General features: G+C 71.6%; 53 protein-coding genes, 1 tRNA gene and 1 pseudogene (1 of these 55 running past the window's edge). 30 read left to right on the top strand and 25 right to left on the bottom strand.

Features of this window, described 5'->3' with window-relative positions; genetic code table 11:
* Window positions 1-422: the end of a BTAD domain-containing putative transcriptional regulator gene (locus tag ACFE67_RS00660; protein WP_375404941.1), read on the top strand. The gene continues 946 nt to the left of window position 1, outside the view; the window shows 422 of its 1,368 coding nt (coding positions 947-1,368); its start codon lies off the left edge, out of view; its stop codon occupies window positions 420-422.
* A gap of 215 nt (window positions 423-637) precedes the next feature.
* A pseudogene (locus ACFE67_RS00655) lies at window positions 638-1,204 on the top strand (BTAD domain-containing putative transcriptional regulator); the annotation flags it as partial.
* Window positions 1,205-1,777: 573 nt separating this feature from the next.
* On the opposite strand, the gene ACFE67_RS00650 reads toward ACFE67_RS00655, so the two are convergent.
* Window positions 1,778-4,117, bottom strand: coding sequence for a peptidase domain-containing ABC transporter (locus tag ACFE67_RS00650; protein ID WP_375404940.1), 2,340 nt, complete (start codon window positions 4,115-4,117; stop codon window positions 1,778-1,780).
* Complete coding sequence (locus ACFE67_RS00645; protein WP_375404939.1) at window positions 4,114-4,581, bottom strand: hypothetical protein; 468 nt, start codon at window positions 4,579-4,581, stop codon at window positions 4,114-4,116. The genes ACFE67_RS00650 and ACFE67_RS00645 overlap by 4 nt, the downstream gene beginning before the upstream one ends.
* 106 nt (window positions 4,582-4,687) lie before the next feature.
* On the opposite strand from ACFE67_RS00645, the gene ACFE67_RS00640 reads away from it, so the two are divergent.
* The gene (locus tag ACFE67_RS00640) at window positions 4,688-5,002 is read left to right on the top strand and encodes a hypothetical protein (RefSeq protein WP_375404938.1); all 315 of its coding nucleotides are present in this window, start codon (window positions 4,688-4,690) and stop codon (window positions 5,000-5,002) included.
* A gap of 71 nt (window positions 5,003-5,073) precedes the next feature.
* On the opposite strand, the gene ACFE67_RS00635 is transcribed toward ACFE67_RS00640, so the two are convergent.
* The 6 genes from ACFE67_RS00635 to ACFE67_RS00610 all read right to left on the bottom strand — a co-directional run bounded on the left by ACFE67_RS00635 (window position 5,074) and on the right by ACFE67_RS00610 (window position 11,164).
* Window positions 5,074-5,595: a hypothetical protein gene (locus ACFE67_RS00635; RefSeq protein ID WP_375404937.1), complete on the bottom strand. Its 522-nt coding sequence runs from the start codon at window positions 5,593-5,595 to the stop codon at window positions 5,074-5,076.
* A 357-nt stretch (window positions 5,596-5,952) separates the two neighbouring features.
* On the bottom strand, window positions 5,953-6,585 hold the full coding sequence (locus tag ACFE67_RS00630) for a hypothetical protein (RefSeq protein WP_375404936.1): 633 nt from the start codon (window positions 6,583-6,585) through the stop codon (window positions 5,953-5,955).
* On the bottom strand, window positions 6,582-7,844 hold the full coding sequence (locus ACFE67_RS00625) for a hypothetical protein (protein WP_375404935.1): 1,263 nt from the start codon (window positions 7,842-7,844) through the stop codon (window positions 6,582-6,584). Before ACFE67_RS00625 ends, ACFE67_RS00630 begins: the two co-directional genes overlap by 4 nt.
* Window positions 7,844-8,608, bottom strand: a complete 765-nt coding sequence (locus ACFE67_RS00620) for an ATP-binding cassette domain-containing protein (protein ID WP_375404934.1) — start codon at window positions 8,606-8,608, stop codon at window positions 7,844-7,846. The genes ACFE67_RS00625 and ACFE67_RS00620 overlap by 1 nt, the downstream gene beginning before the upstream one ends.
* 233 nt (window positions 8,609-8,841) lie before the next feature.
* Complete coding sequence (locus tag ACFE67_RS00615; protein ID WP_375404933.1) at window positions 8,842-10,251, bottom strand: phytoene desaturase family protein; 1,410 nt, start codon at window positions 10,249-10,251, stop codon at window positions 8,842-8,844.
* A gap of 34 nt (window positions 10,252-10,285) precedes the next feature.
* A complete protein-coding gene (locus tag ACFE67_RS00610; protein WP_375404932.1) occupies window positions 10,286-11,164 on the bottom strand; it encodes a UbiA family prenyltransferase in 879 nt (292 codons plus the stop codon).
* A 205-nt stretch (window positions 11,165-11,369) separates the two neighbouring features.
* On the opposite strand from ACFE67_RS00610, the gene ACFE67_RS00605 reads away from it, so the two are divergent.
* Window positions 11,370-12,593 carry a glycosyltransferase gene (locus ACFE67_RS00605; RefSeq protein WP_375404949.1) on the top strand — a complete coding sequence of 408 codons (1,224 nt, stop codon included), beginning with the start codon at window positions 11,370-11,372 and terminating at the stop codon, window positions 12,591-12,593.
* 85 nt (window positions 12,594-12,678) lie between these two features.
* The gene (acs, locus tag ACFE67_RS00600; RefSeq protein WP_375404931.1) at window positions 12,679-14,649 is read left to right on the top strand and encodes an acetate--CoA ligase; all 1,971 of its coding nucleotides are present in this window, start codon (window positions 12,679-12,681) and stop codon (window positions 14,647-14,649) included.
* Window positions 14,650-14,699: 50 nt separating this feature from the next.
* Here acs and ACFE67_RS00595 read toward each other — a convergent pair whose 3' ends face one another.
* From ACFE67_RS00595 to ACFE67_RS00585, 3 genes are all read right to left on the bottom strand, one after another.
* Window positions 14,700-16,496, bottom strand: coding sequence for a hypothetical protein (locus tag ACFE67_RS00595; protein WP_375404930.1), 1,797 nt, complete (start codon window positions 16,494-16,496; stop codon window positions 14,700-14,702).
* A gap of 150 nt (window positions 16,497-16,646) precedes the next feature.
* The gene (locus ACFE67_RS00590) at window positions 16,647-17,357 is read right to left on the bottom strand and encodes an FAD-binding oxidoreductase (RefSeq protein WP_375404929.1); all 711 of its coding nucleotides are present in this window, start codon (window positions 17,355-17,357) and stop codon (window positions 16,647-16,649) included.
* A 13-nt stretch (window positions 17,358-17,370) separates the two neighbouring features.
* On the bottom strand, window positions 17,371-17,964 hold the full coding sequence (locus ACFE67_RS00585) for a molybdopterin-dependent oxidoreductase (protein WP_375404928.1): 594 nt from the start codon (window positions 17,962-17,964) through the stop codon (window positions 17,371-17,373).
* 74 nt (window positions 17,965-18,038) lie between these two features.
* On the opposite strand from ACFE67_RS00585, the gene moaA reads away from it, so the two are divergent.
* Both moaA and ACFE67_RS00575 read left to right on the top strand, forming a co-directional pair.
* On the top strand, window positions 18,039-19,097 hold the full coding sequence (gene moaA, locus ACFE67_RS00580) for a GTP 3',8-cyclase MoaA (protein ID WP_375404927.1): 1,059 nt from the start codon (window positions 18,039-18,041) through the stop codon (window positions 19,095-19,097).
* Complete coding sequence (locus tag ACFE67_RS00575; protein WP_375404926.1) at window positions 19,090-19,356, top strand: MoaD/ThiS family protein; 267 nt, start codon at window positions 19,090-19,092, stop codon at window positions 19,354-19,356. The genes moaA and ACFE67_RS00575 overlap by 8 nt, the downstream gene beginning before the upstream one ends.
* 92 nt (window positions 19,357-19,448) lie before the next feature.
* Here ACFE67_RS00575 and ACFE67_RS00570 read toward each other — a convergent pair whose 3' ends face one another.
* From ACFE67_RS00570 to ACFE67_RS00550, 5 genes are all read right to left on the bottom strand, one after another.
* A complete protein-coding gene (locus ACFE67_RS00570) occupies window positions 19,449-20,360 on the bottom strand; it encodes an endonuclease domain-containing protein (protein ID WP_375404925.1) in 912 nt (303 codons plus the stop codon).
* Window positions 20,361-20,554: 194 nt separating this feature from the next.
* Window positions 20,555-20,962, bottom strand: a complete 408-nt coding sequence (locus ACFE67_RS00565) for a molybdenum cofactor biosynthesis protein MoaE (protein WP_375404924.1) — start codon at window positions 20,960-20,962, stop codon at window positions 20,555-20,557.
* Window positions 20,959-21,957 carry a bifunctional molybdenum cofactor biosynthesis protein MoaC/MoaB gene (moaCB, locus tag ACFE67_RS00560; RefSeq protein WP_375404923.1) on the bottom strand — a complete coding sequence of 333 codons (999 nt, stop codon included), beginning with the start codon at window positions 21,955-21,957 and terminating at the stop codon, window positions 20,959-20,961. Before moaCB ends, ACFE67_RS00565 begins: the two co-directional genes overlap by 4 nt.
* Before the next feature lie 39 nt (window positions 21,958-21,996).
* Window positions 21,997-23,187, bottom strand: a complete 1,191-nt coding sequence (gene glp / locus ACFE67_RS00555) for a gephyrin-like molybdotransferase Glp (protein ID WP_375404922.1) — start codon at window positions 23,185-23,187, stop codon at window positions 21,997-21,999.
* Window positions 23,188-23,190: 3 nt separating this feature from the next.
* Window positions 23,191-24,258 (bottom strand): ThiF family adenylyltransferase, encoded by a 1,068-nt coding sequence (locus ACFE67_RS00550; protein ID WP_375404921.1) that lies wholly within the window; start codon window positions 24,256-24,258, stop codon window positions 23,191-23,193.
* 83 nt (window positions 24,259-24,341) lie between these two features.
* On the opposite strand from ACFE67_RS00550, the gene ACFE67_RS00545 reads away from it, so the two are divergent.
* From ACFE67_RS00545 to ACFE67_RS00530, 4 genes are read left to right on the top strand one after another with little or no spacing between them, the layout of a single operon-like run.
* Window positions 24,342-24,764: a molybdopterin-binding protein gene (locus tag ACFE67_RS00545; protein WP_375404920.1), complete on the top strand. Its 423-nt coding sequence runs from the start codon at window positions 24,342-24,344 to the stop codon at window positions 24,762-24,764.
* Window positions 24,765-24,777: 13 nt separating this feature from the next.
* Window positions 24,778-25,575, top strand: a complete 798-nt coding sequence (gene modA, locus ACFE67_RS00540) for a molybdate ABC transporter substrate-binding protein (RefSeq protein ID WP_375404919.1) — start codon at window positions 24,778-24,780, stop codon at window positions 25,573-25,575.
* A gap of 5 nt (window positions 25,576-25,580) precedes the next feature.
* Window positions 25,581-26,396, top strand: a complete 816-nt coding sequence (modB, locus tag ACFE67_RS00535; RefSeq protein ID WP_375404918.1) for a molybdate ABC transporter permease subunit — start codon at window positions 25,581-25,583, stop codon at window positions 26,394-26,396.
* Window positions 26,393-27,115, top strand: a complete 723-nt coding sequence (locus tag ACFE67_RS00530; RefSeq protein ID WP_375404917.1) for an ABC transporter ATP-binding protein — start codon at window positions 26,393-26,395, stop codon at window positions 27,113-27,115. The genes modB and ACFE67_RS00530 overlap by 4 nt, the downstream gene beginning before the upstream one ends.
* Before the next feature lie 79 nt (window positions 27,116-27,194).
* On the opposite strand, the gene ACFE67_RS00525 is transcribed toward ACFE67_RS00530, so the two are convergent.
* Window positions 27,195-27,833: an MBL fold metallo-hydrolase gene (locus ACFE67_RS00525; RefSeq protein WP_375404916.1), complete on the bottom strand. Its 639-nt coding sequence runs from the start codon at window positions 27,831-27,833 to the stop codon at window positions 27,195-27,197.
* Window positions 27,834-27,884: 51 nt separating this feature from the next.
* Between ACFE67_RS00525 and ACFE67_RS00520 the strand changes: the two genes are divergently transcribed.
* Together ACFE67_RS00520 and ACFE67_RS00515 are read left to right on the top strand one after the other, a co-directional pair.
* Complete coding sequence (locus ACFE67_RS00520; RefSeq protein ID WP_375404915.1) at window positions 27,885-29,177, top strand: aromatic acid exporter family protein; 1,293 nt, start codon at window positions 27,885-27,887, stop codon at window positions 29,175-29,177.
* Window positions 29,178-29,243: 66 nt separating this feature from the next.
* A tRNA-Glu gene (locus tag ACFE67_RS00515) sits at window positions 29,244-29,316 on the top strand.
* 1,775 nt (window positions 29,317-31,091) lie between these two features.
* Here ACFE67_RS00515 and ACFE67_RS00510 read toward each other — a convergent pair.
* On the bottom strand, window positions 31,092-31,595 hold the full coding sequence (locus tag ACFE67_RS00510) for a helix-turn-helix transcriptional regulator (protein ID WP_375404948.1): 504 nt from the start codon (window positions 31,593-31,595) through the stop codon (window positions 31,092-31,094).
* 419 nt (window positions 31,596-32,014) lie between these two features.
* Here ACFE67_RS00510 and ACFE67_RS00505 point away from each other — a divergent pair, with 419 nt between their 5' ends.
* Entirely contained in the window at window positions 32,015-33,274 is a 1,260-nt protein-coding gene (locus ACFE67_RS00505) for an MFS transporter (protein ID WP_375404914.1), read from the top strand.
* A 292-nt stretch (window positions 33,275-33,566) separates the two neighbouring features.
* Here the strand turns inward: ACFE67_RS00505 and ACFE67_RS00500 are convergent, their stop codons facing one another.
* Both ACFE67_RS00500 and ACFE67_RS00495 read right to left on the bottom strand, forming a co-directional pair.
* On the bottom strand, window positions 33,567-34,523 hold the full coding sequence (locus tag ACFE67_RS00500) for a permease prefix domain 1-containing protein (protein WP_375404913.1): 957 nt from the start codon (window positions 34,521-34,523) through the stop codon (window positions 33,567-33,569).
* A complete protein-coding gene (locus ACFE67_RS00495; protein ID WP_375404912.1) occupies window positions 34,520-34,867 on the bottom strand; it encodes a PadR family transcriptional regulator in 348 nt (115 codons plus the stop codon). The genes ACFE67_RS00500 and ACFE67_RS00495 overlap by 4 nt, the downstream gene beginning before the upstream one ends.
* A 278-nt stretch (window positions 34,868-35,145) precedes the next feature.
* Here ACFE67_RS00495 and ACFE67_RS00490 point away from each other — a divergent pair, with 278 nt between their 5' ends.
* From ACFE67_RS00490 to ACFE67_RS00480, 3 genes are all read left to right on the top strand, one after another.
* On the top strand, window positions 35,146-35,616 hold the full coding sequence (locus tag ACFE67_RS00490; RefSeq protein ID WP_375404911.1) for a heme-degrading domain-containing protein: 471 nt from the start codon (window positions 35,146-35,148) through the stop codon (window positions 35,614-35,616).
* Complete coding sequence (locus ACFE67_RS00485) at window positions 35,613-36,509, top strand: TolB family protein (RefSeq protein WP_375404910.1); 897 nt, start codon at window positions 35,613-35,615, stop codon at window positions 36,507-36,509. The genes ACFE67_RS00490 and ACFE67_RS00485 overlap by 4 nt, the downstream gene beginning before the upstream one ends.
* Window positions 36,510-36,583: 74 nt before the next feature.
* Entirely contained in the window at window positions 36,584-38,230 is a 1,647-nt protein-coding gene (locus ACFE67_RS00480) for an AMP-binding protein (protein WP_375404909.1), read from the top strand.
* A gap of 27 nt (window positions 38,231-38,257) precedes the next feature.
* Here ACFE67_RS00480 and ACFE67_RS00475 read toward each other — a convergent pair whose 3' ends face one another.
* The gene (locus tag ACFE67_RS00475) at window positions 38,258-39,484 is read right to left on the bottom strand and encodes a hypothetical protein (RefSeq protein ID WP_375404908.1); all 1,227 of its coding nucleotides are present in this window, start codon (window positions 39,482-39,484) and stop codon (window positions 38,258-38,260) included.
* Between the two features lie 63 nt (window positions 39,485-39,547).
* Between ACFE67_RS00475 and ACFE67_RS00470 the strand changes: the two genes are divergently transcribed.
* Window positions 39,548-39,787 carry a hypothetical protein gene (locus tag ACFE67_RS00470; protein ID WP_375404907.1) on the top strand — a complete coding sequence of 80 codons (240 nt, stop codon included), beginning with the start codon at window positions 39,548-39,550 and terminating at the stop codon, window positions 39,785-39,787.
* 94 nt (window positions 39,788-39,881) lie between these two features.
* Here the strand turns inward: ACFE67_RS00470 and ACFE67_RS00465 are convergent, their stop codons facing one another.
* The 4 genes from ACFE67_RS00465 to mftR all read right to left on the bottom strand — a co-directional run bounded on the left by ACFE67_RS00465 (window position 39,882) and on the right by mftR (window position 45,698).
* The gene (locus tag ACFE67_RS00465; protein WP_375404906.1) at window positions 39,882-40,733 is read right to left on the bottom strand and encodes an ABC transporter permease subunit; all 852 of its coding nucleotides are present in this window, start codon (window positions 40,731-40,733) and stop codon (window positions 39,882-39,884) included.
* Window positions 40,730-43,441, bottom strand: coding sequence for an alpha/beta fold hydrolase (locus ACFE67_RS00460; RefSeq protein WP_375404905.1), 2,712 nt, complete (start codon window positions 43,439-43,441; stop codon window positions 40,730-40,732). Before ACFE67_RS00460 ends, ACFE67_RS00465 begins: the two co-directional genes overlap by 4 nt.
* Window positions 43,442-43,566: 125 nt before the next feature.
* Window positions 43,567-45,081: a mycofactocin system GMC family oxidoreductase MftG gene (gene mftG / locus ACFE67_RS00455; protein ID WP_375404904.1), complete on the bottom strand. Its 1,515-nt coding sequence runs from the start codon at window positions 45,079-45,081 to the stop codon at window positions 43,567-43,569.
* Window positions 45,078-45,698, bottom strand: a complete 621-nt coding sequence (gene mftR / locus ACFE67_RS00450) for a mycofactocin system transcriptional regulator (RefSeq protein WP_375404903.1) — start codon at window positions 45,696-45,698, stop codon at window positions 45,078-45,080. The genes mftG and mftR overlap by 4 nt, the downstream gene beginning before the upstream one ends.
* Before the next feature lie 121 nt (window positions 45,699-45,819).
* On the opposite strand from mftR, the gene mftA reads away from it, so the two are divergent.
* From mftA to mftF, 12 genes are all read left to right on the top strand, one after another.
* Window positions 45,820-45,939 carry a mycofactocin precursor MftA gene (gene mftA / locus ACFE67_RS00445; RefSeq protein ID WP_375404902.1) on the top strand — a complete coding sequence of 40 codons (120 nt, stop codon included), beginning with the start codon at window positions 45,820-45,822 and terminating at the stop codon, window positions 45,937-45,939.
* Complete coding sequence (mftB, locus tag ACFE67_RS00440; RefSeq protein ID WP_375404901.1) at window positions 45,939-46,217, top strand: mycofactocin biosynthesis chaperone MftB; 279 nt, start codon at window positions 45,939-45,941, stop codon at window positions 46,215-46,217. Before mftA ends, mftB begins: the two co-directional genes overlap by 1 nt.
* Complete coding sequence (gene mftC / locus ACFE67_RS00435; RefSeq protein ID WP_375404900.1) at window positions 46,214-47,467, top strand: mycofactocin radical SAM maturase; 1,254 nt, start codon at window positions 46,214-46,216, stop codon at window positions 47,465-47,467. Before mftB ends, mftC begins: the two co-directional genes overlap by 4 nt.
* A 131-nt stretch (window positions 47,468-47,598) precedes the next feature.
* Window positions 47,599-48,441, top strand: coding sequence for a mycofactocin-coupled SDR family oxidoreductase (locus ACFE67_RS00430; RefSeq protein WP_375404899.1), 843 nt, complete (start codon window positions 47,599-47,601; stop codon window positions 48,439-48,441).
* 28 nt (window positions 48,442-48,469) lie between these two features.
* Entirely contained in the window at window positions 48,470-49,303 is an 834-nt protein-coding gene (locus ACFE67_RS00425; protein WP_375404898.1) for a mycofactocin-coupled SDR family oxidoreductase, read from the top strand.
* Between the two features lie 43 nt (window positions 49,304-49,346).
* Window positions 49,347-50,159: a mycofactocin-coupled SDR family oxidoreductase gene (locus ACFE67_RS00420; protein ID WP_375404897.1), complete on the top strand. Its 813-nt coding sequence runs from the start codon at window positions 49,347-49,349 to the stop codon at window positions 50,157-50,159.
* 81 nt (window positions 50,160-50,240) lie between these two features.
* On the top strand, window positions 50,241-51,077 hold the full coding sequence (locus ACFE67_RS00415) for a mycofactocin-coupled SDR family oxidoreductase (protein ID WP_375404896.1): 837 nt from the start codon (window positions 50,241-50,243) through the stop codon (window positions 51,075-51,077).
* Window positions 51,074-51,967 carry an AAA family ATPase gene (locus ACFE67_RS00410; RefSeq protein WP_375404895.1) on the top strand — a complete coding sequence of 298 codons (894 nt, stop codon included), beginning with the start codon at window positions 51,074-51,076 and terminating at the stop codon, window positions 51,965-51,967. Before ACFE67_RS00415 ends, ACFE67_RS00410 begins: the two co-directional genes overlap by 4 nt.
* Window positions 51,968-52,021: 54 nt before the next feature.
* Entirely contained in the window at window positions 52,022-52,951 is a 930-nt protein-coding gene (locus ACFE67_RS00405; RefSeq protein WP_375404894.1) for a VWA domain-containing protein, read from the top strand.
* Window positions 52,952-53,032: 81 nt separating this feature from the next.
* Complete coding sequence (gene mftD, locus ACFE67_RS00400; RefSeq protein WP_375404893.1) at window positions 53,033-54,292, top strand: pre-mycofactocin synthase MftD; 1,260 nt, start codon at window positions 53,033-53,035, stop codon at window positions 54,290-54,292.
* A gap of 1 nt (window position 54,293) precedes the next feature.
* Entirely contained in the window at window positions 54,294-54,977 is a 684-nt protein-coding gene (mftE, locus tag ACFE67_RS00395) for a mycofactocin biosynthesis peptidyl-dipeptidase MftE (protein ID WP_375404892.1), read from the top strand.
* The gene (gene mftF, locus ACFE67_RS00390; protein WP_375404891.1) at window positions 54,977-56,464 is read left to right on the top strand and encodes a mycofactocin biosynthesis glycosyltransferase MftF; all 1,488 of its coding nucleotides are present in this window, start codon (window positions 54,977-54,979) and stop codon (window positions 56,462-56,464) included. Before mftE ends, mftF begins: the two co-directional genes overlap by 1 nt.
* Window positions 56,465-56,540: the final 76 nt, after the last annotated feature.

Here is a 56,540-nt window from a genome sequence, read left to right as displayed (position 1 = left end):
TCACCGGTACGGACGAGCGGGCGTGCCTGACCCGCACGGTCGAGGCGTTCGACGGGACCGTCGACGGCTGGCACGACGACGTCTTCGTCGCCTGCTTCGGGCTGCCGGAAACGACGCGATCCGCGCAATCCGGTGACCGCGCAGCGAACGCGGCCGCCGACCCGAGGTCGAGCACGATCGAGCGGGTCGCGACGTGCGCCATCGCCATCCAACGCGAGTGCACGACCGGCTCGGATGCGATCGACGCGCTCGAAACGGCTCCTCCGACGTGCGTCGTCGCGCACGGGACGGTGATCCGGGTCCTCGGCGCAGGCGGCCGATCGACGAGGTCGGAGGGCCGGCCGTGGATCGCCGGCGGCGTGCTGGACGACGCCGCACGCTGGGCCCGCGAGGCCCTGCCCGGCACGATCACCGTCCGCTGAGTGCCGGTCGAGACCTGTTCACCTACCCGTCGTCGGGCCCTTCTACGGTGCACCCGTCTGCGACTGAAGGAGTACCCGTGATCCGTGTCCGACTGCTCGGCGAGTTCGGAGTGACCAAGGACGGCCTCCAGATCGAACCGCCGATCGGCCTCGCCCGCGATGCGCTCGTCCTGCTGTCGATCCAGGCCTGCTCGCCCGTGAGCGGCCAGGTGCTGATGGACCGACTTCGGCTGGACGACGACGCGGGCAGGCGCAGGCTGGCGCAGGCGCTCGATCGGGTGCAGGGGATGCTCGGGTCGGACGCCGATCTGCTGACGCGAAGCGGCGACGGTGCCACGCAGACGCTGCAGCTGCCGACGGACGGCAGCGACCTGCTGCAGTCGCGCCGGCTGGCTCGCCTGGCCCGCGCCGAGGTGGACGACTGCGCCCGCGCAGCCGATCTGTGGGCCGAAGCGGCAGCGCCCTGGCGCGGACCGGTGCTCCGGGACATCCCGGCGAGCGCCCGCTGGCCCGAGCAGCGGGCGCTCGCCGCGGAGCAGGAGTCGATGCGCCGCAACGCCGCCGCCGCCCGGATCGCGGCCGGCCGGATCGAGGACGGCCTGGTCGACGAGCTGTGGGCGAGTGCGGTGGAACGACCCGACCGCGAGTACTGGCCGGCACTGCTGATGGACGCGCTGGTGGCGCGGGGACGGCTCGCCGAGGCCGCGTCGGTCTACCGGCACGCAGCGGCGAGGATCAACGAACTCGGCGGCATCGACCCGGGCCCGGAGCTCGTGCGGCGCCGGGATCGGATCGACGAGCTGCAGCAGCGTCGGCAGCCGACCGTCGGCACCTGCGAGGTGGCCGTGCTCGTCGTCACCCGCTTCGCGGACGGCGTCGAGGACGACGCGGGGCTCATCCGGTGCATCCGATCCGCCGGCGGTGTCGTGGTCTGGCGCCGGGAGCACGCCCTCATGGCGGTCTTCGACGGCGACCGCCCGCACGAGCAGGCCTTCGCGTGCTCGCTGCGACTGCGCGACCTGCCGTGCGCCACACCCGGCCGCTCCCCGCGGCGCACGGTCGCGGTCTCCTCGGGCGCCTCGGAGCGGTTCGTGCGGACCGCCGTCACCGAGCCGGGCGCCGCCGGCCTCGTCCTCTCCGGTCGCGCGCTGGCCGACGTGCGGCAGCACTTCCTCGCCGCACCGCAGGGGTCGATCGTCCTCGACGATCGCACCCGCGATCTCCTCCGCTGCGCGCACTCCTGCGGCGACTCCCTCGAGCTGTCCGCCGGCGGCCACGTCCTGATCGAGCCGGGCGAGTCGAAGGAGCAGCAGGAGCAGCCGGCGGCGGTGGCGCCGGCTGCTCCCGCCCCCGTGTCAGCTGCGGGAGCGGGAGCGGCTGCGCCGACCGGCCGCGACGGCGTCCGACCGGCCCGCATCCGACCTGTCCTCCGGGACCTCGGCGTCGCGCGCCTGGGTGCGGCCCGCTGGACCGGCGGCGAGCGCGTTCTCCGACCGGCCCACCGGGACCTCGGCCGCGTCCTCGCTCTGGTCGGTGGAGAGGGCGACGCTGCCGGTGGAGACGAGCTGCCGGTATACCCCGTCCTGCTCGAACAGCTCCTCGTGCGTCCCCTGCTGTACGACGTGTCCGCCGTCGAGGACGATGATGCGGTCCGCATCCTGCACCGTCGACAGGCGATGGGCGATGACGACGGTCGTGACGCGGGACGCGCGCAGCCCCGCGGTCACCGCGGCCTCGGTCAGGTTGTCTAGCGCGCTGGTCGCCTCGTCCAGCACCAGCAGCGCGGGCCGGGTGACCAGCGCGCGGGCGAGCGCCAGCCGCTGACGCTGTCCGCCGGACAGCGTGCTGCCGTGCTCGCCGACCATGGTGTGGATCCCGTCCGCCATCAGTGCCACGTCGTCCGACAGGCAGGCGGTGCGCAGCGCCTCCTCGACCTGGGCGTCCGACACCTCGTCGTCGTGGAACGTGACGTTCTCGCGGAGGCTGCCGTGGAAGACGATCGGCTCCTGCAGCACGACGCCGCACTGCCGGCGGAACGATCCGAGGTCGTGGTCGTGCAGGTCCAGGCCGTCCACGAGCACCCGCCCCGACTGCGGCGGGTGCAGGCCCAGCAGCACACCGCTCAGCGTCGACTTGCCCGAACCGGAGCCGCCGACGATCGCGATCTTGCTGCCCACGGGGATGTCGATGCTGATGTCGTCGAGCGCCCACGGCCCCGCATCGCCGTAGCGGAACGAGACCTTCTCCAACTGCACGGCGCCGAGCATCGGGGGCAGGGGCGGAGTGTGCTTCGCAGCCTGGTCCACGGGCTCCTCCAGCACGTCGGCCAGCCGCTGCACATGCCCCTGCACCGCCTGCAGCGCCTGCAGCGCGGCCACCAGCTGCGCCAGCGGCGACAGGAAGTTGTTCGCGAGGGCCAGCAGGGCCAGCGCCACGCCCAGCTGCAGCGCTCCGTCGAACACCTGCGTGACGGCGACGAGCAGCAGGATCGTGGACGCCGTCAGGGACACGGTGGTCGTGGTCGCGCCGATGGCGGCGGCGAAGCGCTGGCGGCGCATGCTCGCGTCCAGCTGCTCGTGCAGCAGGTACGCCCAACTGCTCAGCATCCCGCCCTCACGGCCCGAGGCCTTCAGGTAGGCGGCGCCTGCCGCGACCTCGACCGTGAACCCCTGGGTGGAGGCGACCTGTTCCAGCTCGAGCCGGCTCAGGCGCGCCAGCCGGGCCGCAGGGAGGACCAGCACCACCACCTCCACCGCCCCGAGCGCCAGGGCGCAGGCACCGAACACCGGACTGATCAGCAGCAGCGCGGCGGCGTAGATCACCACCTGCACGATGGACATCAGCCCCGTCACCGTCTGCTGGGTCAGCGCGGCCCGGACCATGGCGTTGGAGGAGAAGCGCTGCACCAGGTCGCCGGTCGGCCGCTCGCGGAAGAAGCGGTACGGCAGGGCGACCATGTGGGCGAAGAGGGCCGTCATCAGCCGGTTGTCCAGTCGGCCCGCCACGACCGCGAGCAGGCGGCCGCGCAGCAGTGCGCCGATGAACGTGGTGACGGTCAGCAGCCCCAGACCGATCGCGAGGGGGCCGATCACGCCCGGGATCCGCTTCGGCAGCACGTCGTCCACGAGCACCGCGGTGAGAATCGGGCCGGCCAGCCCGACGACCATGCTCAGCAGCGAGAGGGCGATCATGGCCACGAGCGCCGGCCAGAAGCCGTCGGTCTGCCGCACCTGCCGCAGCAGCAGCTGCCAGCCCTGGTCGGCGCCTCGCCGGTTCTCCGCGAAGAACTGCGGTCCGGGAGTGACCGTGATGGCGGTGATGCCGCCCTCCCTGGCGAGTTCGCCCGCATCGACCTTGCTGCGCCAGCCGCTCTGCGGGTCGAGCACGGAGAACCGCCCGAGCAGCCGGCTCTCGAGCAGCACGAACCGGTCGTTCTGATGCAGCAGCGCGGGGGAGGGGACGTCCGCCATGTCGCGCGCGCCGGCCTGCAGCGGGACCATCTCCAGCCCGAAGCTGCGCCCCACCTCCACCAGGGTCGTCTCGGAGGTCTGCGCCGCGCCGCCGCACCGCTCCTGCACGTCCGTCAGGCTCGTCGGTCGACCGAGTGCCATCAGCACGGTCGCCAGGCACGCCAGCCCGGTGTCGCGGGATTCCCTGACCAGCACCAGGTGCTTCGCCAGCGCGCCGCGCCTCACTGGGTCGCTCGCAGTCCGCGGCCCAGGAAGACCTCCGCGAGCGATCTCTGCCCCACCAGCACCGACGCGGCTCCCGTGGTGGTGGAGCGGGACACCCCCGGGGTGTCTGCGGGGACCGAACCGGATGCCAGCAGCGCGGACCCGGCGGGCGCCACCGTCGCGATGACCGCATCGATCGTGCCGGCGTCGCCGGCCAGCGTGATCTGCGCGTGACTGCCGGGCGAGACCCTGCCGACCCATCCGCTGCCGAGCCGGATCTCGAAGCAGCCGGCGCCGCCATCGGCACTCCGGCCGATGCAGGAGGAGGCGTCCCGGTGGATGCTCGCGGTGCCCGCCACGTAGGTCGGTACCGTCAGCAGGATCCCGACCGCTGCCGTGGCTCCGATGCAGGCCAGCAGCGACCAGAACAGCACCCAGGACCACCTGCTCTGCCGCGCGAACGGGGGCGGGGCAGGACGCGCCATGGGCGTTGCGGAAGACGACACCCGCAGAGCGTCCTCGACCGGCGCTAACCGGCGCGCCTCCGAACCTAACCACCCTTGTGCGTCCGGCCCTCGGCAGACTGTGGGGATGGACGTCCTCTCTCTCCTTGCGCTCGCCGCGCTCCCACTCGGTGTGCTCGTGGCCCTCGCTGGAGCCGTGATCGCGGTCGTCACAGGCGTCCGGCCATGGACGATCGTGTTGTCCGCCTTGGTAGGCCCGTTGCTCGGTGCGTGGTTCGTCACGACGTACCTGTCGGGCATCCGCGCTGATGAGACGGGGACCGGCGGGAGCGTCTACTCCGACATCGCCTGGCTGGTTGCTGCGGTCGTCGTCGGAGTCGCGGCGGCAGCAGTCGGGCTTCGAACACGGCGGCACCGGAGGACGCCTCGCGCCGCGCCATGAGCGGGAGACAGTCGGCGAGTGCTGCACGAGCGAACGCCTCGCGAGCAGGCCAGCGAGACTGTCGAGCAGCTCTAGTCGAACGAAGCGGCGTTGTCGTCGACCTGGCTCACGCGGACCTCTGTCGGCGGCTCGCCTCCCGTGAAGAGCGCTCGGAACTCGTCAGCGCCGAGGATCGCGTCCGCGACGACGTTCGGCTCAGCCCCGCCGTCGTAGTCGACGGTCAAGCGTCCGTCGCCATCGATACCCGTGCTGACGTTGCCGGTGTCCGGGACCTCGTGGACGAGGTCGAACACGGTCCGGGAAAGTCGGTCCCGGTCTCGGTCGCCGATCAGGTGCTCACCCCACTCGATGAGCAGGTCTCGCGGGTACTCACGGCGAAGCGTGTCGAGTAGGCGTTTCGGGGGACGGGTCGCGAAGCGGAGCTCGCTCGCCGCGTTCTCGCCGGCGTGGAACACGGCATCCGCGTAGCCGACCCGCGCGGTCTGTGCTGTCTGGATCGCCCGGTCGAAGGCGGGCTGCGCGCTGTAGTCGCGGATCGTCTGATCCGGATCGGCGTTCGTGTCCCGCGCAAGCGTCTGCAGGTCCTCTTTCATCGCCGGCTCGAGTGGCGCCAGCGGCGCCTCGCCGTGCAGAAGCAAGGACGATCGCTCAGGCAGTGCGCCGATGGTCACCGACCGGGTCGATGGCGAGTGAGGAGGCGGCGAACCGGTCGACGCCGTTGCGGTCGACAGTCGAGCAGGCGGAGCCGCTGACCGTGCGGCGCAGGCGGTGAAGGCGATCACGAAACCGATCGCGATCGCGATGGCGATGCCGGACCGGGCGTGCCGCACCGCGGAACGATCTCACGCCGCAGTCGCCGCTCGGGTGAACGGCGGTCGACGGATGAGCCACCAGTGGCACGGGTGTCTCGCGAGCAGGGTTCGGACAGGGGAGTGGTTCGGTCTGCAGCCTCAATTCCCGCGACCGGGAAGGCGGGTCCGCGTAGTGGCGAGCGCGGTGCCGAGGATGAACACCGCGACGGCCACCACGAGGGGGAACACCGCGTCGTCCGGTTGGGCGGTCAGCCGGAGCAACCCTGTGGGGTCGGGCTGCGAGGGACGAAGCGCTGCTGCGGGGAGGATCGCCCAGGCGAGAGGGAGCAACCACCCCAGGGTCGGCCCGATCAGGGCGGCGGTCGTCAGGGCGAGGCCGGTGTAGGCGAGGAGGTCGCGGCTGAGCGCGATCGGCCCGAGGGGGGCGATGCCGTTCAGGAGCACCCCGGCCGGCGGCTGGATGAACAGCGCGGCGACCCCGACCACTGCGGATGCGATCGCGGTGAGGCCGAGGATGTGCAGGAGCCGCCATGGTCCGAGTGCCCGCGCGGCCTGGAGCTCCTGGCGGTGGAGAGCCGGCGCGAGTGCCCCCTGGATCGTGAGGGCGGCGATGAGGGGGACCTGAGAAGCGGCGGCGACGCGGTAGCCGCGGTCCGGGTTCAGCGTGTAGCTCAGCGGGCCGCAGGCGACGATGAGCAGCCCGGTAGCGAGGATCAGGGCCAGGCAGAGCGGCCAGCGTCGGGTACGACCGAACAGCAGGAGCCCGTTCACGGCAGGTCGCTGAGGCGCAGGGTGCAGGTGGAGTACTGGCCGTAGTGGGCACGGAACCAGGCGTTGCCTTGAGCGGCCGTCATCGCTTGCAGTGCTCGAAAGCGGTCGATCCCTTCCGGCGTCCCGAACCAGGTCCGGTAGTCGGACAGCCAAGCGTCGACGAACACCTGTGCGTCGTTGCCCACGAACGCCCCGCTGGTCTCACAGGCCGGCGACGCGCCGTACTCCCGCACATACCGGCTGACCGCCGACGCGATGTCCTGCTTGCCGGCGAAGGAGTCGACGTAGACGTTGCGGAAGCCCGCCCGAGGTGCGGGTCCGCCTTCGATGCCGTGTTGGAGGTGAACGGCGACCAGAGGTGTGCCCGCCGCGCGGGCGTTCATCGTCGTGACCTGGCGGACCAGCGGTCTCAGGGCGGCCGCGTAGCCGCGGTTGAGGCAGATCCGGACGGTGCCGCTGGAGCAGACGTCATCGTGCGGATCGAACGAGTCGAGGTACTGCCCGTTTCTCGACAGCGAGGCGGCCACACCGGACACGACCAGCACACCGGCGATGGCGCTCAGTGCCACGAGTCGCCCCCTCGATGAGGAGCGCCACCCACGTCCGATCAGGAGCAGCGCCAGGAGGGAGGCGCCGACCACGAATGCGGCCATGCCGAGGAAGGTCGAGAGCACGGGGGTCACGAAGACGAAGTCCTGCACCACCATCACCGGGTAGAGCGCCCGGATGCCGTCGGGCAGCGGCAGCACGCGAACGACGAGGTAGCCGCCGAAGAAGAGCATCGCGCCGGCCGGTGCCGCCCACCAGCGGCCGGCGCCGAGTGATCCGATGGTCCAGCCGAAGGCGACCGCGCCCAGGAGCGCGCAGCCGAGTGCGACCAGCCACACAGCGGAAGGCGCACCATACGTGGTGGTGGCCACGGCGTAGACGCCGAGGATCACGAGTGCGGCGAGGTAGCCGGCAAGGATCGGGGCTGCTGCCGCAGAGGCGTGCAACAGACGCGTCAGCGCGGGAGTCCGCGCCGCGCCACGTCGGTGCACTCGCGCCAGGGCGGCCCAGCGGCCGGCTTCCAGTGCAGAGAAGCCTGCCGCGATGACGCCGGTGTACAGCGACGCGGTGCCGAGCCCGGAGACGCGGTCCGCCCACAGATTCACCCCCGACGTCGCCGAACCGACCGCCAGCCACACCTCGAGCGCCGCGACCAGCGCACCGGCCCACGCCGTCGTGGAACGGCGCACGAGCTGCCACCAGACACGCATCAGCCCTGGCCGCCTCGTACGGCCGCACCGATCACGGCGAGGTACCCGGCCTCGATCGCCGACGCGGACGCGTCCCCTGGGCCGGCTCGCTCGGTGAGCTGATCGACCGTCCCGTCGAAGACGACCCTGCCGGCATCGACGACCACGACGCGGTCTGCCAGCACAGCGACGTCGTCGGTCAGGTGGGTGCTGATCACGATCGCCCGATCCGTGCTCCGGCTGCGGATGAAGTCGCGGAACATCGCCCGCTGGGCGGGATCAAGCCCGACGGTCGGCTCGTCCAAGAGCACGACCTCCGGATTGTTCACGAACGTCTCTGCCAGTCCGACGCGCTGCCGCATCCCGCCCGAGAGGCGCCTCACCCTCACATCCTGCTGCGCGGTCAGGTCCACCCATGCCAACGCAGACACCGCCGCCGCTCGCGCCTGCGATGAGGTCAGCCCCTTCAACCAGCCCATGTACTCGACGGTCTCCAACGCGGTGAAGCCCGAGTAGAAAGCCCACGCCTGCGGCATGTGGCCGACCTTCGACAGGAACTCCCGCAGCGGGACCGTGCTCGGCACCGCCTGGCCCCTGAACAGCACTCGGCCTTGCGCGGCGCGCTCCGGTGCCAGGAGTCCCTCGATCAAGGTCGTCTTGCCAGCACCGTTCGGCCCGAGCAGCGCCGTGACCCCGACATCGAATGACAGGTGCAGATCCTCGTAGATGCGGCGCCGCCCCCGATGAAGCGACAGCGACTCCGCAGTCAGCACCGGCCCATCCATGCGTGACATCCAACTCGAACCCGATCGGCTGCGCGTACGCGGTCGACAGGTGCGCTCCGCCGCGAAGAGTTCAGGGAACGCCGGCGGTCGGCTCGACCGTTCGGCACCGCCGGCGTCACCCCGGTCGCGCTTCATCTCGTCGGTCAAGCGGGCGCGGGACACCCATTCACGCGAACCTGGTCGACATCAGAACATGACGTCCGCCCGCCAACACGATCCATCCCTGTCGCGGCTCAGGCCGGGTGTTGCGCGAGCAGGCGTGCGACGGCGATCATCGCCCCTCCGAGCACTGCGGGGATGCCGCCGCCCGGATGCACGGACGCGCCCACCCGCCAGAGCCAGGGCTTCCGAGGATCGGTGTACGCCGGTCGGTGGAACGGCCCGCTCATCCACGGTGGTCGTGCCGCGCCGTAGAGGGCGCCGTGCGGTTCGCCGAACGAGGCGTAGTACTGCGGATCCAGCACGATGGTCTCGACGAGGCCGTCGGTGAGGGGAGCAGCGAGGCCCATCGTGCTCGAGATGCGCTCGATCTCGCGGCGGACGAACGGGTGCTCCAGCGTGTACTGCTCGCCGTTCGCCGGGCCGGTCAGGAGGACGCCCAGGGTGCTCCGGGTGTTCGGGTAGACCTCGCCCGCGCGATAGTGGTTTACGAACGCCATCGTGTCGGCCGGTTCGTCCCCTGCCGCGAGGCTGCGGTGCAGCGCCGCGGGCCTGGTGGGGAGGACGACGCTGTGCGCTGCGATGTGCGCGGGGAGCTCCTCACGCAGCACGCCGTAGACCGCGATCGCGGAGCAGGAGAGCGTGCGGGATCTGCGGGAGCCGGACCGACCGAGCAGCGCCCCCAGACGGTCGGCGTCCAGGGAGCTGATCACCAGGTCGGCCGGGTGGACGGCGAGGGTCGTCGTCACGCGCCCGCGCTCGATGCGCGTCACCGTCTCCCCGGTGCGCAGCTCGACCCCCGCGGCTTCCGCCAGTCGCTGCAGGGCGAGCACGATCTCGAAGACGCCCCCGCGCGGCACCCAGGCGCCGGTCTCGGCCATGATCGCCGGCATGCTCGCGTAGAGCGCCGGAGTGCGCGCCGGTGCGACTCCGGCGTTCAGCGTGTGGATCGCGATGATCTCGCGGAGTCCGTCCGGCAGCCAGGGCAGGCCGTCGAGGTAGGCGCGGGTGGTCAGCCGGGTGCCGTACACGCTGAGCAGTCGACGGACGGCGGGCAGGGCGCTCCGGGCCAGCGGATCGGCGAGCAGCAGTGCGGTGACGTCGTCGGCGAGCGGTGCGTGGAGGTCGCTGAACCGCTGCCAGGCCGGATACCAGGGGTGGTCCGCCGGCACCGGGAGCGAGACGATCTCGCCGTCGGAGTAGTAGCGCCCGACCTCGGGCAGTCGCATCAGGTCGAGCCCGCCCACCTCCGCGATCGGGCGCCGTCCCTCATCCAGCCGACGCAGCAGCTCGTCCCACACCGCCGGGAACGTGACGAGCGACGGACCGGTATCGATCCGTTCACCGTCGAGCTCCACCCGACGGCTCTTGCCGCCCATGGTCGGTGCCGACTCGAGCAGGGTGACCCGGTGGCCTGCCTGCGCGAGCAGTGCGGACGCCGCGAGTCCCGCCAGGCCGCCACCGACGACCACGATCCGGCTCATGAGAGCACTCCCCGCGTCGCGGGCGGCCGGCCCGTCATGGGTACATCCCGGTGATGATGCCGAAGACCAGGGGAGCGCTCGCCACCGAGCCCGCGATGTAGGGGAACGCGACCGACAGCGGGTAGAGGCGATGACCGGTCGCGGGGGTCGGCCGATGCAACAGCCGCCCGATCAGGGTCCCGGTGATCGCGATGTTCACGACGGCGACGGGCACGCTGACGACAGCGAAGAGCGCCGTCGACACCAGCCACCAGGCGCCGCTCCAGACGGCCGTCCCGCGCGGTCCGAGGCGGACCGCCGTCGTCTCGATGCCGGCCTCGCGATCCTCCTCGATGTCCTGGACCGCGTCGAAGGCGTGTTTGGCGACGCTCCAGGCGAGCAGCCCGGCCACCGCCGGCCACAGCGGCTCGGCACCGAGTGCGACAGGCACGATCAGGAGGGGGAGCGCGTAGGCGGCGTTGCTCAGGGAGTCCAGGAAGGGGCGGGTCTTGAAGCGCAGCGGCGGCGCGGAGTAGAACACGAACACGCCCGCGTAGAGCAGGATCGCGGCGACCGCGAGGGGCGGGAGCGCGACGATGAAGTACACGAGGAAGGGGAGGTTCGACACGGCGACCGCCCACCCGATCAGCCGCACCTCCCGCGGCTCGATGCGCGCCCCCTCGATGGAACCCTTCCGCGGGTTCAGGGCGTCCGTGTCCTGGTCGTAGATGTCGTTGACGCCGTAGATCAGCAGGTTGAACGGCAGCGTCAGCCACAGGATGATCGGCAGCGCCTGCAGGTCGAACAGCCGGCCGGTCAGCCAGATGCCCACCATGCCGGTCCCGACCGTGTTGATCCAGAGCACAGGGCGAGAGATGTGGACCAACCGGGCGAGGATCGCCCGCGGTGCGGAAGGCGAGGGCGAGGGCGTCAACCCGGTTCGCTCGGCGACCGGGGCTCCGACAGCGCGAACGCCCGGGGCGATGGGCTGCGATCGGCCATGGTCGTACTCCTCGAGCGTTCGGTCGGCGACACCTGCTGACGACATCCTCCCGGCGTCGGTCCTCCGTCTGCTGTGCGCGACCCGTCGTCAGCTGCGAGCGTCGCTCGAAACCGGGCCGCAGACTGCCGTGGTGCGGATGATGCTGCTGACGGCGGGTACCCGCGGCGACGTCGAGCCGTTCCTCGCCCTCGCTCGTCGGGCGGCTGCCGAGGGACACGAGGTGCGCCTCGGCGTGCCGGACGATTCCGGAGCCGACCTGTCCGGAATCGATGCCGTCAGTCTGAACGTGCTGTTCCGGGGCCTCATCCCGGACCTGACGATCGCACCGTGGTCGCTGGTCCAGCACGCGTTCACCGAGGTGCGTCCGGCCATGAGCCGCATGTTCGCGGCGAGCGTGCGCGAGACGGTGGCCTTCGCGCCCGACGTGGTGGTGCACCATCCGCTCGTCCTCAGCGCCCCGCTCGCCGCCGACGGCCTGGCGATACCGCGGGTGCTCGTCGAGTTCTCGCCGGTCGCCACCCCCAGTGCGCAGTTCCCCGCATCCGGCGGCCCGACCGCCACCCGCGACCTCGGTCGCTACAACCGGTCGACCTATGCGGTGCCCAGAGCCGCCGCGCGACTGTTCCGATCGGAGGTCGGGCGCGCTGCTGCTCTGCTGCCCGGCGGACTCGCGCCGACCGTGCGGACCCCATCCCGAGCGACCTTGATGGCCGTCAGCCCGCAGCTGCTGCCTCGACCGTCGGACTGGTCGAGTCGGGTGCACCTCACCGGAGCGTGGTTCGAGGAGTCGACGGGCACAGCCGCCGAGCCCGCCGTCGCCGACTTCCTGCGGGGCGGGCGCTACCTCGTCGCGTCGTTCGGCTCGATGGTCGCCGGAGACGCGGGTCACCGCTCCCGGATCGTCGTCGCGGCGGCGCGCGCGCACGGGCTGCGAGCACTGCTCCTCACCGGATGGGGCGGGCTCGAGCTCTCGCCGGAGCTTTGTGCGCCCGACGTGCTCGCTGTGCGTTCGGCGGCGCTGGAACCGGTGCTCCGCGGGGCGTCCGTCGTCCTCCACCACGGTGGTGCGGGTACGGCCCATGCCGTCGCGCGTGCGGGCGTGCCCTCCGTGGTCGTGCCCTTCACTGCGGATCAGCCGTTCTGGGGCGCGCGGATGCACCGACTGGGCGTCGCGGCCGAGCCGGTTCCCGCTCGGCGGTTGACCGTCGACACCCTGGTACCCGCGATCACCGACGCGCTCGGGCGACGGGCGCGCGCACTCGAGGTCGAACGGGCCATGCGCACGGAGGACGGGGTGCGGCGTGCCGTCGACGTGATCGGCGGAACGATGCGGGATCACCCGACGTGCAGGGCTACCTGACGACGCATCGATTGAGCGTCGCCACCCTCGCGCAAGTAACGTTGCCGGAGGGCGTCGTCGACGCTGCCCGGAAGGATGCCGCTTCGTGACCGACACCGTGACCTCCGCATTGGACAACCTCGCCACCGAGGACCGCAGATTTCCACCGAGCGAGGAGTTCGCGGCCCAGGCGAACGTCTCCTCCGCGATCTACGCCGAGGCGGACGCGGATCGCGTCGCGTTCTGGGGCGAGAAAGCGAGCCGCCTCACCTGGGCGGAGCCGTTCACGCAGGTGCTCGACTGGTCGGATGCGCCGTTCGCGAAGTGGTTCGTCGGCGGCAAGCTGAACGTCGCGGTGAACTGCCTCGACCGGCACGTGGCCGCAGGGCTCGGCGATCGCGTCGCCTACTACTTCGAGGGCGAGCCCGACGGCGAGCGGAGCGTCATCACCTACCGCGAGCTCACCGAGCGGGTCTGCCAGGCCGCGAACGTGCTCGAGGGCCTCGGGGTGCAGCCGGGAGACCGCATCGCGATCTACATGCCGATGGTGCCCGAGACCGTCATCGCGATGCTCGCGTGCGCCCGCATCGGCGCCCCGCACACCGTGGTCTTCGGGGGGTTCTCGGCCGACGCGCTCGCGACCCGCATCCTCGACTGCGATGCGCGGATCGTGCTGACCGCCGACGGCGGCTTCCGCAAGGGCGCGACCGTGCCGCTGAAGTCGGTCGTCGACGAGGCGCTCGAGCAGTGCCCCGCCGTGCGGAACACCATCGTGGTCGAGCGCACCCGCGAGGGCGTGGCGATGCAGGAGGGCCGCGACCTCTGGTGGCATGACACCGTCGAGGTCGCCCCCCGCACGCACGAGGCGCAGGCGTTCGACGCCGAACACCCGCTGTACGTGATGTACACCTCCGGCACCACGGGCAAGCCGAAGGGGATCCTGCACACCTCTGCCGGCTACCTGCTCGGCGCCTCCTGGACCCAGTGGGAGGTCTTCGACCTGAAGCCGGAGACCGACGTCTACTGGACCGCCGCGGACATCGGGTGGGTGACCGGCCACAGCTACGTCGTCTACGGCCCCCTCGCGAACGCCACGACCTCCGTCATCTACGAGGGCGCACCCGACGCCCCGCACCGCGGCCGCTGGTGGGAGATCGTGGAGCGCTACGGCGTCTCGATCCTGTACTGCGCGCCGACCGCGATCCGCACCTTCATGAAGTGGGGCGCGGACATCCCCGGCACGTACGACCTGTCGTCCCTGCGGCTGATCGGCAGCGTGGGGGAGCCCATCAACCCGGAGGCGTACGTCTGGTACCGCGAGCACATCGGCGGCGGTCGTACCCCGGTGGTCGACACGTGGTGGCAGACCGAGACCGGCTCGCTGATGATCAGCCCGCTGCCCGGCGTCACGGCCGGCAAGCCCGGCGCGGCGATGCGGGCGCTGCCGGGAATCGGTGCGGACGTCGTGGACGACGCGGGGAACTCCGTACCCGACGGAGCGGGTGGCTACCTCGTGCTCACCGAGCCGTGGCCCTCCATGCTCCGCACGATCTGGGGCGACGACGAGCGCTACAAGGAGACCTACTGGTCCCGGTTCCCCGGCAGGTACTTCGCCGGCGACGGCGCGAAGAAGGATGCGGACGGCGACCTGTGGCTGCTGGGCCGTGTCGACGACGTGATGAACGTGGCCGGGCACCGGCTCTCCACCACCGAGATCGAGTCCGCGCTCGTCGCCAACCCGAAGGTCGCCGAAGCCGCCGTCGTGGGCGCCGCCGATGAGACGACCGGTCAGGCGGTCGTCGCGTTCGTGATCCTGCGCGGGGAGGCCGGTGACGGCGGCCCGGAGGTGGCGAAGGAGCTGCGCGACTGGGTCGCGAAGCAGATCGGCAAGATCGCCCGCCCGCGCCAGATCCTGGTCGTCGCCGAGCTGCCGAAGACGCGCTCCGGCAAGATCATGCGCCGCCTGCTGCGCGACGTCGCCGAGAATCGCGCCACCGGTGACGTGACGACGCTCGCCGACACGACGGTGATGGACACGATCCGCGCTGGCCTCTCGACCGCCCCCACGGAGGACTGACGCACCCTCCGTTGTGCAGGAAGACCCTTCCTACACAACGGAGGGTGGGATCAGGACACCGGGTCGCCGATGCCGATCCGTGCGAGCTGCATGTTGTGGTCGGTGCCCAGCAGGCTCCGGATGAAGCGCCCCCTGCTGTCGAGGCGCAGCACGTTCGCGTACGAGTACGTGTGGGGTGAGTTGCGCAGCAGGATGTAGTCGATCCGGCTGGTCTCGTAGGGGTGCTTGATCGGCTTCGGGCCGTAGCCCGGGTCGTAGCCCTTCGCCTGCGGGCCGGAGCCGTTGGCGGTGCTGACCTTCATCCCGGTGCGGAGGCTCTTCTTCGCCACGGCCGCGGCGTCGAACCACCCGTCCTGCAGGAACACGGGCTGCACGGCCTTCGCGCCCCTGGTCGCGTCGGAGTTGAGGTCGCCGCCGAAGACGACCGGCAGCGCGCCGGCGCGGGCGTCGATCTTGGCGAGGAACGCGCGGACGATCGTGGCGCGCGCATCGACGACGGCCTGCGCGTTCCCGACGGGGAAGTGCGCGGCGACCGCGTAGAACTGACGTCCGCTGCCGTCCTTCGTCTCGAGCTTCGCCCAGGTCAGCCACCGGTCCGAGCCGACGGCCTTCGACCAGGGCACGCCCAGGCCCTCGACGTTCGCGAAGTCGGCGGACGGCGACATGGCCGGCGCGTAGTACCCGTGGTCGAGCACCGAGAGCTTGTCGGGGTTGTAGAAGACGTGCGCGCCGTCGGTCACGTCGCCGTCCCACCTGCTCGAGCTGCGCATACGGTCCGCGACCCGGGCGTAGGTGTCCGTGTCGGCGAGCTTCAAGGAGGTCAGCCGCCGCGCGAGGTCCGCGACCTGGGTGTGGCTCGCGCACCGGTACGGCTCCTTGAGGGTGTTCCGACAGCCGCCGATCACGTTCGTCGCGAGCTCGGCCGTCATCAGGAGATCGGGTGCCGGCGACGTCGTGTTGATCGCCGCCGCGACCCGCCCTGCGCGCTGCGACCAGCGGTCGACCGCGGAGTACTTCGCGGTCGCGCCCACCGACTGCGTGTTCAGCTCGGCGACGGTCAGCCTGCTCACGGCCGCATCCGGCGTTGCCGCCGACGCTGCGAACGCCCAGGTACCTGGAGGGGAGGGACGGTACTTGCGCGCGTACGAGTAGGACGCGCCGAACGCCGGGGAGACCCCGTTCGACTGCACGACCTTCACCCAGACCGGGTTGCCGGTGCCGGCGCCGATGAACTTCCGGTACTCGACCGGCACGGTGATCGTGATGGACCGCGTCGTCGCCGGGTACCAGGCGGAGTGGAACGAGCGGCCCTTCGTCAGCACCTCGGACCCGGCGACGACGGCGACCTTCGATGCGCGTCCCCCTCCGGTCCAAGAGACCGTGACCTGGTTCTCCTCGGGCCCGGAGGCGACGGAGACCGCCGAGACGGGGTACGGGACGCCGGCGGCGGCCTTCATGGTGGCGACCGCGGTCTTCACGGTGCTGGAGGTGATGGCGATCCGGTTGGCGGTGACGGAGAAGTAGTGCGGCATGCCGTTCGCGGCTGCGAGCTTGAGCGTCCGCTCGCTGGTGGTGACGACCTTCGCGTGGCTCATGGAGCGCTGCTTCGACATCCGCAGCGTGTACGAGGTCGCGCCCGGCACGGCGGACCAGGAGGCGGTGACGACCTTGTCGCCCGCGACCAGCTTGATCTTCGGCACGACGGTCCTCGCCTCGGCGGGCGCGACGGCGATCGCACCGGTCACGGCGACGGCGCTGAGCGCGACCGCGGCGAGCGCCCCGCGAAGCCTGCGTCGAAGGAGACGGGCGGCCCTCCCCGGGCGCACGGTCGACTTGATGAAGCGCATGATGTTCCCCCGAACAGGTACGCGAGTCACCGACAGTAAGCGCACCGGTGCGCCACGGCGTGGCTGGACATACCCCCAGAGTGCGGGGACACCAGGCGTGTCACGCCGCGACACCCCGCGCCCGCCCGACGTGTCGGGAGGCGGAGGGGCTCAGCCGGTCGGGCCGAAGCGCTCCGTGCGGACGCGCTCCTCCGGATGCCCGAGCGCCAGCAGCGCGTCGGACACCGCCTCCACGAAGCCGGTGGGGCCGCAGACGAACACGGTCGGCTGCTCGGCGGGGGGCACCGTCAGCGCCGCGAGGTCCTCCGTGCCGATCCGGTGCGGCACGAGGGCGCTCCCCTCCGGCACCCGCCGCGAGTAGCGGATGTCGACGGGCACGCCGCGCTCCTGCAGATGCGCGAGCTCGTCGCGGTAGAAGACGCGGTCGGGGTCCGTGACACCGTAGAGCAGCCGGAACGGGATCGCCGATCCGGACGCCTCCCGAGTGCGCAGCATCGACATCAGCGGCGCGACGCCCGAGCCTCCCGCGATCAGCTGCACCGGCCGCGCCTCCTGCTCGGGACGCCAGACGAGCCAACCGCCGACGGGGCCGCGGACCTCGACGGCGTCGCCGATCTCGAGGTCGTCGACGAGGTAGGGGGAGACCTCGCCGTCGTCGAACCGTTCGACCGTGACCTGGATCGGGGCGGCACCGGCGGCGGAGGAGAGCGAGTAGGAGCGCTGCGCGGTGTACCCGTCCGGGGCGCTCAGGCGGATGTCGACGTGCTGTCCCGCCAGTGCCGGGGCGAGCTCGGGCGCTATCAACCGGAGGGTCCGCGCCGTCGGGGTCTCGACGTGGTCGCTCTCGAGCGTCGCCGTCACCCAGCGGTTCCGATCAGGAATAGCGCTCCTCCAGCCACGGGTCGCCGTGGTCGTGGTAGCCGAGGCTCTCCCAGAAGCCGGCCGTGTCGTGCGTCATCAGGGTGAGCGAGTTCACCCACTTCGCGCTCTTCCAGAAGTACAGGTGCGGCACCAGGAGGCGCGCGGGGCCGCCGTGCTCGGGCGCGAGGGGTGCGCCGTCGAACTCGAACGCGACCCACGCCCGGTTGCCCACGAGGTCGGCGATCGGGAGGTTCGTCGTGTACCCGCCGTAACTGCCCGCCATCACGGAGCCGGCCGTCGTCTCGACGTCGGCGAGCAGCTTGTCGACCGAGACGCCGCGCCACGTCGTGCCGAACTTCGACCAGCTGGTGACGCAGTGGATGTCCGCGTCGATGGTCTCGGGGCCGAGCGCCATCATCTCGTCCCACGACCAGGACGTCGTGACTCCGGTCTCGGTCGTCAGCGTGAACCTCCAGTCGTTCGTCTTCACGCGCTGCGTGGGGCCGGCGGTCAGCACGGGGAAGCCGTGCTCCTCGTACTGGCCGGGGGGCAGCGCGGGGTTGCTCTGGCGGCGGCGGCCGCGGAAGCCGGGAGAGAAGATCGCCATCGTGGAGCCCCTTCCAGTTCTCGCCTCCCATGCTTCCACGCAGGCACCGACTCGCACTGTGCGACATTTGACGTATGGCGGCGGTGAATCTCAGCGCCTCCCGGGTCGCGCGGCCCGTCGTCGACACCAGCGACCGGCCTGCTGCGGTCGGGCTGCTGGACCGGTTCGGCCGGACCGCGATCGACCTGCGGGTCTCCGTGACCGAGAAGTGCTCCCTCCGCTGCACGTACTGCATGCCGGAGGAGGGCCTGCCCGCGATCGCGCGCCGGGACCTGCTGACCCCGGCCGAGATCGGGCGGCTGGTCGGCATCGCCGCCCGCGACCTCGGGGTGCGCGAGGTGCGCTTCACGGGCGGTGAGCCGCTGATGCGCGCGGACCTCGCCGAGATCCTCGCGGAGACGCGGGCCGCGGCGCCCGGCCTGCCGATGGCGCTGACGACGAACGGGATCGGGCTCGACAAGCGGCTGCCCGCCCTGATCGCCGCCGGTCTCGGTCGCGTGAACATCTCGCTCGACACGGTCGACCGCGAGCACTTCGCGCGCCTCACCCGGCGCGACCGGCTGCCGGCCGTGCTGGCCGGGATCACGGCGGCGCAGGAGGCGGGCCTCGCGCCCGTGAAGGTGAACGCCGTGCTGATGAGGGAGACGCTCGCCGGCGCGGCCGACCTGTTCGCGTGGGCCGTCGACGCCGGGGTGCACCTTCGGTTCATCGAGCAGATGCCGCTCGATGCGGACGGCGTGTGGACGCGCGAGGCCCTGATCGACGCCGCGGAGCTGCTGGCCGCGCTCGGCACGCGATTCGACCTCGAACCGATCGGCCGGGACGACCCCTCGTCGCCCGCCGAGCTGTGGCAGGTGGTCGGCACCGACGCGACCGTCGGGGTGATCGCCTCCGTCACGCGAAGCTTCTGCGCCGAGTGCGACCGCACGCGCCTGACGGCGGAGGGCTCGGTCGCGTCCTGCCTGTTCGGCGACGACGAGGCGCCGCTCGCCCCCCTGCTGCGCGGTGGGGCGAGCGACGACGAGATCGCGGACGCCTGGCGCACGGCGATGTGGGGCAAGCAGTCGGGCCACGGCATGGACCGGGCGTCGTTCCGGCGGCCGATCCGGTCGATGGGGGCGATCGGTGGCTGAGGCCGTCCCCGAGCCGGTCCGGACCGTGCGCGTCCGGTACTTCGCGGCGGCTGCGGAGGCGGCCGGCCGGGAGGAGGAGCACGTGACGGTCGAAGCGACCGCCGGCGCGCTCCGCGCCTGGCTGTCCGAGCGCTACGGCCCGGCGATGGAGCAGGTGCTCGACGCCGGCTCCCTCCTGGTCGACGGCACGGTGACCCGCGACCCGGCCCGCCCCCTCCGGTCGCAGATCGACGTGCTCCCTCCCTTCGCCGGCGGCTGACACTTTTCGCGGATCAGGCCGGATCGACCAACACGCCGGATTCGGCGCGTCCGCGAACGGCGTGTCCGGAATCCGACCTGATCCGCGAGAAGTCAGCGGCCACGGGAGACGACGGTGCTGATGACGTCGAGGACCCAGTCCAGCTCCTCCACCACCTGCCGGTAGCTGAAGCGGAGGACCCGGAAGCCCCAGGCCGCGAAGAGCGCGTCCCGATCGCGATCGGCCTCGAACTGCTCGTCCTCGACGTGGTAACGCTTGCCGTCGACCTCGATGATCAGCCAGCCGCCGATGAGGAAGTCGACGCGGTGATACGGCAGCAGCCACACCTGGATGTCGAACGCGATGCCGAGGCGGATGAGCCCGAGCCGCACGATCGTCTCGATGGGGCTCTCCGACCGGCCGTCGGCGAGGTCCCACGCGTGTCGCAGCCGCTCGGGCAGTGCGGGCCGGAGGAGCGCCCACGATTCGCCGGAGATCAGCGCGACCCCGTCGCGCGGCACGTGCAGCGCCCGGTCCATCGCGGCGACGAGCCAGTCGAACGGCACGCACAGCGCGAGCTGGATCAGCGCGTCGACGACCGCGACGCGGTAGCCCAGCACCGCCTCCAGCCGGGGCTGCCAGTGCAGTCGCACGCCCTCCTCCTCGCCTGCCGCCACATGGCGGGTCCGGTTCCTGCTGTCCCGGAGCCGGGAAGCGTTGTCCAGCACGCTCACCTGCAGTTCGATCTCCGCGCCCTCAGGGATCGGCAGGGCGTAGGACTTCGCCGCGGAGGTCCCGCCGAGGACACCGCCCTTCCGGATCGCGCGGACCGCGTCGAACGGCAACGCGGGATCGGCGTACCAGCCGATCCGCGGGCGGATCAGTACGCCGCAACGGAAGAGGGCTGCGACCTGATGCGGGGACAGCCCCACCGCGACGAAGGTCGAGAGGTGGGCGACGCCGTCGTTCGCGGCGAGCACTGCACGGGCCCTGGCCGCGACGGCCGACCAATCGGTGGGAAGCACGCCGGCGACCCTGCCGAGCGAGCGGGGGTCGGATTCGAGGTGGACCCCCTCCGAAGCCCTGTTCGCCCGAATCAGGGCTGGGGAGGAGCGGATCGCCGCCTCCGGTTTCGTCGATCAGGCTGGGTCGGCGACACGCCGCAGCGTTCGCTCCCGCGAACGGCATGTCGCGAATCCAGCCTGATCCGCGAAAAATGTCAGAGGCCGACCCACTCCGTGCTGCCGTCGGGGGAGTGCTGACGCTTCCAGATGGGGACCTCGGCCTTGATGGCGTCGATCAGGGCCGCGCAGGCGGCGAACGCCTCAGCCCGGTGCGGGGCGGCGACCGCGGCGACGAGCGCGACGTCGCCCACCTCGAGCGCCCCGATCCGGTGCACGGCCGCGACGACGAGGTCGCCGCCGATCCGGTCGCACGCCGCGCGGAGGAAGCCGGTCGCGTCCGGGTGCGCGGAGTAGTCGAGGCGGACCACCGCATGCCCGGCGTCGTGGTCGCGGATCACGCCCCGGAACGTGACCAGGGCGCCGTCGGCACGGGACAGCACCGCCGCCTCCACGGCCGCCGCGTCGATCGGGTCGGCGGTGACGGCCGCCAGGGCGACGGTCACGAGTGCGCCGCGGACTGGTGCGCGCCGTGCTCGTGGTCCGCGTCGCCGCGGACCTGGTGCCGGAGGTGGGGGAGCAGGTCGGCGAGCACGGCGAGCCCGTCGTCGACCCCACCCGCCGATCCGGGCAGGTTGACGACGACCGTGCCGTTCGCCAGCCCCGCGATCCCCCGGCCGAGCGCGGCGGTCGGTGTCCCCGCGCGCGCTCGCAGCGCCTCCGCGATCCCGGGCAGCGGGCGGTCCAGGAGGGCGGCGGTCGCCTCGGGCGTGCGGTCCGTCGGGCTCGGGCCGGTACCGCCGGTGGTGATCAGCACCTCCGGTCCCTCCTGCAGCGTGGCGCGCAGGCCCCGGGCGACGTCCGCGTCCGCGAGGATGACCGCGTCGGGCGTCTCGAGGCCCAGCTCCCGCAGCCACTGGACGATGCGCGCGCCGGTCGTGTCCGTGCGCGTGCCGGCCGCGGCGCCGGTCGACACGACCAGCACCCGCCCGCCGCCCACCGGCGCGGACGGGGACTCCTGCTGCACACGGTCCCGGGTCCAGCGCCCGTGTGCGCCGCCGGTCTTCTCGACCAGCTGCACGTCGGTCATCGTCGCTCCGGGATCGACCGCCTTCACCATGTCGTGCAGGGTCAGGCCGGCGACGGTCACGGCGGTCAGCGCCTCCATCTCCACGCCGGTGCGCGCGGTCGTCGACACGCGCGCCTCGATCAGCACGGTCGACCCCTCGGCCCGCAGCTCGACGGTCACCGCGTCGATCGGCAGCGGATGGCAGAGCGGGATCAGGTCGCTGGTCCGCTTCGCGCCGGCGATGCCGGCGATGCGAGCGGTCGCCAGGGCATCGGCCTTCGGCAGTCCGTCGGCGAGCAGGAGGCGCACGACCTCCGCCGTCGTGACCATCCGCCCGCGGGCCAGCGCCTCCCGCCGGGTCGACGGCTTCTCGCCGACGTCGATCATGCGGGCGCGCCCGTCGGCGTCGAGGTGCGTCAGCGAGCGAGCCATGCGCCCATTGTCGCTGCCGACTCGGCAGCGCTGGCGGATTCAGAGCGGCAGGACCGAGACGACGCTGCCTGCACCGACGAAGTCAGCGTCGGCGGGCACGTCGATCAGCGCGTCCGCCGCCGCCATCGCGACGACGAGGTGCGAGCCCGGCCCGCCGACCGGGTGCACCGAGCCGTCCTCGACGACCCCGCGCAGCCACTGCCGCTTCCCCCTCGGCGAGTGCACGCCCTCGGCGAGCGGCATCGCGACCGCGGCGACCGGCGGCAGGCCGACCGCGGCTCGGAGCAGCGGGCGGAGGAAGACCGTGAACGACACCTGGGCAGACACCGGGTTGCCCGGGAAGCACACGACCGGGGTGCCGCGGACGGAGGCGGACCCCTGCGGACCGCCGGGCTGCATCGCGATCTCGGTGACGTCGGCGCCGAGCGGCTCGAGCACCTGCCGCACGACCTCGAAGTCGCCCTTCGAGACCCCGCCGGCGGTGAGCACGAGGTCGGCTGCGGCGACCGCGCGCTGAAGCGTCTGCTCGAACGCCGCCGGCTCGTCGGGCGTCAGCTCGACCGACACCACCTCGGCGCCGGCCTCCTCCGCCAGCGCGGCGAGCGTGATGCCGTTCACGTCGTGCACCTGCCCGAGCGTCAACGGGGTGCCCGGCGGCACGACCTCGGCGCCGGTGGCGATCACGGCGACGCGCGGCCGGCGGCGGACCGCGACCTCGGCGACGCCCGCCGCGGCGGCTGCGGCGAGGTGCCGCGGCGCGAGTCGTGTGGCGGGAGGGACGACCACGGTGCCGGGCAGCGCGTCGCTGCCGGCCTCGCGGACGAACGCACCGGCGTCGACAGGGCGCAGGATGCGGACGCCGCCGTCCTCCTCCACCGTCTGCTCGACCGGCACGACGCAGTCGGCGCCCTCCGGCACCGGCGCACCGGTCATCACCTTCAGCAGATGGCCGACCTCCAGCACGGCCGGCGAGGTCGGGGCGGCGGCGACCACGCCGTCGACCGGCAGCACCACGGGCGTGCGGCGGAGGTCGGCGTAGTGCGCGGCGTACCCGTCCATCTGCGCGTTGCGGAACGGCGGCAGGGGCCCCACGGTGACGACGGGTTCGGAGGTGACCCGCCCGATCGCCGTGCTGAGCGGCACGAACTCGGTCTCGTTGCGCGCGAGCGCGGGCCCGACGAGGGCGGCGATGCGCGCGGCGTGCTCGTCGACGGTGCGACGTCGGGCCACGGCTCAGTACCTCGGGACGTCGGGATCGACGGTCCGGCTCCACTCGTCGATGCCGCCGGCCACGGACTTCACCTTCAGCCCCGCCTGCTGCAGCACCCCGGCAGCGCGGAGGCTCCGCACGCCGGCGTGGCAGTAGGCGATGACCTCCCGGTCCGGGTCGAGCTCGCCGATCCGGTCGGGCAGCTCGCCGAGGGGGATCAGGACGGCGCCGGGCAGGCTCGCGATCTCCGCCTCCCACGGCTCACGGACGTCGAGCAGGGTCACGTCCCCGCCGCTGCGCAGCAGTTCGGCGGCCTCGCTCGGCGTGATCTCCTCGATGTCGGCCATCGTCCCCTCGTTCTCGTCGCGGTCCCCGACGGGACCGTGGTCGTCAGCCGCACCGTACGCGATCCCTCGGACGGTCGCCGCTGCGGCGTCGAACACCAGCACCCGGCCGGCGAGCGGGCGCCCGATGCCGGTCAGCAGCTTCAGCGCCTCCGTGGCCATCGCCCCGCCGACCGTGGTGCAGAGGCTGGGCAGCACCCCCACCAGCTCGCACGTCGCCACCGTGCCGGGTGCGGGCCGGAGGGGGAACAGGTCGCGCCAGCGCGGTCCGCCGGCCAGGGCGACTCCCACCTGCCCGGTGAAGCCGACCGCGGAGCCCCAGACCAGCGGGATCCCCGCCGCGGCGGTCGCGTCGTCGAGCAGGTAGCGGGCGTCGAGGTCGTCGGTCGCGTCCACCACCAGATCGGCGCCGGCGATCAGGGCCGCGGCGTTCGCCTCGGTCAGCCGCTCCAGCACCGCGGAGGCACGGCCGCCCAGCGCAGCGAGCCGCTCGGCCGCGACCCGCGCCTTCGGTCGGCCCAGATCGCCTGGCCCGAACAGGACCTGCCGGTGCAGGTTCGTCGCCTCGACGACGTCGTCGTCGACCACGACGACATCGCCCACCCCGGAGGCGGAGAGGACCGGCAGCAGCGCGCAGCCGAGCCCGCCCGCGCCGATGACCACCACGCGCGCCTCCTGCAGCCGCCGCTGCCCGGCGTCGCCGAAGCCCGGCAGCAGCACCTGCCTGGCGTAGCGCGGATCCGGCACATCACGATCCAACCACCGCCACCAGCTGCCGCAGGTGCGGTCGATAAGCTGGAAAATTCACGCGGATACGGAGAGGAGGCGTCGTGGTCGAACGGATCAGGGTGACGGACGCCGCCGCCGTGCTGGGCGTCAGCGACGACACCCTCCGTCGCTGGGCGGATTCCGGGCGGATCGACGTCGACCGCTCGAACGGCCCGGCGACCGTCGACGGCCCGGCCCTCGCCGCTCTGGCGACCCACATCGCCGCGGAGTCGCCGCTCGCGCGCCTCCAGCCCCCGGAGGGGACGTCGTCGGCGAGGAACCGCGTCACCGGCATCGTCACGCGGGTCATCCGCGACACCGTCATGGCGCAGGTCGAGCTGCAGGCCGGTCCGTTCCGGTTCGTCTCGCTGATGAGCCGGGAAGCCGCGGACGAGCTGCACCTCGAGCCCGGCGTGATCGCCACCGCATCCGTCAAGGCCACGAACGTCGTGATCGAGCACGCCGACCTCAAGAAGCCGACCTGATGAAGGGCCCCCGATGAACCGTCGAACCCCGATCGCCCTCGCGGTCGCCACCCTGTCGATCGTCGCCCTGGCCGGCTGCGCGCAGGACCCCCCTGCCGCGACCCCCTCGGCGCCGGCCTCGTCTTCGGCACCCGCGCTCAGCGGGTCGATCACCGTCGATGCCGCCGCGAGCCTGAACGAGGTGTTCCCGGCGCTGGCCACGACGTTCCAGGCGGACAACCCGGGCACGACGATCACGCTCAACTTCGGCGGCAGCTCGGCGCTCGCCGCGGCCATCGTCTCCGGCGCCCCCGTCGACGTGTTCGCCGCGGCGAGCCCGAAGACGATGGCCACGGTCACGGACGCCTCCCTCACCGCTGCGGACCCGGTCACGATCGCGCGCAACAAGCTGGAGATCGCGGTGCCGCCCGACAACCCCGGGAAGATCACGGGCCTGAAGGACTTCGCGGACGCTGCCAAGACGATCGTCGTGTGCGACAAGGCCGTGCCGTGCGGTGCCGCGGCGACCCAGGTCTTCGACCTGGCGAAGATCACCGCGAAGCCGGACAGCTACGAGCCCGACGTGACGAGCGTGCTGACGAAGGTGGAGGGGAACAACGCGGATGCGGGCCTCGTCTACGTCACGGACGTGCAGGCCGCCGGTGACAAGGTCGAGGGCATCCCGTTCGACGAGGCCGACCAGGCGATCACCGCCTACCCGATCGCCGCGCTGAAGGCGTCGAAGAACGCGGCGCTCGCGTCGGCGTGGATCGCCTACGTGCAGGCGCACGAGGCCGATCTGCAGGCAGCCGGCTTCCTCGCGCCGCAGTAGGAGGCGTGCGCACCAGGAGGGACCCGCTCGCCCGCGTCCCGCGGGCGGTCCTGGTCCCTGCCGCGATCGCGTTCGTGCTGCTCGTCGGGCCGCTCGTCGCGCTGCTGGTCCGCGCGCCGTGGACGCAGCTGCCCGAGCTGCTCGGCGGCGACACGGTGCTGCCGGCGCTCGGGCTGTCGCTCGGCACCGCGTCCGCGTCGACGGGGCTGTGCGTGCTGCTCGGGATCCCGCTCGCGGTCGTGCTCGCGGGCGCCGATCGCTGGCCGTCCCCCCTCCGGCGCCTCGCGCGCGCACTGGTGACGACGCCGCTCGTGCTGCCGCCGGTCGTCGGCGGGGTCGCGCTGCTGCTGCTGCTCGGCAGGGTCGGGCTGCTCGGCAGCCCGATCTACCGGGCCTTCGGGTTCCAGATCCCGTTCACGACCGCGGCGGTGATCATCGCGCAGACGTTCGTGGGCCTGCCGTTCCTCGTGCTGGGCGTGGAGGGGGCGCTGCGCGGCGTCGACCGGCGGTTCGCGATCGCGGCCACGACACTGGGCGCCGGGCCGTGGACGCGGTTCGTCCGCGTCACGCTGCCGCTCGCCGCCCCCGGCGTCGCGGCGGGTGCGGTGCTCTCGTTCGCGCGCGCGATCGGGGAGTTCGGCGCGACGGTCACGTTCGCGGGCAGCCTGCCGAAGGTCACGCAGACGCTCCCGATCGCGGCGTACCTCGCGCTGAACAGCGACCCGGACGCGGCGATCGCGATCTCGGTCGTGCTGATGGTGGTGGCGGTCGTGGTGCTCGTCTCGCTGCGCGACCACTGGCTGCAGGGGATCGGGCGGTGAGCGGAGGCCTCGACGCCACGATCCGCGTCGACCGCGGCGCCTTCGCGCTCGACGTCGCGATCTCGGTCGCGCCGGGACGGGTGGTCGCGCTGATGGGACGCAACGGCGCCGGCAAGTCGACCGCGGTCGCCGCCGTCGCCGGGCTGATCGCGATCGACGGCGGCCGGGTGGTCCTCGACGACGTCGTGCTGGAGGACGTCGCCGCCCGCCGGTCCGTGCCGCCCGAGCGCCGGCCGATCGGCGTCGTGCAGCAGCAGGCTGCGCTGTTCCCGCACCTCGGGGTGCTCGACAACGTGGCGTTCGGCCTCCGCACCCAGGGGCTGGGTCGGCGGGCATCCCGCGACCGGGCGGACGAGCTGCTGACGGAGGCGGGGCTCGCCGGGTTCCGCGACCGGCGCCCGGCCCAGCTCTCCGGCGGTCAGGCGGCCAGGGTCGCGCTGGTCCGGACCCTCGCGCGCGAGCCGGCGCTCGTGCTGCTGGACGAGCCGCTCGCGGCGATCGACGCCGAGCTGCGCCCCGCGCTCCGCGACGCGATCCGCGCCCAGCTGACCGCGTTCGCGGGCTCCGCGGTGCTCGTGACCCACGACGCCCGCGACGCGGAGGTCCTCGCCGACGAGGTGATCGTGCTCGACGCGGGCCGCGTGATCCAGCGCGGGCCGCTGGCCGGGCTGCGCGCGGCCCCAGCCGCCCCGATCGTGACCAGCCTGCTCGGTTCATGACTCCGGGGAGCTGCTTCGACCGCGTCAGATGGACGCGCTGTCCCTGATCCGACGGAGCGTCGATCCTGGAGGTACGGCGTCACACCTCGAGGATCTCGCCCGATTTCAGCGCGAAGTACTGGCCGCCCTTCGCCTCCGTCACCGCCTTCAGCCGGTCGTGCACGAGCCCGACGCCGGCCGCCGACAGCACGCCGTCGTGGGTGCCGAACGCGCGCTTGGGGGCGACCATCGAGACGTAGTCCATGGCCTCGCTCACCTTCAGCCACGGTGCGCCGGCCGGGACGGCGAGGGTGTCGACCTCGATACCGAGGGGGATGGTGAAGGAGTCGCCCGGGTAGAAGAACCGCCCGTCGACGAGCACGCCGACGTTCTCGACGACCGGGATCGTCGGGTGGATGATCGCGTGGTTGCCGCCGAAGAACCGCAGCTTCCACGAGCCGATCTCGACGGAGTCGCCGGGTGCGACGACCCGGATGTCGATGCCCTCCGCGGCGCGCGCGACGCCGGAGGGCGCGAGGATCACGGCTTTCGGGGAGGCGTGCGTGATCCGCTGCAGCTGATCGGCCGTCCAGTGGTCGGCGTGTTCATGGGTGATGACGATCGCGTCGACGTCCGTGAGGTCGAGGATGGGGTTGGTGAGGCCGCCTGGATCGACGACGAGGCGCCGCCCCGCCTCCTCCAGGATCAGCGCGGCGTGCTCGAGCTTGGTGATGCGCATGGTCACAAGTCGACCACCGCCACGCCGTGGATCCGCTGCGGGGAGGGCCTGATGATCGGGGGATCGCGCACGGAGGGATGGCGTCTGCTGGCGAGGCTCCGAGTCCGCCGCGTGCTCGACTGGGTCTGGCCCTCGTTCCCGACCTCCTGGGCCGAGATCCCCGCCCGCCTCCGGCCGGGCACCGCGCAGATCGCCCGGCTCACGATCGCCGCCGTGATCGCCTACCTCGTCGCCAACGCGGTGTCACCGGGGATCCTCGACCTCACCGCGCCGCTGACCGCCCTGCTGGTCGTGCAGGCCTCCACGGTCGGCACGCTCCTGATGGGCCTCGTGCGCGTGGGGGCGGTGCTCACGGGGGTGCTCGTCGCGGTCGTCGTCACGACCTGGACCGGGCTGTCGTGGTGGAGCCTCGCCCTCGTCATCGCGACGTCGCTGCTGCTCGCGAAGCTGTTCCGCCTCGGTGATCAGTCGCTCGAGACACCGATCAGCGCGATGCTCATCCTCGCGGTCGCGTCGCCGGGCGTCGGGGCGGAGGTCCGCCTCCTGAACACCCTGATCGGCACCGTCGTCGGCATCCTGTTCTCCCTGCTCGTGCCGGTCGCGATCCCGAATGTGCAGGCGGGGGAGGCCGTGCGTCGCGTCGCGCGCTCGCAGGCGGCGCTGCTGAGCGAGATGGCCGGGATGCTCGGGTCCCGCCCGCCGGTTCCGGAGGAGGTCGCCGCGTGGCTCGACTGGTGCGACCACCTCGCGGCCGACACCGTGGAGGCGTCCCAGGCGGTGCGGATCGCCGAACGGACCCGCGTCCTGAACCCGCTCGCCCTGACCACCGCGACCATCCACCCCGCGCTGCGCGGTGCGCTCGACCGCCTCGACCGCTGCCTCGCCGCCGAGCGCGCCCTGCTCGTGGTGCTCATGAAGGAGACGCCCGACCAGGAGCGGGACGACGACCAGGCGGCGACCGAGCTGCGCCGCGCCTTCGCGCTCGCCCTCGACGACACGGCGACGGGCCTCCGCGCGTTCGGCGATCTGGTCGGCGCGGAGTACTCGGGCGCCGAGCCCGACCGCGTCCTCGCTCGCGAGCGGACGCTCGACTCGGTGCGGGAGGCGCGGGCGGTGCTGACGGAGCTGACGCTGCTCGACCTCGATCCGCGGCAGCGTCCCGACCTGTGGATGCTGCAGGGGTCGGTGCTCGCCTCGGTCGACCGGGTGCTGGAGCAGCTCGACCTCGAGCGCGAGTCGCCGGTCCACCTCCTCCGCCCCGACGCGACCGAGCCGATCACGGTGATCCGCCCGACGTCGAGGGTCCGCTTCAGGCGGCGGATCCAGCGCCTCCTGCGGCGGTGACCGCCGTTCGAGCGGCCGTACCGGGTGTGGCATACTCGTTGACCGCCGCGCTCGCTCGCGGCATGCGGTCCCATCGTTTAGCGGCCTAGGACGTCGCCCTCTCACGGCGGTAACGCGGGTTCAAATCCCGCTGGGATCACGCACGAAGAACCCCTGGTCGATCCGGGGGTTTTTCTGTTTCTATCGGCGGCTCGCCAGGGTTGGTAGAGCGCTTTGCCCACATCCTTGCGCAGTGCTGCGTGATCGAGGGCCACTGCAACCGCGTCTAGGTCGTCCTCGAACAGGTCCGCGTACCGATCCAGGGGGCGGAGGTCGTGCGGAGTCAATCCCGGTAGCCCGGTCGCATGCGCAGCGGGGTCGAACCAGCCGTTTCTGAAGGTGTGGTTCCGCAGCCAGGTACGCGATCGAGCCCCGTAGAAGACCGGGTCCCGTGGGCGCCCGTCGAGCGTCTGTGCTCGGAGCGGTTCGAGCAGGAACCCGGGGACCGGGATCGATCGGTGCTCGTAGTCTTTCGGCGCCTCGATCCGCTGGTAGCCCTTATTCGCGACCACTGTCATTCCGGCAAGCCGCACGTCAGATGTGCTCGGCCCGTCGTTCGTCGACCGCCAGAGGGGGGCACCAACGCGGCGGCTGATCCGCGGTGCGCGGTGGTCGCGCGCAGCTAGAGGGTGGAGATGTTAACGAGAAGCCGACCACGGGCCCCAAGGCGGCTGCCCTCGGGCGAGTAATCCGGCCCACGCAACAGGCCTACGGCGTGCGTGACGCCACGGGATCTCCTACGGAGGTAGCGAACAATGGGCGAGCCCAGGCATCCACGTGGGCCCGTCTATTTCGTACACGGAGGTTTGCCTGAACCGCGGTTAGGGAGTGTCCGCACGAGTTGAAACATAAGCAACGGACCCCCAAGGCATCCGAGGGCCCGAGGACATGAGCACGTTTGTCCACCTCTGCGTCGGGTATCGGGCACGCTCAGCCCCCGTCGGTCTTGTAGGCGCGTCCAACTGATTGCGAGTCTGAATCGTGCTGTATGCGGATGCCCCAACATTCGGGGGCACCTGTTCTGTGTTATCGAGGTGAGGGCCACTTGCCCGTAGCTTTAGCTCCGCTGCTTACGTTGGAGGTACTGTGACGCGCTCGTTTCCCGAAAAGACCTTTGAACACTGGTGCTCGATGCACCTTGGGTACCGATACCGAGCGCACCTCCGTATGTGGTGGCCATCTACGGGTGCCGACATCATGGCCTCAGGAGGGCCGCTCGGCATCGGGAAACGTGTTCTCCTCGAGTTGAAGACGACTGAATGGAACGGGCAGTACGGCCGTCATGAGCTCGAGGTGGATCTTCTTCAACTCGACGCTTATGGGCAAGACGGAGGAGATGACTACTACGTGTTCCCCGCGCCGCCGTGGAACGGGGAACTGATGCCGCAGTCCAACTTCCCGTGGCTGAACAGCGTGATGCCGGCACAGCTTGCATACGAGGCTCAATCTGGGAACGAATGGTTTGTCCACTGGACGTACGTCATTCCAGGCTGGGAACTCAGGTGGCGCCTTCAGGCTGACATCGAGGCAGCAAAGGCTGGTGGGCACTCAAAGGTCAAGCGCGGATTATTGTGGGTTCAGGATGGCCAGCTAATCCCGAGAGGGCCGCTCGTCGGAGTAGCGCCTATTGCTTGGCGAGACTTCTGGCGCTTGATGGAGCAATGTGGCAGTCCCGCGCTGCCTGCGACCTTTATAGTGCCGAAGAAATTGATCTCCCAACCAGCCGTCACCCGAGCCGAACTACGTTCAGCCTTGGCTGAATCTTCCGAGAGATGGCGGTCCTACCGTAGTTTCGCGCCCAGCGACCTTGGTACGTACGTACAGCTGGAGGACGACAATTACGTCCTTGTAGATGACCACGCTCGACGTCCTCAGCTAGAACCGCGAACTCGGCTCAATGCCGCCTACGCGCTTTTGGAGGCTCCGGCATTGAAGCTCTAGGTGCCGCAGAAGTTTCTGCCACTCGGAAGGTCGGCGCGTCGCGTGAGGGCGGCGACTGTCCGAAGAAGGATCGGAATCTAGGCGGGGTGAGGGATGCCCGGCTAGTGATCGGCACGGCTGCCAGCGTCTCGCGGTCAGGCTAGTGAGACAGAAGCGTCGTGGCTCTCGGACGCCGACAATGAAGAAGAGCAGCCGGCCATTAGCGATCATCCGATCACGTGCTCCTTGCTGTAGCTCAGTCCGAAGGGCCATCGCCTCCACGCGAGGGTCGAGTTCCTGACCGTTGATTACCGTGAAGAGGTCGCGCACCGGAACACGCAAGGCCGCCGACACGGGAAAAAGGGTCTCGAGGCTCGCGTCGTGACCAGCTTCCAGTCGCTGGATGGTCCGGAGACCGACCCCGCTCTCTTCGGCTAGGCGTTCCTGCGTCCACCCAATCTCGAATTAACTTCGATATTCCGAGGGTTATAGAGGGGGTCGATTAAGGGGCCGCTCCTGCATCCCTCTCGATCCCTGAGAGCCCGTCGACACGCTCAGCCCGCCGAAGTCGGTAGTCAGGCGGAATGACGAGCTCGGTCTCATGGGCGATGCCTGAATCATTCTCGACGATAGGTTGGCGATTGGCACGCTTTTAAAGACTGACCTCACTAGCGGCTAGGGTTTGGCAGGCGATCTGCTGACCCCCTGCAGCACCTTGCCTCCTCAACGAGGACTCAGCGTTGACACCACAACCAGACGACACCAGACTTGACGACCGTGTCTACGGCAGTGAAGCCCCGCAGACTCCCGCCACCTCCTTCATTCCGTAGGCCAGGGCCACGGCCGGTCGACAGCACTTCGGCAACGGTGCGTCGTCGGTGAGCGCTGGCCGCAGCGGGAGGTCTGGGCCTTCCAGCAACCGGACCGTCTTCTCCCTTGCCCTACTGTTCGCCACTAACGGCTTTCTCTACGCCAGTTACATCCCGCGTTTACCTGAGATCCGTGACCAGACGGGAATCTCCACCACGACGCTCGGCCTCGTGCTGACCGTCGGCAATCTCGCCGGCCTGGGCGCTAGCCTCCTGACCGGCGCCGCGATCACGCGACTCGGCTCTCGCCGCATCCTGCTCGTCGGCTGCGTCTTCTACGCCCTGGCCTTGCCCGCGGTCGGCTGGTCCACGTCGGCCCTGCTGCTGATTGCGGCGCTGGTGGTAATGCAGCTCTTCGACGTGTTCATAGACGTCGCCATGAACCTGCAGGGGTCCCGCACCAGCACCGAGCGTGAACAACCGGTCATGAGCCGCCTGCACGGTGCCTGGAGCTTCGGCAGTCTGGCTGGAGCCGGCACCGCCAGCCTGGCCGCGGCCTTTGATCTGTCCGTGGCCGTCCACTACAGCCTCGTCGGCGCGCTGCTCATTCTGGCTCTACTCATCGCCGCACCCGGACTGCGCCGCAGCGACGCTCCCACCACACCGCCGGGACAGCCCCTGCAATCGTCGGAGAGCGCCGCACGTCAGGACACACCACAGGATGTCGCGCGGTCGGGCCACGGCGGACGAGACGGTCCGGCTGGCCGCCGCTACTGGCTGCATCCAGCCGTTCTGGGTCTGGCGGTGGCCAGCCTGGCGACATTCGCCGTGGACACCTCCACCGGGGAGTGGGCGACCTTCCGCTTGGGCGACGACCTCGACGTGCCCGCCGGTGCCGCCGCAGCCGCCTACGTCGTGTTCACCCTGGCCATGACGATTGGGCGACTGTTCGGCGACCACGCCACCTCACGGCTGGGTGTGCTGGTCACCGCCCGAACCGGCACGCTGACTGCGGTGGCCGGAGTGCTGATCTCCATGCTCATCCCCTCACCGGTGGCCGCCTTCATCGGCATCGCAGTCACCGGGTTGGGGATCTCGGTGCTCTCCCCGCAGCTGGCTGATGCGGCGGCCAGGACACCAGGACCGCCAGGGTCGGGGTTCAGTGCGCTGTTCGTCGGTCAACGCCTGTCGGGCTTGCTCACCCCGGCCCTGGTGGGTGTTCTCGCCGGTAGTTCGGTGCTCACGGTAGGCCAAGCCGTCGCACTGGTGGCCGTCCCCATCGCTGTGGTGTTGCTGCTCGTCTCAAGGGCAGCGTTCCCCCTGCGCTGACTCCCCGCTGTCTCAGTGACTTCTGGACTCCTGGTTCGCTACTAATCAAACTCTTGGTTCGCGATTAATCAGAGGTTCGTGAGCGGATCCGGCTCACCAATGATGAGGGTGTCACCCGCGAGTCGTCGAGCGCGGGTTATCGGGCACGTCGCTGCCGAGGTGAGGGGTCGACGCCTTCCAGAATGGGAGTCCGCACACCGCCGCCAAATATCGCGCCGACCAGCCTGAGCCGCCTGATCGGTACGAAGCAACGCGTCACTGGACGAGCGAACTGGCTCCGTTCATCTCCGTGTTACGCCGTCGTTCGATTTCCCTTCCGGTATGCGCGCCACAGCTCGCCTGAGTTGTCGATCAGGACGATCGCCAGGATCAGCGCCGCGAGGGCCGGCGCGGCAGCGCCGACGACGCGATCGGCCTCCGGTCCCAGTGTCGTGGTGATGGCTGGGTTCAGGAGTCGACCCGTCACGAGGAGCCAGATCGCGGGGATGCAGAACGCGGCCTGAATCGGCAGGTTGGCCCATGCCCAGAGACGTAGCTGGCTCGGGCGCGCGTAGACCGCGATTTGACGGGCGGCCTGCACCAGCAGCAGGGCGATGAAGTACGGCATCCAGAACGACCACAGCGCGGGATCGATGATCGGCAGGGCTTGGCCCGACGGGCTGAGCAGTGCGCCTCCCGTCGCCTGCCCGACAAGCGCCGCGACGATGAGGCCGGCCATCGTCAGCGCTGCGACCAGTCGAACGAAATCCTGCCAGGAGCGCGGCTCCGATCCGACCAGGACGTCCGGGGACCACGGCGGAGGGGTGGAGGCGGCTTCCCGACGCTGCCGTGCGACAGTGACGATCGTCAGGACGGCAGTGATGACCAGCGCGGCGGCGGCCGAGCTGCTCGTCGCTCGGCCCATAACCTCGGCGTAGGGCCTCATGGCGACCGCACCGATCAGAACGGTCCCCACGAACACGGTGGGCACCGCGACGGTCACGAGCAGGCGGAGCCGGCGGATGTAGGAGGGGAAGAAGCGCGGCCCGATCAGGTGGGGTGACCGGCCGGTGAGTCGGGCAGCGAGCAGATCGGGATCTCCGAGCTGATCTATGGCGTTCCATTCGGCGCGAGCGGGGGACTCGCCGAGCTCGACGAGCGCCGCCGCCTCCTGCCCGAGGAGATCGCGCAGCTCCGCGTCGATATCCCCCCGCTGGGCCGCGGGAACGTTCGCGAGGACAGCGCCGATGTACTGGTCCGAGAGGGTCATCGCGTTCGGACCGTCTGATTGAGGCTGGCGAGCGCTCGATGGATCGACTCGAACTCGGCCCACAGCGCGTCCGCGACGGCCCCGCCCGGCGCGGTGGTCTCGTAGAACTTCCGGGGTCGTGCGGAGGTCTCGTCCCACGTGCTCGAGAGGAGTCCCTGCGACTCCAGTCGGCGCAGCAGCGGGTAGACCGTGTTGCCTTCAGTAGAGATACCGGCGCGGCGCAGGGTCTCGACCAGGCCGTATCCGTATTCCGGCGTGGTCAGCGTGCGAAGGCAGGCGATGACGAGTGCGCCGCGCAGTAGCTCCTGCCGCTGCGCGTCGGTGACATCTCCGGAATCGGGCATGATCGATGATGCTGTGCGACACACAGGCTTGTCAAGAGGGCCGCGTCTCTCGGGCGCGCACTCGGCGCTCGCGTGCGTCTCGGGACCAGGATCCTGAGACGCTCAATCGGCCGGCGCGTGACCTTCGAGGTGGGGCCGCGTGCGCCCGTGCGAGACTGCCGCCGTGCCAGGGGACGAGGCGTCGGAGGAGGAGCAGCGCGCGAGGAACCCACGCCTGCCCACGAGCAGGACCTCGCAGCCCGCCGCCTCGTGACCACCCCGGGACCGGAGTATCGCCCATGACCGACCTCATCGCGGAGCTCGAGCAGCAGGAGCGCGAGCTCGTCCTCGAGCACTTCGACCACGCCGACGCCTGGCGTCTCGGCTCCCGCATCACCGCCGCCGCGCAGGAGGCGGGACACCCCGTCGGCATCGACATCCGCCGGCACGGGCTCGTGCTGTTCCGGGCCGCCCTGCCCGGCATCACGCCGGACCAGGAGGCCTGGATCGCCCGGAAGTCCGCCCTGGTGCTGCGGATGGAGTCGAGCAGCGCGCTCGTCGACGCGCGGCTCTCGGCGGCCGGGATCGACGCCGCGGCCAGCGGCTGGCTCGGGGCGGAGTACGCGGTGACCGGAGGATCGTTCCCGATCCGCGTGCTCGGCGTCGGCGTCGTGGCCGCCGTCACCGCATCGGGGCTGACGTCGATGGAGGACCACGACCTCGTCGTCGCCGGCATCCGCGCGCACCTCTCGGCCGAGGCCGGCGCATGAGCGACGAGCAGCCTCCGCTGCGCCGGCTGCAGCCGGGCCAGCGCGCTCGGATCCGCATCTGGGACCGCGCGACCGGTGAGGTCGCGACCGTCTTCGAGTCCACCGACCGGCTGTACGAGGCGCCGAACTGGACCGACGACGGCCGGCTGCTGGTGAACGGGGACGGCTTGCTCTGGACCCTGCCGGCGGACGGCTCGGCACCGCCCGAGCCGATCCCGGCCGAGGGGCTGCCCGCGGTCAACAACGACCACGTGCTCTCGGTCGACGGTGCGACGGTGTTCGCCTCCGCGAACGACTGGCATATCTGGGCGCTGCCGCTCGCCGGCGGCGCGGCTCGGCGGATCACGCCGGACGACGGCTCGTTCCACTTCCTCCACGGCGTCAGCCCCGACGGGGAACGGCTCGGCTACGTGCGTCTCGAGCCGGCGGGAGACGACTGGTGGGCCTCCGGCACGATCCACACGATCGGCCTCGACGGCTCGGACGACGTCGCCGTGACGACCGATCCGGGTCCCGCGGACGGCTGCGAGTGGACGCCCGATGGCGCCTGGATCCTGTTCAACACCGAGCAGTTCTCGTCCGAGCCGGGGCACGCGCAGCTCGCCCGGGTGCGGCCGGACGGCGCGGAGCTCGAGCAGCTGACGTTCGACGAGCGGGTGAACTGGTTCCCGCACATGGCCCCGACCGGCGATGTCGTCGTCTACCTCAGCTTCCCCTCCGGCACCACCGGGCATCCGGCCGACCTGCCGATCGAGCTGCGGCTGGTGTCGGTCGACGACTGGCAGCACCCCACGACGCTCGTCGCACTCGACGGTGGCCAGGGCACCATCAACGTGCCGAGCTGGTCGCCGGACGGCTCCGCGTTCGCCTTCGTCGACTACCCCATCGACTGAGCCTCTCCCGGCGAGCCGGCTCGCACAGGCGCGCCTCAGGCGGATCCGGGGCGTATCAGCGCACAGTGCACGCTATGAGCACCACCCCGATCCCGACCCTGCGCCGGCCCGGCCTGTCCGTGAACTGGTCCACGATCTGGGATGACATCGCCGCCGCCGCTCCGGACGCCACCGTGATCGTGTGGGAAGGCGAGCGGATCACGCGCGGCGACCTCGAGGACCGCGCTGCGCGGCTCGGCGGGTGGCTGCAGCGACAGGGGGTCGGTCGGGGGGACCGGGTCGCATGTCTGATGACGAACCGGCCGGAGTACCTGGTCACGCTGTACGCGTCGATGAAGATCGGCGCCGTGCCGGTCAACCTGAACTTCCGGTACGCCGCCGCCGAGCTGCGGCACGTCCTGACGATGACCCGACCGAAGGTGGTCGTCGTCGCGTCCTGGCTCGAGGAACGACTGCTGGAGGCGGTCGCGACGATCGCCGACCCGCCGACGGTGCTGACCGTGCAGCACGAGCTCGACCCGATCGACGGGCCGTCGTTCGACGAGGCGGTCGAGTCGCCCCGGGGGGACGAATCGAGTCGGTCGGGGGCGGACCAGGTGTTCCTGCTGACGGGTGGCACGACCGGGATGCCCAGGGCCGTCGTGTACCGGCACGACGTGGTGCTCGACAGCCAGCTGACCTCCGCGTACGGGACGTTGGGGGTCGACTTCCCGTCGAGCGTCCGCGAAGCCGTCGCCGTCGCGACCGATCCCGCGCTGCCGCATCCGGTCACGCTGCCGATCACACCGCTGATGCACGCCATGGCGTTCTTCAACGCGATGAACACGCTGCTGACGGGCGGCGCGCTCGTGTTCGTGAACACGCGCCGGTTCGATCCGGCCCTGACCATCGATGCCGTTCTCGAGCACCGGGTGTCCCGGCTGATCATCGCCGGCGACGCCGTCGCCGTCCCGCTGGTCGAGGAGCTCGCACGTCGTCCCGCGACCCGACTCGACTCGCTGGAGACCGTGATGAGCTCCGGTATGAGCTGGAGCGATCGCACGAAGCGGGCCCTCCTGGACCGTAGCGGCGCCGAGCTGATCGACATCCTCGGCGCGAGCGAAGGGGGTCCGTTCGCGATGGCGCGCACGAAGGACGTCTCCGAGCTGCCGAGCCGGCTCCGCCTCCTCCCGGGCGCGGTGCTGCTCGACGAGTCCGGTGACGAGATCACCGCCGAGGTGGGGCGGGTCGGCCTGCTCGCGTACAAGGGCGCCACGCCGGAGGGGTACTTCGAGGATCCGGCTCGGACGTCCGAGGTCTACCGGTCCATCCACGGCCGCCGGTACCTGGTCCCCGGTGACTGGGCTCGCTGGGAGACCGATGGCGTGTCCCTGCTCGGACGGGGGGAAGCGGTCGTGAACACGGGCGGCGAGAAGGTGTACCCGGCCGAGGTGGAGGGGGCGCTCGCGGAGCATCCCGCCGTCGCGGACTGCGTCGTGTTCGGCCTGGAGGACGCCCGCTGGGGCGAGATCGTGGTGGCAGCGGTCGCGGTGCGGGACGGACAGGTCGTCACCGCCGAGCAGCTGAGGACCCACGTGGGGGACCGCCTCGCGGGCTTCAAGAAGCCGCGCCGCATCTCGTTCGGACCGATCGAGCGAGGCGCCACCGGGAAGGTCCGGCTGGGTGTCCTGCGCGACCGGGCCGATGCGGAGCGGGCCGACGCGGAGGCAGGCCCCTCCTGACGCCGCCCGCGCCGGAGGGTGGGGGCCTCAGGCGGTGACGATTCCCAGCGCCTCCGCCTCCAGCCGCTGCAGCTCGACCTCGGCCTGCGCCGCGTAGTTCGCGAGCACGTTCAGCCGGATCGACCCGGCAGGACGCGACTGCGGTGCGAGGACGCAGAACGTGCCGATCATCCGCCCCTGCAGGTCGTGGATCGGATGGCCCGCGTAGAACGGCAGATGGGACTGGGCGATGAACGGGTTGGTCTTGAACCGGGGGTCGGCCATCGCGTTCGGGACCACCAGCGCACGATCGTTCGGGACGTGCAGGTCGTACGAGAGCTCGAGCGGGATCGCGACGGGGGTGTCGGCGGAGGCGGCGGCGAACCACATCCGATCCCCTTCGAGCAGGGTCACGACGGCGAGGGCGACGCCGCACTCGATCTTCGCCGCGTCGACGAGTCGCCGAAGCTCCGGCGTACCCCGCTCGGCGGCCGCTTCGAGCACCGCCGGTGCGGCCGGCCACTGCCAGCTTCGAGGCTCGACCTTCGACCGGCGCCGCTCGGCGCCCCGCGCACGACGCTCCTCCAGCAGCGGGGCCGCCGCAGCCGCCAGCTCGGCGGCCCAGACCCGGTAGGTCTGTGGTGACCCGAACGGACGCTCGGGCTGGTACTCAGGTCGAGCCAGGCGCACGAACGCGCTGTTCACGAACGAGCCGACGACCCGTTCCGAGACGTCGTTCATGGCGTCGGCCCGCCGCTGCCCGAGCGCCGCGATCACCCCTCGGTACTGCGGCTCGGAGGTCACCGACTGGATGCCGGCCATGACGATCGGGGCCTGATACCGCACACCCTCCCGGATATGTGCAAGCAGTCGCTCGAGGCCCGCTTGCCACACCGCCAGCGGGGTGAGCCGGACCGCGTCGCTCATCCCCATCACGACGACCACCGCGTCGTAGTCGGTCAGGTCGCGATCGCCGAGCCACGCGACGGCCGACTCGATGCTCATCAGCTCGGCCCCGACGTACTCGACCTCGACCGCTCGTCCCGTCGTCTCCGAGAGCACGTCGGCGAGCTGACCGCACAGCGCGAGCCGGTGGGTCACCACACCCCAGCCGTGCGCCGGCCCGTTCCCGATCAGCAGCACGTGGTCCACCGGGCCCACGCCCGCTGCAGCGCGCGGCTCATCCCGCGCATAGGGGACAGCGCCGCGGTCGGCGAGCTTCTTGGCGTACCAGAGCCGAGCGGCGCCTCGGAGTGCGAGGTCCGAGAGGGTCACAGCGCGCCCGACACGACGGCGTGCAGCACGTCGACGGCGGCTGATGCTCGGCAGGTCCGAATCATGGTGGCCCTTCTGCAGATCAGCGCGCACCTGCGCGCCTTCTTCTTCCTGCGAGCCGGGGGCCGGGCTCGAGGACGCCGCACGGGGTGCGGTCCTGCAGATTTTGAACGAGTGGACGCCGCCGTTCAGCAGGCGCGCCGGGGCGGCCGTGTGCCGCAGGCGTCGGAGCAGGCGTCGTGCATCGCCGATCAGGAATGCGACGTCGTGATACCGCAGTATGCGCACGCCCAGTACATGTGACGGCCGCCACCGGTCGGACGGAGGGCCGCGACCGTGCGCTGCCACACCACGGAACGCAGAGCACGAACGCGCTGGCGAAGCCGGGCGGGCCCGGTCAGCCCGAGATGTCCTTCCGGTGGAACCACCAGGCGGCGACCGGGCCGAGGACGAGGACCCAGAGCAGTCCGTTGACGAGCGCGTCCGCGACCGGCCGGAGGTCGATCGGCTGCAGCAGGAACTGCTGGTACGCGAACGCGTAGTGGGTCGGCAGCCAGAGGCGGAAGTCCTTCAGCGCCGCCACCTGGTCGAGCGTGCTCGTCACGATCGCGACCACGACGACCCCGCCCGCCGCCGCGAGGGGCGAGTCGGTCAGCACGGTCAGCAGCAGGCCGAGGGCAGCGGCCCACAGCAGGCCGAACGGCGTCACCGCGGTCGCCAGCGCGAGCCGCGCGACGGTCTGCCCCAGGTCGAGGCGCGGACCGTTCGGCACCTGCATGCCGCCGGGACCGTAGGAGAGCACGCCGACGAGCAGCGCGATCGCGGCCATGCCGGCCAGACCTGCGACGAGGATCAAAGCTGCTGCCAGCGCCTTGACGCCGAGGAGGCGGAGGCGCGGCACCGGGATCGCGAGCAGGTACTTCAGCGTCGACCGCGACGCCTCGCCCGCGATCAGGTCGCCGAAGAGCACCGCCGCGACGATCGTGACGAGGTAGCCGCCGGACACCAGCAGCACGAACGCCGCGAAGCCGCCTCCGGACGACTGCGCGAGCGCACCGAGGTCCCCGCCCGTACGGGACGGCTCTGCGCCGCCGAGGAGGAAGGCGATCCGCACGACCAGGGGGAGCACGAGCAGGACCCCGACCGCGACCTGCACCCGCCACTGGCCGAGCTGGCGAACGAGCTCGACGTGCACCGGCAGCGCTGCCCGGCGCGGCCGGGCGCGCGGCGCCTCCACCTCCGCGGTCACCGGGTCGCCCCGGCGTCGCCGATCAAGTCGAGGAACGCGTCCTCGAGGTGCCGCTCGCGGTGCACGTCGGACACGGCGACCCCCGCACGGACGAGCGCGCCGACCACCGCTGCAGCCGGGACGGCGCCCGGTCGGACGCGGACGGCGTCCGCGCCTGCCGGTTCGACGGCGTCGACGCCCAGCTGCTGGAGGGCTTCGACCGCCTCGCGGGGATCGTCGACCTCGACCAGCAGCTCGTCCGTCCCGCCTGCGACCTCGGCGACGGGCCCGGAGGCGACGACGCGGCCGTGCGACATCACGACCAGGTGGCTGCAGGTGAGCTCGACCTCGCCGAGCAGGTGGGAGGAGACGATGACGGTGCGCCCGGACTCCCCGTACCGGCGGAGCACGCCGCGGAGCGCGACGATCTGCGGCGGGTCGAGGCCGTTCGTCGGTTCGTCGAGCACGAGCAGGTCGGGCATGCCCAGCATCGCCTGCGCGATGGCGAGGCGCTGGCGCATGCCCTGGCTGTAGCCGCCGACCCGGCGCCGGACCGCGTCGCCGAGGTCGGCGATCGCGAGCACCTCCTCCATTCGCGCGTCGCGCCGCGGCCGCCCGGTCGCCGCCCAGAACAGGCGGAGGTTGCGGCGGCCGGAGAGGTGCGGCAGGAAGCCGGGACCCTCGACGAAGCAGCCGATCCGCCGGAGCACGGGAGCACCGGGGACCACCGCCGCACCGAACGCCTCGATCGTGCCGGCGTCCGGCCGGGCGAGGCCCAGCACCATCCGCATCGTGGTCGTCTTGCCCGCCCCGTTCTCGCCGAGCAGGCCGACGACCTGACCCCGCTCCACGGTGAACGAGACGTCGTCGACCGCGACGAAGCCCGAGCGGAAGCGCTTCGTGACACCGCGGACCCGCAGCGGGGGAGCGGAGGCGCCCGCTCCCTCCGCCGATCGCGCGGTTCGAGCGCGCCGCCTGCCGACGACCGCCGCGCCGATCAGCAGCAGCAGGAGGATCGCGAGCAGCCCGCCGATCCGCCACAGGGTGGCGCGGGTGGGCTGTCCGACGCCCGCGCCGCTCGACTGCGTCGTGAGCCGCGGCAGCACGATCGCGCCGCCGGTCGACACCCGGAAGGCCGCGGGCGTGGTGGAGCCGAGGAACTGGCTGTCCGTCGTGCGCACGGTGAGCGCGATCCGGTCGCCGGCGGCGAACCGCCAGGTCGTCGCCGGCAGTGCGACGCCGATCGTCGCTCCGCCCGCGGGGACGTGGACGCGGATCGGTGCCACGCCGCCGGGCAGGGTGCGGCTGGCGGTCCCGGTCAGCGCAGCCAGCTGCCCGAACAGCACGACGTCCTGCTCGACGGCCCTGACGGGCGTGACCTGGATCCGGACCCAGGTCGTGCCGGCGAGCACGACGGAGGTGCGCAGCGGGGACGACACGAACCGCGCCGCCTGACCCGGTGGGTTCCGCGGTGCGAGCAGCCCGTTCGCCGCGATGCCCACATCGCTGTCGACGGCGATGCCGGGCAGCGAGGTCACGGCAGCCGGCTGCCCGCCCGGTGGGTTCACGACCGTCTGCTCCGCGTCGCCGAGGGGGAGGAACAGGGGGCGGACGCTGCCGTCCAGCCCCGGGTAGCGCGAGGCGACGCGGTGTCCGGCGAAGGAGGTGGTGCTCGCGGGCACGTCGTACTCGAACCGCCTCATCGGCGACGACCCGTGCTGCAGGGTCGCCGCCAGCCAGTCCTCCGTCGCCTGCTCGGTACCGGCGATCCCGTCGCCGTCGTGGCCGCCGTCGAACCAGTCCACCCGCACGGTCGCACCGGCGGCCCTGATCTGACGTCGGTTCACGTCCGCCTGATCGAGGCCGAACAGCGAGTCCTGCAGCCCCTGGATCAGCAGCGTGGGCGCGGTCATCCCGCTCAGCACGGTGCTCGGCGACGAGCGCTGCAGCAGCGCGAGGTCGGCGTCCGTCAGCGATCCGCCCGTGACGAGGGTCCGGTAGAGCGTGCAGAGCTGCGCCGTGAAGCGGCTGCAGGGGTCCGAGCTGCCCGCCGCGCCGGTCCCGAAGAGGCGGGCGGCCCACGCCGACTTGAACAGGCGCTCGGGTTGCGACCCGCGGACCCGGCCGGAGGACACCGGGTCGAGTGCCTGCGCGAGGTCGTTCCAGGTGATGCCCGCGACCACGGCGTCGATGCGCGGATCCGTCGCACCGAGCATGAGGGCGAGGGCTCCGCCGTAGGAGGCGCCGACGACACCCACGACGGGGTCGCCGTCACGGCTGCGAACGGCGGGTTCCCGCGCGAGGACGTCGACGAGCGCTCGTGCGTCCGGCACCTCCCCGTCCAGCGAGTCGAGTCCGATCCGGCCGGTGGACCGGCCGAAGCCGCGCGCGGAGTAGGCCAGCACGACGTACCCCGCACCCTGCAGCCGCCTCGCCTCCGGCTCGAGATCCGCCTTCGTCTGCCCGAACCCGTGCGCCAGCAGCACGGCGGGGGCGGGCACGGAGGTGGGGAGGTACAGGTCGGTGTCGATCCGGACGGTGCCGGTGCCGCCCGGCGAGGAGGGCACCTCGACGAATCGGCTCCGCGGTGCTCGCGGCCCCGTATCGGCCTCCGCGGAGGCGGTCCCGCCGACGCCGGGGATCACCGCGAGGGCGACGGCCACCACGCCCGCGGCGACGCGCAGCAGCGCTGGGCGGGTCGGCCGGGATGCGCTCGCCGGCATGCCCATGTGCCCACCCTGCGGGATCACGCCCCTCCGGCAGCGCGAACGGCGAAACCCGGCGCCGCCCCGCTCCGTTTCGTAGCGAGGATGTTCGGCGAGGTCGGGCGAGTGGCCGACGGCTCCGAGTGCGTCTAGCGCTCCACCCGGATCGCCGCGGCGACCAGCTCCCCGGTCAGGACCGCCGCGACTGCAGGGCCGCGGGTGGGGACGGTCGGCAGGATCGAGGTGTCCGCCACGCGCAGCCCCGCGACCCCGCGGACGGCGCCGGACTGGTCGACCGGGCCGGGGGAGCCGTCGGCCATGCGGAACGGGATCGTGCCGCAGGTGTGCAGCGCGGTGCCGAGGTGCGCGGCGACCCACTCGTCGAGCGCGCCGTCGTCTGCGAGCACCGCTCGGTCGATCGCCGCCCCACCGGTCGACACGGCGGCGAACGGGTGCGCGGCGAGCAGCTCCGCCGCCAGCCGGACGCCCTCGCGCAGCGCGCGGCGGTCCGCCGAGCTCCGGAGGTAGTGGAAGGCGATCGTCGCGGGCGTCCGCGGATCCGGATCCACGATCGTCAGCCGCCCGTGCGCCTCCGGCCGGCTCACCGAGACCAGGAGGGGTAGCGGCGTTCCTGGAGCCGACGGGGAGCCGGTCAGCTCCGCCGTCGGGATCAGGGACTGCAGGACCTCCACCTCGTCCGTGTTCAGCGCGGCGCCCATCCAGCCGCCGTCCGCGCACCGCGACGCCGCGGACGGGTGCCACTCGAGCATCACCTGCGGATGGTCGCCGAACGCTGCACCGATCCCGGGCGCGTCGAGCAGGGCGGGCACGCCCGCACCGCGCAGCTCGTCGGCCGGTCCGATGCCGGACCGCAGCAGGATCGCGGGCGACGAGAGCGCACCGGCGCTGAGCACGACCGCGTCCGCGGGGATCGTGGTCACGAGCCCGTCGACGAGGACCTCGACCCCCGTCACCCGGCCGGCGCCCAGCAGGATTCGGAGGACCGTGCTCCCGCCTCGCACCTCCAGGTTCGGCCGTCGGGGCCCGGCGATCAGGTAGGCGAGCGCGGCGTTCCAGCGCACGCCGTCCGCAGCGTTCATCGGCACGGCACCGACGCCGGGGGACTGCTCGCCGTTCTTGTCCCTCTCCTCCACGTGGCCGACCGCGAGCGCCGCCTCCACGAACGCGGCGGCGGCGGGGGACTCGAGGGGGGACCTCCGCACGGGCATCGGCCCCCGGTCGCCGTGCAGCACGGAGGCGCCGAGGTCGAGGTCCCGCTCCAGGCCGCGGAGCAGCGGCAGCACGGCGTCCCAGGACCACGCGAGGTCGCCGTGCGCCGACCAGCGATCGAAGTCGGCTCGGCGAGGGCGGATGAAGTAGGCGCCGTTCGTCGCCGTGGACCCGCCGAGCACGCGCCCACGGGAGACCGCGTGCGGACGGCCGGGGGTCAGCGTCGCCGGGAACCAGCGGTTGAACGCGCCGGAGGGATCCGCTCCCGGCACCCGACCGGCGTCGAGCAGGCGGGACGGCATTTCGGCGATCGTGCGCGGAGCGGGGCCGGCCTCGAGCAGCAGCACCCGTCGATCGGGATCCTCCGCGAGACGGGCCGCGACCACGGAGCCGGCTGCTCCGCCACCCACGACGACGACGTCGTATGCGGTCACGCGCTGCCGACGGAGGGGAACGCGTCGCCCAGGTCGTCGATCGCCTGGGCGAGCACATCGATCAGCACGGCGCCGTCATCGCGCAGCCACCGCTCGTACGCGGCGACCGAGACGGCGAGGTAGGTGTACGCCATCGTCTGCGGCAGCAGGTCGTCGACGTCGCAGGCGAGGCGGTGCGCGACGAACTCGGCGACCGCCCGCCGCCATGCCGCGAAGCGCAGCGTCGAGTGCCCCACCAGCGTCGGGTTCGTGAGCAGCAGGGACATCCGCGCCCGGTGGAAGGACTCCTCCACGTCGGGGAAGCGGTTGAACTCGATCACCGCGCTGCGGATCGCGACGCGCAGCGGCACGTCCTGCGGGAGCGCCAGCAGGTAGTCGTGCATCTTGGCGACGAGGCCGTCGAAGTCGCCCCACGCCAGGTCGTTCTTGGAGGGGAAGTAGCGGAAGAACGTGCGTCGCCCGATGCCCGCCGCTTCGGCGATGTCGTCGACGGTCGTGGCGTCGAAGCCGTTGCGGATGAAGAGCGCGAGGCCGATGTGGCTGAGCTCGGCGACGGAGGTCGCCGGTTGCCGGCCGAGACGCTGGGCAGGTTCTGGGCGAACCGGATCGACGTTCATCGCGCTACCCCCTTTCCATCGGCACTCGGTGTCATTAGTGTGCGATGTACCGAAGCCAGCGCAGTGTCGCCCGGCGATCTCCGGACGTCAACGTTGTCGAACCGCAGAGAAGGAGCGTGCCATGAACAGTCCCGAGTCGTCTGTCCCCGAGGTCCTGGAGAGTCTGGACGCGAGCGCGGTCATCGAGCAGGACGACCTGGTCGAAGAGGTCTCCATCGACGGCATGTGCGGCGTGTACTGATGCCGGCAGGCGCCTTCGACCTCGACCGGGCCTGGCAGGTCCATCCCCGCGTCTCCATTCGGCCCGAGCCGTTCGGTGCGCTCGTGTACCACTTCGAGACCCGCAAGCTCTCGTTCCTGAAGGAGCGCACGCTGCTCGATGTGGTGAACGGCCTCGACGGCGTGCGCACCGCGCGCGATGTCTGCCGAGCCGCAGGTGTTCCGGAGGAGCAGGAGGCCCGCTACGGCAGGGCCCTCGCCGCGCTGGCCGCCTCGTCGATGCTGGTGGCAGCGGCATGACCGCCGTGCTGCCGGCCCCGGCCCCCACGAAGCCGGCCCGCCTCGTCGACCTGTTCGAGTACGGCCTCGACGCCCCGATCTGCCTGACCTGGGAGCTGACCTACGCGTGCAACCTCTCGTGCGTGCACTGCCTGTCCAGCTCGGGCCGGCGTGATCCGCGCGAGCTGACGACGGAGGAGGCCAAGGCCGTCATCGACGAGTTCGAGCGGATGCAGGTCTTCTACGTGAACATCGGCGGCGGCGAGCCGACGGTGCGCCCGGACTTCTGGGAGCTGCTCGACTACGCGACCGCGCACTCGGTCGGCGTGAAGTTCTCGACGAACGGCGTGAAGATCACCCCGGAGAACGCCAGGCGGCTCGCCGCGAACGACTACGTCGACGTGCAGATCTCGCTCGACGGTGCGACCGCGGAGGTGAACGACCCGATCCGCGGACCGAAGTCGTACGAGACCGCGATGCGGGCGCTGCAGAACCTGTCCGACGCCGGGATGAAGAACTTCAAGATCTCGGTCGTCTGCACGAGGCAGAACATCCCGCAGCTCGACGAGTTCAAGGCGATCGCCGACCGGTACGGCGCGCAGCTGCGCCTCACCCGCCTCCGCCCCTCCGGTCGCGGTGCGGACGTGTGGGACGAGCTGCACCCGCTGCCCGAGCAGCAGAAGACGCTCTACGACTGGCTGGTCGCGCACGGCGATGGCGTGCTCACCGGCGATTCGTTTTTCCACCTGTCGGCGTACGGCGAGGCTCTGCCCGGGCTGAACCTCTGCGGTGCGGGCCGCGTCGTCTGCCTGATCGACCCCGTCGGCGACGTGTACGCCTGCCCGTTCGCGATCCACGACGACTTCAAGGCCGGCAACGTGCGGTCGGAAGGCGGGTTCCAGCGGGTGTGGCGCGAGTCCGAGCTGTTCCTGAAGCTGCGCGAGCCGCAGTCCGGCGGCGCCTGCTCCTCCTGCGCGTTCTTCGATACGTGCAAGGGCGGCTGCATGGCGGCGAAGTTCTTCACCGGTCTGCCGCTCGACGGCCCCGACCCGGAGTGCGTGCAGGGCTTCGGCGAGACGGCGCTGCTGAAGATCAAGGACCAGAAGAACGCGCTGCCGAAGTCGTCCGTCGACCACACCCACCAGGGAGCCCGCGAGCCGAAGAACGGCATGGGACCCATCCGATTGACGCTCAGCAGACGGCAGGGCACAGCGACGCTGAACCCGGCCGAGTGCGAGCCCGACCCGCTGGCGGGCTTCGCGGCCCGCTGACCGGACAGCAGGACGAACGGGACCGGAGCCGCGCTCCGGTCCCGTGATCGAACACGCCCGGGTGCGCATCGCCCGGCACCGATCGAACACGACCGGCGACACGAGAGGGACACGGAGAGAAGGCCATTCCCATGGCAGGACGCCTCGAAGGCAAGGTCGCCTTCATCACGGGAGCAGCACGCGGCCAGGGTCGCGGTCACGCGGTCCGACTGGCGCAGGAGGGCGCCGAAATCATCGCGGTCGACATCGCGGAGTCGATCCCCGGGATGGACCGGTTCTACCCCGGCGCCTCCCGGGCGGATCTCGACGAGACCGTCGCGCAGGTGGAGGCGCTCGATCGGCGCATCGTCGCCGTGCAGGCGGACGTCCGGGACTTCACGGCCCTGAAGGCTGCGCTCGACAAGGGCGTGGCCGAGCTCGGGCACGTCGACGTCGTCAGCGCCAATGCGGGCATCTTCCAGTTCGGCGACAAGACGGAGGACGTCTCGGATGACGACTGGGACACGGTCAACGACATCAACGCGAAAGGCGTCTGGCACACCGCGAAGGCGGCGATCCCGCATCTGAAGCAGCAGGGCACCGGCGGCTCGATCGTGCTGACCAGCTCGACCGCCGGGCTGATGGGCACACCGAACGTCGCCGCCTACACCGCCAGCAAGCACGCGGTCGTCGGGATCATGAAGACGCTCGCCCTCGAGCTGGCGCCGCAGTCGATCCGCGTGAACTCCGTGCATCCGACCGGGGTCGACACGCAGATGATCCGGAACGAGGCGACCTACCGCCTGTTCCTCCCGGACACCGAGCACCCCACCGACGAGCAGGCCGAAGCGGTCTTCCGCACCACCAATGCGCTGCCGATCCCGTGGGTGGAGCCAATCGACATCTCCAACGCCGTCCTCTTCCTCGCATCGGACGAAGCGCGATACATCACCGGCCTCGAGCTCAAGGTCGACGCCGGATACACCCTCAAGTAGTCATCGCAGAAGAGAAGGAGCAGGAACCATGGCAGGACGCCTCGAAGGCAAGGTCGCCTTCATCACGGGAGCAGCACGCGGCCAGGGTCGCAGTCACGCGGTCCGACTGGCGCAGGAGGGCGCCGACGTCATCGGCATCGACCTGCTCGAACCGATTCCCGGTGCGCCCTACGACGGCGCCACGCAGGCGGATCTCGACGAGACCGTCAAGCAGGTCGAGGCGCTCGACCGGAGGATCGTCGCCACGAAGGCGGACGTGCGCGACTTCGACGGCCTGAAGGCCGCGGTCGATGCGGGCGTCGCCGAGCTGGGGCGACTCGACATCGTGTCGGCGAACGCGGGGATCTCGACCCAGATGGCGCCGACCGCGGACCTCGACGAGGCGATGTGGCAGAACATGATCGACACCAACCTCACCGGCGTCTGGCACACGACGAAGGCCGCGATCCCGCACCTGAAGGCGGGCGGCCGCGGCGGCTCGATCGTGCTCACGAGCTCGGAGGCAGGCATCCGCGGCTACGCGAACGTCGCCCACTACGTCTCCGCCAAGCACGGCGTCGTCGGGCTGATGCGCACCCTCGCGCTCGAGCTCGCGCCCGACTCGATCCGGGTGAACTCGATCCATCCGACACAGGTCGACACGGACATGATCCAGAACCAGGCGACCTACTCGCTGTTCACGGGCGATCCGAACGCCACCAAGGAGGACTTCGCGGAGTCCTCCCGACACGTCATCGCGCTGCCGATCCCGTGGGTCGAGTCCGTCGACATCAGCAACGCCCTGCTGTTCCTCGCCTCCGACGAGGCCCGGTACATCACCGGCGTCCCGCTCCCCGTCGACGGGGGCAACTTCCTCATCTGACCCACCCGATCCGATCCACCCGAACGAGAACGAGGACATCACCATGGCAGGACGCGTCGAGGGCAAGGTCGCCCTCATCACCGGAGCCGCCCGCGGGCAGGGTCGCAGCCACGCGCTGCGGCTCGCCCAGGAGGGCGCCGACATCATCGCGATCGACATCGCCGGGCAGCTGCCCGGCGTGCAGTACCCGTCGCCCACCCCCGAGGATCTCGCGGAGACCGTGCGGCAGGTGGAGGCGCTCGACCGCCGCATCGTGGCGACGCAGGCGGACGTCCGCGACCGCGCGGCGCTGAAGACCGCGATCGACGAGGGCGTGGCCGAGCTGGGCCATCTCGACATCGTGTCGGCGAACGCGGGGATCTGCATCATCGCGGACTGGAAGGACACGACCGAGGAGATCTTCGACGACACCATCGCGACGAACCTCAAGGGCGTCTGGAACACCATCACGTTGACCGCGCCGCACCTGATCGAGGCCGGCGGAGGGTCGATGATCCTCACCAGCTCGGTCGCCGGCATCAAGGGCCTGCCGTTCCTGTCCGCCTACGTCACGGCCAAGCACGGTGTCGTCGGCCTGATGCGCGCATTCGCGACCGAGCTCGCCGAGTACCGCATCCGCGTCAACACGATCCACCCCACCGGCGTCGACACCCCGATGGGCCAGATGGACCCGAACCCGTTCGGGCCGCTGCTCGAGGCGCACCCGCAGCTCGGCGGGATGCTCGCGAACCTGTACCCGGTCCAGGTGACCGAGCCGGTCGACCAGTCGAACGCGGTGCTCTTCCTCGCCTCGGACGAGTCGCGCTACATCACCTCCCTCGAGCTGACGGTCGACGCCGGCGCGACGCAGTACTGAGACCACGGGCGCCGACGGACCCGGTCCCGTCGACGCCCGCGTCACCCTTCGGCCGGACTCGAGAAGAGAGAAGCAGGACTCATGGCAGGACGAGTGGAAGGCAAGGTCGCCTTCGTCACCGGAGCCGCCCGCGGGCAGGGACGCAGCCATGCGCTCCGCCTCGCGCAGGAGGGCGCCGACATCATCGCGATCGACATCGAGAGCCAGATCGGCTCGGTGCCCTACGACATGTCGCGCCCCGGCGACCTGGACGAGACGGTGCGGCAGGTCGAGGCGCTCGACCGCCGCATCGTCGCCAAGCAGGCGGACGTCCGGGACTTCGACGCGGTGAAGGCCGCGGTCGACGAGGGCGTCGCCGAGCTCGGCAGGCTCGACATCGTCTCCGCGAACGCCGGCATCTTCAGCTTCGGCGCGATGGACGAGCTCACCGACGAGCAGTGGGACGACATGCAGGACGTCAACCTGAAGGGCGTGTGGCACACGGCGAAGGCCGCCATCCCGCACCTGAGGGCTGCCAAGGGCGGCTCGATCATCCTCACCAGCTCGACGGCCGGGATCCACGCGATCCCGAACATCGGGCACTACGTCGCCGCGAAGCACGGGGTCGTCGGCCTGATGAAGACCCTCGCGCTGGAGCTCGCGCCGGACTCGATCCGCGTCAACAGCGTCCACCCGACCAGCGTCGACACCGACATGATCCAGAACTCGGCCACCTACGAGCTCTTCGCGCCGGACCTGAAGCCCGAAGAGCGGACGAAGGAGGTGCTCGCCGATCGGTTCGCCACGCTCTCGGTGCTGCCGATCCCGTGGGTCGAGGCGGTCGACATCTCGAACGCGGTCCTCTGGCTCGCCTCCGACGAGGCGCGGTACGTCACCGGACTGCAGCTCAAGGTCGACGCGGGAGAGACGCTGAAGTGACCGCCGCACGCGAGCGGATCGCGTCCCGCCTGGTCGGCCGCGAGCGTGAGCTGGAGCTCGTGCTCGCGGCCGTCGGATCGGGCAGGGACCTCGTGCTCGAGGGCCCGCCCGGGACCAGCAAGACGACGATCCTGAAAGCCGTCACGGAGGAGTGGGGGATCCCGCTGCTCTTCGTCGAGGGCAACGCCGACCTCACCCCCGCGAAGCTCGTCGGGCACCACAACCCGGCGCGCGTGCTGCGGGAGGACTACAGCGCCGACAACTTCGTGCCCGGACCGCTCGCCGAGGCGATGCGGCAGGGCGGCTTCCTCTACATCGAGGAGCTGAACCGTGCGCCCGAGGACACCCTCAACACCCTGCTGACCGCGATGGCCGACCGGCGCATCGAGGTGCCGCGTGCCGGGACCGTGGAGGCGCTGCCCACGTTCCGCGTGATCGCCTCCATGAACCCCTACGACAACGTCGGCACCACGCGGCTGTCCACCTCCGTCGCCGACCGGCTGAACCGCATCGTCATCGGCTACCAGGACGCGGTGGCGGAGGAGGGGATCGTCGCGCTGCGGACCGGGCTGGCCGGCACCATCGCGGCTCGGGTGATCCCCGACGCCGTAGCGGTGACGCGGGGCACGCGGGACCACCCCGCGATCCGGCAGGGCTCGAGCGTGCGCGGCGCGATCGACAGTGCGCTCGTCGCCCACGAGCTGCTCTCGCTGCGCGGCCAGGACGAGACCTCCGGCAAGTACGCGGAGACCTTCTACGACGCGATGACCGTCGCGCTGTCGGGTCGCATCCACCTCGACGACGCCGCGGAGACCACGCCCGAGCAGGTGCTCCGCGAGATCTGGGAGGACCGGTTCGTGCTCGACCCGGCGAGGGCCGAGCCCGGTTGAAGAGCCGTCTCCGCGGACTCGCCGATCAGCCGGCGCAGCGAGCGGACGGACCGGATGCAGCCGCTGCGGCGCAAGCCGAAGCAGCTGACCGAAGCGCCCACCGCGTTCGATTCGGCGGGCGGAGGGAAGGGTGGCACACCGCTGCCCGGGCGGCCGGGGAAAGGCGACGGGAAGCAGCGTCCCTCCGGAGCGGGTTCCGGCTTCACCGACGACGCCGGCTCCATCGCGGCGCCGGAGGACGCGGCGCAGATCGACCCCGTCGTCCGCGCTCGGGCGCGGGCGATCGCCGCGCGCCTCTCGGTGCCGAAGCCGAAGGCGGACGTGCGGGCGCGGCGGGGTGCGGGCGGGTTCACGAGCGTGCCGTACCGCGGCGGGAGCGACGACATCGACCTCGACGCGACGCTCGAGGTGCTGGCCGAGCGTCCGGTGCCGGAGGACGAGGACATCGTCGTGCGCGACCGGGTGCGCGCGCCGCGATCGGTGGTGCTGCTGGTCGACGTCTCCGGCTCGACGCGCGGCGAGCGCGTCCGCACCGCTGCGGCGACTGTGGGCGCGCTCGCCGCCGAGCTCGAGCGGGACCGCCTGTCCGTCATCGCGTTCTGGTCCGATGCCGCAGTGCTGTCGCACCTGGGTGACCAGGTCCGGCCGCTGGACCTGCTCGACGGGATGCTGCGGATCCCGGCGCGAGGGCTGACGAACGTCGCGTTCCCGCTCGAGCTCGCGGCGAAGGAGCTCGCCGGCACGCCGCCTCGCGACGCGCGGGTCGTGCTGCTGAGCGACTGCGTGCACAACGCGGGACCCGATCCGCGACCGCTCGCGGGTCGCCTCCCTCGCCTCGACGTGCTGCTCGACACCACGGGTGAGAAGGATGTGGAGCTCGGGCGGGAGCTGGCGCGCATCGGACGGGGCACCTTCGCGGCGGTGAAGACGTACTTCGACGTCGCGCCGGCACTCTCCACGATGTTCCGGACGAGAGTGTCCTGAACAGGGTCGACCTCGCTGGCACTCGGTGCCACAATGATCGGGCCGCGCATCGAGGCGCGGACGGAAGGAACGGGGAACGCGATGGCGATCTTCAGACAGAACCCCTGGTTCGAGACCGTTGCGGAGGCGCAGCGCCGCGCGAAGCGCCAGCTGCCCAGCTCCGTCTACGGCGCCCTGGTCGCCGGCTCGGAGCGCGGCCGCACGATCGACGACAACATCGGCGCGTTCGGCGAGCTGGGATTCGCGCCCCACGTCGCGGGCCACAAGGCGCAGCGCGACCTCTCGACGACCGTGCTCGGCATCCCGACCTCGATGCCGCTGCTGATCTCGCCGACGGGCGTGCAGGCCGTGCACCCGGACGGCGAGGTCGCGGTCGCCCGCGCCGCCGCGAACCGGGGCATCATCATGGGCCTCAGCTCGTTCGCGAGCAAGCCGGTGGAGGAGGTCGTCGCGGCGAACGAGAACACCGTCTTCCAGATGTACTGGACCGGTTCGCGCGACCAGATGGTGCAGCGGATGAACCGCGCCAGGAACGCCGGCGCGAAGGCGCTGATCGCGACGCTCGACTGGTCGTTCTCCAACGGCCGGGACTGGGGCAGCCCCTCCATCCCCGAGAAGCTCGACCTGAAGACCATGATCACGTTCGCGCCGAACGTGCTGCCGCACCCGGCCTGGCTCTACCGGTTCGCCAAGAGCATGAAGCTGCCGGACCTGCAGGCTCCGAACCTGAAGGAGCCGGGCAAGGACGCCCCGACGTTCTTCGGCGCCTACTACGAGTGGATGCAGACCCCGCCCCCGTCGTGGGAGGACGTGGAGTGGATGCGGCAGGAGTGGGGCGGCACGTTCCTCCTGAAGGGCATCACCCGGGTCGACGACGCGAAGCGCGCGGTCGACCTCGGCGTCGATGCCATCTCCGTCTCGAACCACGGCGGGAACAACCTCGACACCACGCCCGCGACGATCCGGGCGCTGCCCGCGGTCGCCGACGCGGTCGGGGACCAGATCGAGGTGCTGCTCGACGGCGGCGTGCGACGCGGTGGCGACATCGCCAAGGCGCTCGCGCTCGGCGCCCGTGCGGTCATGATCGGCCGCGCCTACCTGTGGGGCCTCGCGGCGAACGGGCAGGCCGGCGTCGAGAACGTGCTCGACATCATGCGCGGCGGCCTCGACTCCGCGGTGCTCGGCACCGGTCACGCCTCCGTGCACGAGCTGTCGCCCGACGACATCGTGATCCCGGCGGGGTTCTCGAGGACGATCGGCGGCGGCCTGCAGGCCGACGCGGAGAGCCCGAAGCAGCCGGCGAAGGTCACCGTCCCACGGGTGAAGGACCCGATCGGCTGAGATGCCCCATCCGCTCCGTCGACTCGGCGAGACGACCTGGCCGGAGGTGCAGGGCCGCCCGGTCCTGCTCATCCCTGTGGGGTCGACGGAGCAGCACGGCCCGCACCTGCCGTTCCGCACCGACGCGGTCGTCGCGGAGGCCGTGGCGGCGAGGGTGGCGACCCGGATCGACGGCGCGGTCGTCGCCCCGGTGCTCGCGTACGGTGCGAGCGGCGAGCACGCGGACTTCCCCGGCACCCTGTCGATCGGGCTGGAGGTGCTGCGCAGCGTGCTCGTCGAGCTCGGTCGATCGGCGAGCCTGTGGGCCGGATCAGTCGTGTTCGTCAACGGTCACGGCGGCAACGTGACCGCGGTCGACGCCGCGACCCGGCTGCTGGTGGAGGAGGGGCGAGACGTCCGCTGGGTGCCGTGCGCCGCGCCGGGCGGCGATGCGCACGCGGGCAGGACCGAGACCTCCCTCCTCCTGCATCTCGCACCCGCGCTCGTGCGCGTGGAGCGCGGGGAGGCGGGGGAGACGCGGTCGATGCCGGAGCTGCTGGCCTCCCTCCGTACCTCCGGCGTGCGGGCCGTCAGCCCGAACGGCGTCCTGGGCGACCCGACGGGCGCGACCGCGATGGAGGGGGAGGCCGTCCTCGAGCGGATGGTCGAGCACGCGCTGCAGCTGCTCGCGGAGGCGAGCGCCTGATGCTGCCACTGGGAACCGCGGTCGTCCTCGGCAGGCAGACGCGGGCGATCTCGAGCGGGAAGGCGCTGCTCGGCGGCTTCCCGACCCGCCTCGTTCGGCTCACCCCGCTGGCGCGACCGATGCTCGACGGCCGCATCGTCCGGGTCGAGTCCCAGGCGGCGGCCCTCCTGGCCGACCGGCTGCTCGAGCACGGCCTCGCTGAGCCCGTGCTCGAGACGCTGCCCCCGCCCGAGGACGCGCGCGTCACCTACGTGGTCCCGATCCGGGACCGCCCGGCGCCGCTCGACCGGCTGCTCACGAGCATCGGACCCGGGCAGGACGTGATCGTCGTGGACGACGCGTCCCAGTCACCCGCGGCCGTCGCGGCCGTCGCGCGCAGCCACGGGGCACGCGTCGTCGCGCTGACGACGAACCGGGGACCCGGCGGCGCGAGGAACGCGGGGCTCGCGGAGGTCCGGACGCCGTTCGTGGTGTTCGTCGACTCCGACATCGTGCTCGACCCCGGCACCGTGCCGACGCTGCTCCGCCACTTCGCGGACCCGCGCGTGGCCATGGTCGCGCCGCGCATCTCCGGGCTCGGCAACCGGCCGACGTGGCTCGGCCGCTACGAGGACACCCGGTCGTCGCTGGACCTCGGCCCGCATCCCGCAGCCCTCCGCCCGCGCTCCTCGTTCGCGTGGGTGTCCACGGCGTGCGTGGTCGCGCGGGTGGAGGCGCTGCAGACCGGCTTCGACGGCGCGCTGCGGATCGGGGAGGACGTCGACCTCGGCTGGCGGCTCGTCGACGCCGGCTGGCGGGTCCGCTACGAGCCCGCGGTCGCCGCACGGCACGAGCACCGTGAGCGACCGGTGGACTGGTTCACCCGGAAAGCGGTCTACGGCAGCGGAGCGGCGGCGCTCGGCGAGCGCCACCCCGACTACATCGCGCCCGCGGCCTTCGCGCCGTGGAGTGTCGCGTTCCTGGTGCTGCTGGTCGCGCAGCGGCGGTGGTCCGTGCCGGCCGCGTCGGCCGTGGCGGTGGCGACGGCGGTCCGGATCGGCCGCCGGCTCCGTCCCGCGGAGCACCCCTGCCGGCTGGGCCTGCTGCTCGCCGGCAACGGGGTCGTGGCAGCGCTGGCGCAGGCCATGGCGCTGATGCTGCGGCACTGGTGGCCGCTCGCGCTCCTCGCCTGCCTCGTGTCGAAGCGGGCGCGACGGGCGGTGCTGGTCTCGGCCGTCGTCGACGTGGCGCTGGAGTACCGCCGAGACGCGGCGCACCTCGACCCCCTCCGGTTCGCCGTCGCCCGACGGCTCGACGACCTCGCCTACGGCGCGGGCGTGTGGCTGTCTGCGATCCGGGCACGATCGATCGCCTCACTGACCCCGGCGATCGTGACATCGAACCGGTCTCAGAAGGGGCAGATCTCACCGTCGTCGGATGGCGAATCGGTGGGGAGGAGTGCGGGTGGGGCTGGGTCGAGTGGGTCGGCGGGTGGGTCTTCGAAGTAGTTGCCCCAGGTGTCCGTCATACCGACGATGCCGGAGTCGAGGAGCTCCTCCTCGTACAGCCGGTTGCTCTTCAGGT

This window comes from uncultured Amnibacterium sp. (genome assembly GCF_964244015.1).
GTDB lineage: Bacteria > Actinomycetota > Actinomycetes > Actinomycetales > Microbacteriaceae > Amnibacterium.
This window is presented reverse-complemented; position numbering and strand designations above follow the sequence as displayed.

Excerpts from the sequence above, each read along its gene's own strand:
- mftF (WP_375404891.1), top strand. The coding sequence starts at position 54,977 with ATGCTGCCACTGGGAACCGCGGTCGTCCTCGGCAGGCAGACGCGGGCG.
- ACFE67_RS00480 (WP_375404909.1), top strand. The coding sequence starts at position 36,584 with ATGAGCACCACCCCGATCCCGACCCTGCGCCGGCCCGGCCTGTCCGTG.
- ACFE67_RS00425 (WP_375404898.1), top strand. The coding sequence starts at position 48,470 with ATGGCAGGACGCCTCGAAGGCAAGGTCGCCTTCATCACGGGAGCAGCA.
- mftB (WP_375404901.1), top strand. The coding sequence starts at position 45,939 with ATGCCGGCAGGCGCCTTCGACCTCGACCGGGCCTGGCAGGTCCATCCC.
- mftE (WP_375404892.1), top strand. The coding sequence starts at position 54,294 with ATGCCCCATCCGCTCCGTCGACTCGGCGAGACGACCTGGCCGGAGGTG.
- ACFE67_RS00495 (WP_375404912.1), bottom strand. The coding sequence starts at position 34,867 with ATGCCCGATTCCGGAGATGTCACCGACGCGCAGCGGCAGGAGCTACTG.
- moaCB (WP_375404923.1), bottom strand. The coding sequence starts at position 21,957 with ATGGCTCGCTCGCTGACGCACCTCGACGCCGACGGGCGCGCCCGCATG.
- ACFE67_RS00645 (WP_375404939.1), bottom strand. The coding sequence starts at position 4,581 with ATGGCGCGTCCTGCCCCGCCCCCGTTCGCGCGGCAGAGCAGGTGGTCC.
- ACFE67_RS00585 (WP_375404928.1), bottom strand. The coding sequence starts at position 17,964 with ATGGCGATCTTCTCTCCCGGCTTCCGCGGCCGCCGCCGCCAGAGCAAC.
- ACFE67_RS00635 (WP_375404937.1), bottom strand. The coding sequence starts at position 5,595 with ATGAAAGAGGACCTGCAGACGCTTGCGCGGGACACGAACGCCGATCCG.
- mftA (WP_375404902.1), top strand. The coding sequence starts at position 45,820 with ATGAACAGTCCCGAGTCGTCTGTCCCCGAGGTCCTGGAGAGTCTGGAC.
- ACFE67_RS00415 (WP_375404896.1), top strand. The coding sequence starts at position 50,241 with ATGGCAGGACGAGTGGAAGGCAAGGTCGCCTTCGTCACCGGAGCCGCC.
- ACFE67_RS00595 (WP_375404930.1), bottom strand. The coding sequence starts at position 16,496 with ATGCGCTTCATCAAGTCGACCGTGCGCCCGGGGAGGGCCGCCCGTCTC.
- ACFE67_RS00430 (WP_375404899.1), top strand. The coding sequence starts at position 47,599 with ATGGCAGGACGCCTCGAAGGCAAGGTCGCCTTCATCACGGGAGCAGCA.
- ACFE67_RS00485 (WP_375404910.1), top strand. The coding sequence starts at position 35,613 with ATGAGCGACGAGCAGCCTCCGCTGCGCCGGCTGCAGCCGGGCCAGCGC.
- ACFE67_RS00405 (WP_375404894.1), top strand. The coding sequence starts at position 52,022 with ATGCAGCCGCTGCGGCGCAAGCCGAAGCAGCTGACCGAAGCGCCCACC.
- ACFE67_RS00500 (WP_375404913.1), bottom strand. The coding sequence starts at position 34,523 with ATGACCCTCTCGGACCAGTACATCGGCGCTGTCCTCGCGAACGTTCCC.
- ACFE67_RS00520 (WP_375404915.1), top strand. The coding sequence starts at position 27,885 with ATGATCGGGGGATCGCGCACGGAGGGATGGCGTCTGCTGGCGAGGCTC.
- ACFE67_RS00640 (WP_375404938.1), top strand. The coding sequence starts at position 4,688 with ATGGACGTCCTCTCTCTCCTTGCGCTCGCCGCGCTCCCACTCGGTGTG.
- ACFE67_RS00620 (WP_375404934.1), bottom strand. The coding sequence starts at position 8,608 with ATGGATGGGCCGGTGCTGACTGCGGAGTCGCTGTCGCTTCATCGGGGG.
- ACFE67_RS00615 (WP_375404933.1), bottom strand. The coding sequence starts at position 10,251 with ATGAGCCGGATCGTGGTCGTCGGTGGCGGCCTGGCGGGACTCGCGGCG.
- moaA (WP_375404927.1), top strand. The coding sequence starts at position 18,039 with ATGGCGGCGGTGAATCTCAGCGCCTCCCGGGTCGCGCGGCCCGTCGTC.
- ACFE67_RS00460 (WP_375404905.1), bottom strand. The coding sequence starts at position 43,441 with ATGGGCATGCCGGCGAGCGCATCCCGGCCGACCCGCCCAGCGCTGCTG.
- ACFE67_RS00625 (WP_375404935.1), bottom strand. The coding sequence starts at position 7,844 with ATGCGTGTCTGGTGGCAGCTCGTGCGCCGTTCCACGACGGCGTGGGCC.
- ACFE67_RS00605 (WP_375404949.1), top strand. The coding sequence starts at position 11,370 with ATGATGCTGCTGACGGCGGGTACCCGCGGCGACGTCGAGCCGTTCCTC.
- mftC (WP_375404900.1), top strand. The coding sequence starts at position 46,214 with ATGACCGCCGTGCTGCCGGCCCCGGCCCCCACGAAGCCGGCCCGCCTC.
- ACFE67_RS00420 (WP_375404897.1), top strand. The coding sequence starts at position 49,347 with ATGGCAGGACGCGTCGAGGGCAAGGTCGCCCTCATCACCGGAGCCGCC.
- ACFE67_RS00470 (WP_375404907.1), top strand. The coding sequence starts at position 39,548 with ATGGTGGCCCTTCTGCAGATCAGCGCGCACCTGCGCGCCTTCTTCTTC.
- modA (WP_375404919.1), top strand. The coding sequence starts at position 24,778 with ATGAACCGTCGAACCCCGATCGCCCTCGCGGTCGCCACCCTGTCGATC.
- mftR (WP_375404903.1), bottom strand. The coding sequence starts at position 45,698 with ATGAACGTCGATCCGGTTCGCCCAGAACCTGCCCAGCGTCTCGGCCGG.
- mftD (WP_375404893.1), top strand. The coding sequence starts at position 53,033 with ATGGCGATCTTCAGACAGAACCCCTGGTTCGAGACCGTTGCGGAGGCG.
- ACFE67_RS00525 (WP_375404916.1), bottom strand. The coding sequence starts at position 27,833 with ATGCGCATCACCAAGCTCGAGCACGCCGCGCTGATCCTGGAGGAGGCG.
- ACFE67_RS00490 (WP_375404911.1), top strand. The coding sequence starts at position 35,146 with ATGACCGACCTCATCGCGGAGCTCGAGCAGCAGGAGCGCGAGCTCGTC.